Source organism: Massilia sp. CF038, from assembly GCF_900129765.1.
Lineage (GTDB): Bacteria > Pseudomonadota > Gammaproteobacteria > Burkholderiales > Burkholderiaceae_D > Telluria_A.
Map to the genome: position 1 here is coordinate 1,203,937 of NZ_FQWU01000002.1, position 55,942 is coordinate 1,259,878.

At 61.6% G+C, this 55,942-nt stretch carries 58 protein-coding genes (2 of these 58 running past the window's edge); 26 read left to right on the forward strand and 32 right to left on the reverse strand.

Annotated elements, in window-relative coordinates; all coding sequences use genetic code 11:
• Positions 1-383, reverse strand: the start of a protein-coding gene (locus BUC24_RS15800; RefSeq protein WP_073218132.1) for a DnaJ C-terminal domain-containing protein. The gene continues 514 nt to the left of window position 1, outside the view; the window shows 383 of its 897 coding nt (coding positions 1-383); the start codon lies at positions 381-383; its stop codon lies off the left edge, out of view.
• 95 nt (positions 384-478) lie between these two features.
• On the opposite strand from BUC24_RS15800, the gene BUC24_RS15805 reads away from it, so the two are divergent.
• Positions 479-1,381 (forward strand): c-type cytochrome, encoded by a 903-nt coding sequence (locus tag BUC24_RS15805; protein WP_073218135.1) that lies wholly within the window; start codon positions 479-481, stop codon positions 1,379-1,381.
• 4 nt (positions 1,382-1,385) lie between these two features.
• On the opposite strand, the gene BUC24_RS15810 is transcribed toward BUC24_RS15805, so the two are convergent.
• Entirely contained in the window at positions 1,386-2,321 is a 936-nt protein-coding gene (locus BUC24_RS15810) for a beta/gamma crystallin-related protein (RefSeq protein ID WP_073218138.1), read from the reverse strand.
• Positions 2,322-2,476: 155 nt separating this feature from the next.
• Between BUC24_RS15810 and BUC24_RS15815 the strand changes: the two genes are divergently transcribed.
• Positions 2,477-3,874, forward strand: coding sequence for an MATE family efflux transporter (locus BUC24_RS15815; RefSeq protein ID WP_073218141.1), 1,398 nt, complete (start codon positions 2,477-2,479; stop codon positions 3,872-3,874).
• On the opposite strand, the gene BUC24_RS15820 is transcribed toward BUC24_RS15815, so the two are convergent.
• Positions 3,867-4,667 (reverse strand): hypothetical protein, encoded by an 801-nt coding sequence (locus BUC24_RS15820; RefSeq protein ID WP_073218143.1) that lies wholly within the window; start codon positions 4,665-4,667, stop codon positions 3,867-3,869. The two genes, BUC24_RS15815 and BUC24_RS15820, sit on opposite strands and share 8 nt — an antisense overlap.
• Positions 4,668-4,809: 142 nt before the next feature.
• On the opposite strand from BUC24_RS15820, the gene BUC24_RS15825 reads away from it, so the two are divergent.
• Positions 4,810-7,026 carry a S9 family peptidase gene (locus tag BUC24_RS15825; RefSeq protein ID WP_073218145.1) on the forward strand — a complete coding sequence of 739 codons (2,217 nt, stop codon included), beginning with the start codon at positions 4,810-4,812 and terminating at the stop codon, positions 7,024-7,026.
• Positions 7,027-7,071: 45 nt separating this feature from the next.
• Here the strand turns inward: BUC24_RS15825 and BUC24_RS15830 are convergent, their stop codons facing one another.
• From BUC24_RS15830 to BUC24_RS15845, 4 genes are all read right to left on the reverse strand, one after another.
• Positions 7,072-7,251 carry a CsbD family protein gene (locus tag BUC24_RS15830; RefSeq protein ID WP_073218148.1) on the reverse strand — a complete coding sequence of 60 codons (180 nt, stop codon included), beginning with the start codon at positions 7,249-7,251 and terminating at the stop codon, positions 7,072-7,074.
• Positions 7,252-7,605: 354 nt separating this feature from the next.
• Positions 7,606-7,791 carry a CsbD family protein gene (locus BUC24_RS15835; protein WP_073218151.1) on the reverse strand — a complete coding sequence of 62 codons (186 nt, stop codon included), beginning with the start codon at positions 7,789-7,791 and terminating at the stop codon, positions 7,606-7,608.
• 93 nt (positions 7,792-7,884) lie between these two features.
• Positions 7,885-8,508, reverse strand: a complete 624-nt coding sequence (locus BUC24_RS15840; RefSeq protein WP_178372556.1) for a class I SAM-dependent methyltransferase — start codon at positions 8,506-8,508, stop codon at positions 7,885-7,887.
• A 30-nt stretch (positions 8,509-8,538) separates the two neighbouring features.
• A complete protein-coding gene (locus BUC24_RS15845; protein ID WP_073218156.1) occupies positions 8,539-11,157 on the reverse strand; it encodes a M1 family metallopeptidase in 2,619 nt (872 codons plus the stop codon).
• 195 nt (positions 11,158-11,352) lie between these two features.
• On the opposite strand from BUC24_RS15845, the gene BUC24_RS15850 reads away from it, so the two are divergent.
• Complete coding sequence (locus tag BUC24_RS15850) at positions 11,353-12,180, forward strand: HDOD domain-containing protein (RefSeq protein ID WP_073218159.1); 828 nt, start codon at positions 11,353-11,355, stop codon at positions 12,178-12,180.
• Positions 12,181-12,297: 117 nt separating this feature from the next.
• Complete coding sequence (locus BUC24_RS15855; RefSeq protein ID WP_073218161.1) at positions 12,298-12,573, forward strand: flagellar protein FliT; 276 nt, start codon at positions 12,298-12,300, stop codon at positions 12,571-12,573.
• A gap of 39 nt (positions 12,574-12,612) precedes the next feature.
• On the opposite strand, the gene BUC24_RS15860 is transcribed toward BUC24_RS15855, so the two are convergent.
• A complete protein-coding gene (locus BUC24_RS15860; protein ID WP_267873484.1) occupies positions 12,613-13,863 on the reverse strand; it encodes an aspartate aminotransferase type Ic in 1,251 nt (416 codons plus the stop codon).
• A gap of 328 nt (positions 13,864-14,191) precedes the next feature.
• Positions 14,192-15,307 (reverse strand): type IV pilus assembly protein FimV, encoded by a 1,116-nt coding sequence (locus BUC24_RS15865; RefSeq protein ID WP_073218167.1) that lies wholly within the window; start codon positions 15,305-15,307, stop codon positions 14,192-14,194.
• 116 nt (positions 15,308-15,423) lie between these two features.
• On the opposite strand from BUC24_RS15865, the gene fumC reads away from it, so the two are divergent.
• The 3 genes from fumC to BUC24_RS15880 all read left to right on the forward strand — a co-directional run bounded on the left by fumC (position 15,424) and on the right by BUC24_RS15880 (position 17,517).
• The gene (fumC, locus tag BUC24_RS15870) at positions 15,424-16,815 is read left to right on the forward strand and encodes a class II fumarate hydratase (protein WP_073218170.1); all 1,392 of its coding nucleotides are present in this window, start codon (positions 15,424-15,426) and stop codon (positions 16,813-16,815) included.
• A gap of 36 nt (positions 16,816-16,851) precedes the next feature.
• Positions 16,852-17,067, forward strand: coding sequence for an RNA-binding S4 domain-containing protein (locus tag BUC24_RS15875; RefSeq protein ID WP_073218173.1), 216 nt, complete (start codon positions 16,852-16,854; stop codon positions 17,065-17,067).
• 165 nt (positions 17,068-17,232) lie between these two features.
• On the forward strand, positions 17,233-17,517 hold the full coding sequence (locus BUC24_RS15880; protein ID WP_073218177.1) for a DUF883 family protein: 285 nt from the start codon (positions 17,233-17,235) through the stop codon (positions 17,515-17,517).
• An 8-nt stretch (positions 17,518-17,525) separates the two neighbouring features.
• Here the strand turns inward: BUC24_RS15880 and BUC24_RS15885 are convergent, their stop codons facing one another.
• The 10 genes from BUC24_RS15885 to BUC24_RS15930 form a co-directional block, all read right to left on the reverse strand.
• Positions 17,526-17,987, reverse strand: coding sequence for a DoxX family protein (locus BUC24_RS15885; protein ID WP_073218180.1), 462 nt, complete (start codon positions 17,985-17,987; stop codon positions 17,526-17,528).
• Complete coding sequence (locus tag BUC24_RS15890; RefSeq protein WP_229448238.1) at positions 17,984-19,684, reverse strand: MNIO family bufferin maturase; 1,701 nt, start codon at positions 19,682-19,684, stop codon at positions 17,984-17,986. Before BUC24_RS15890 ends, BUC24_RS15885 begins: the two co-directional genes overlap by 4 nt.
• 21 nt (positions 19,685-19,705) lie before the next feature.
• The gene (locus BUC24_RS15895) at positions 19,706-19,975 is read right to left on the reverse strand and encodes a BufA1 family periplasmic bufferin-type metallophore (protein WP_073218183.1); all 270 of its coding nucleotides are present in this window, start codon (positions 19,973-19,975) and stop codon (positions 19,706-19,708) included.
• 261 nt (positions 19,976-20,236) lie between these two features.
• Complete coding sequence (locus BUC24_RS15900; RefSeq protein ID WP_073218186.1) at positions 20,237-20,437, reverse strand: YjfB family protein; 201 nt, start codon at positions 20,435-20,437, stop codon at positions 20,237-20,239.
• Positions 20,438-20,457: 20 nt separating this feature from the next.
• Entirely contained in the window at positions 20,458-21,006 is a 549-nt protein-coding gene (gene mobB, locus BUC24_RS15905; protein WP_083599020.1) for a molybdopterin-guanine dinucleotide biosynthesis protein B, read from the reverse strand.
• Between the two features lie 11 nt (positions 21,007-21,017).
• On the reverse strand, positions 21,018-21,797 hold the full coding sequence (locus BUC24_RS27465) for a general secretion pathway protein GspB (RefSeq protein WP_073218192.1): 780 nt from the start codon (positions 21,795-21,797) through the stop codon (positions 21,018-21,020).
• Between the two features lie 4 nt (positions 21,798-21,801).
• The gene (locus BUC24_RS15915) at positions 21,802-23,400 is read right to left on the reverse strand and encodes an ExeA family protein (protein ID WP_073218194.1); all 1,599 of its coding nucleotides are present in this window, start codon (positions 23,398-23,400) and stop codon (positions 21,802-21,804) included.
• A gap of 19 nt (positions 23,401-23,419) precedes the next feature.
• The gene (locus BUC24_RS15920) at positions 23,420-23,935 is read right to left on the reverse strand and encodes a hypothetical protein (RefSeq protein ID WP_073218197.1); all 516 of its coding nucleotides are present in this window, start codon (positions 23,933-23,935) and stop codon (positions 23,420-23,422) included.
• Positions 23,936-24,077: 142 nt separating this feature from the next.
• Positions 24,078-24,263 carry a hypothetical protein gene (locus tag BUC24_RS15925; RefSeq protein ID WP_073218200.1) on the reverse strand — a complete coding sequence of 62 codons (186 nt, stop codon included), beginning with the start codon at positions 24,261-24,263 and terminating at the stop codon, positions 24,078-24,080.
• Positions 24,264-24,523: 260 nt separating this feature from the next.
• On the reverse strand, positions 24,524-25,441 hold the full coding sequence (locus BUC24_RS15930) for a LysR family transcriptional regulator (RefSeq protein WP_073218204.1): 918 nt from the start codon (positions 25,439-25,441) through the stop codon (positions 24,524-24,526).
• A gap of 158 nt (positions 25,442-25,599) precedes the next feature.
• On the opposite strand from BUC24_RS15930, the gene BUC24_RS15935 reads away from it, so the two are divergent.
• The 14 genes from BUC24_RS15935 to BUC24_RS16000 all read left to right on the forward strand — a co-directional run bounded on the left by BUC24_RS15935 (position 25,600) and on the right by BUC24_RS16000 (position 39,771).
• Complete coding sequence (locus BUC24_RS15935) at positions 25,600-25,872, forward strand: hypothetical protein (protein WP_073218206.1); 273 nt, start codon at positions 25,600-25,602, stop codon at positions 25,870-25,872.
• A 41-nt stretch (positions 25,873-25,913) separates the two neighbouring features.
• Positions 25,914-26,168, forward strand: coding sequence for a hypothetical protein (locus tag BUC24_RS15940; RefSeq protein ID WP_073218209.1), 255 nt, complete (start codon positions 25,914-25,916; stop codon positions 26,166-26,168).
• 187 nt (positions 26,169-26,355) lie between these two features.
• On the forward strand, positions 26,356-27,657 hold the full coding sequence (locus BUC24_RS15945) for a GIN domain-containing protein (RefSeq protein WP_073218212.1): 1,302 nt from the start codon (positions 26,356-26,358) through the stop codon (positions 27,655-27,657).
• Positions 27,658-27,973: 316 nt separating this feature from the next.
• On the forward strand, positions 27,974-28,846 hold the full coding sequence (locus tag BUC24_RS15950; protein ID WP_073218214.1) for a glucosamine kinase nucleotide-binding domain-containing protein: 873 nt from the start codon (positions 27,974-27,976) through the stop codon (positions 28,844-28,846).
• A 2-nt stretch (positions 28,847-28,848) separates the two neighbouring features.
• Positions 28,849-29,583, forward strand: coding sequence for a GntR family transcriptional regulator (locus tag BUC24_RS15955; protein WP_073220198.1), 735 nt, complete (start codon positions 28,849-28,851; stop codon positions 29,581-29,583).
• Positions 29,580-30,692, forward strand: coding sequence for an N-acetylglucosamine-6-phosphate deacetylase (nagA, locus tag BUC24_RS15960; protein ID WP_073218217.1), 1,113 nt, complete (start codon positions 29,580-29,582; stop codon positions 30,690-30,692). The genes BUC24_RS15955 and nagA overlap by 4 nt, the downstream gene beginning before the upstream one ends.
• Positions 30,682-31,695, forward strand: coding sequence for an SIS domain-containing protein (locus tag BUC24_RS15965; RefSeq protein ID WP_073218220.1), 1,014 nt, complete (start codon positions 30,682-30,684; stop codon positions 31,693-31,695). Before nagA ends, BUC24_RS15965 begins: the two co-directional genes overlap by 11 nt.
• A gap of 16 nt (positions 31,696-31,711) precedes the next feature.
• A complete protein-coding gene (locus BUC24_RS15970; protein WP_073218224.1) occupies positions 31,712-32,974 on the forward strand; it encodes an ABC transporter substrate-binding protein in 1,263 nt (420 codons plus the stop codon).
• The gene (locus BUC24_RS15975) at positions 32,974-33,837 is read left to right on the forward strand and encodes a carbohydrate ABC transporter permease (protein WP_073218227.1); all 864 of its coding nucleotides are present in this window, start codon (positions 32,974-32,976) and stop codon (positions 33,835-33,837) included. The genes BUC24_RS15970 and BUC24_RS15975 overlap by 1 nt, the downstream gene beginning before the upstream one ends.
• Entirely contained in the window at positions 33,837-34,640 is an 804-nt protein-coding gene (locus BUC24_RS15980; RefSeq protein WP_073218230.1) for a carbohydrate ABC transporter permease, read from the forward strand. The genes BUC24_RS15975 and BUC24_RS15980 overlap by 1 nt, the downstream gene beginning before the upstream one ends.
• Positions 34,641-34,672: 32 nt before the next feature.
• Positions 34,673-35,986, forward strand: a complete 1,314-nt coding sequence (locus tag BUC24_RS15985) for an MFS transporter (RefSeq protein ID WP_083598945.1) — start codon at positions 34,673-34,675, stop codon at positions 35,984-35,986.
• Between the two features lie 2 nt (positions 35,987-35,988).
• On the forward strand, positions 35,989-37,089 hold the full coding sequence (locus tag BUC24_RS15990; protein WP_073218235.1) for an ABC transporter ATP-binding protein: 1,101 nt from the start codon (positions 35,989-35,991) through the stop codon (positions 37,087-37,089).
• 164 nt (positions 37,090-37,253) lie between these two features.
• Entirely contained in the window at positions 37,254-38,564 is a 1,311-nt protein-coding gene (locus BUC24_RS15995; RefSeq protein ID WP_073218238.1) for a tetratricopeptide repeat protein, read from the forward strand.
• A 136-nt stretch (positions 38,565-38,700) separates the two neighbouring features.
• The gene (locus BUC24_RS16000; protein WP_073218241.1) at positions 38,701-39,771 is read left to right on the forward strand and encodes a flavodoxin family protein; all 1,071 of its coding nucleotides are present in this window, start codon (positions 38,701-38,703) and stop codon (positions 39,769-39,771) included.
• A gap of 196 nt (positions 39,772-39,967) precedes the next feature.
• On the opposite strand, the gene BUC24_RS16005 is transcribed toward BUC24_RS16000, so the two are convergent.
• The gene (locus tag BUC24_RS16005; protein WP_229448239.1) at positions 39,968-40,927 is read right to left on the reverse strand and encodes a cupin-like domain-containing protein; all 960 of its coding nucleotides are present in this window, start codon (positions 40,925-40,927) and stop codon (positions 39,968-39,970) included.
• Positions 40,928-41,008: 81 nt separating this feature from the next.
• Positions 41,009-43,789, reverse strand: coding sequence for a TonB-dependent receptor (locus BUC24_RS16010; protein WP_073218247.1), 2,781 nt, complete (start codon positions 43,787-43,789; stop codon positions 41,009-41,011).
• 347 nt (positions 43,790-44,136) lie between these two features.
• Between BUC24_RS16010 and BUC24_RS16015 the strand changes: the two genes are divergently transcribed.
• Both BUC24_RS16015 and BUC24_RS16020 read left to right on the forward strand, forming a co-directional pair.
• On the forward strand, positions 44,137-44,874 hold the full coding sequence (locus BUC24_RS16015) for a GntR family transcriptional regulator (RefSeq protein WP_073218250.1): 738 nt from the start codon (positions 44,137-44,139) through the stop codon (positions 44,872-44,874).
• Positions 44,871-45,479 carry a hypothetical protein gene (locus tag BUC24_RS16020; RefSeq protein WP_143167543.1) on the forward strand — a complete coding sequence of 203 codons (609 nt, stop codon included), beginning with the start codon at positions 44,871-44,873 and terminating at the stop codon, positions 45,477-45,479. The genes BUC24_RS16015 and BUC24_RS16020 overlap by 4 nt, the downstream gene beginning before the upstream one ends.
• A 172-nt stretch (positions 45,480-45,651) precedes the next feature.
• Here the strand turns inward: BUC24_RS16020 and BUC24_RS16025 are convergent, their stop codons facing one another.
• The 9 genes from BUC24_RS16025 to rpsP form a co-directional block, all read right to left on the reverse strand.
• On the reverse strand, positions 45,652-46,434 hold the full coding sequence (locus BUC24_RS16025) for an SDR family oxidoreductase (RefSeq protein ID WP_229448240.1): 783 nt from the start codon (positions 46,432-46,434) through the stop codon (positions 45,652-45,654).
• A 90-nt stretch (positions 46,435-46,524) separates the two neighbouring features.
• Positions 46,525-46,974 carry a CBS domain-containing protein gene (locus BUC24_RS16030; RefSeq protein WP_073218252.1) on the reverse strand — a complete coding sequence of 150 codons (450 nt, stop codon included), beginning with the start codon at positions 46,972-46,974 and terminating at the stop codon, positions 46,525-46,527.
• A gap of 121 nt (positions 46,975-47,095) precedes the next feature.
• Positions 47,096-47,416 (reverse strand): DUF3579 domain-containing protein, encoded by a 321-nt coding sequence (locus BUC24_RS16035; protein WP_229448241.1) that lies wholly within the window; start codon positions 47,414-47,416, stop codon positions 47,096-47,098.
• Positions 47,417-47,522: 106 nt separating this feature from the next.
• Positions 47,523-48,482 (reverse strand): CobD/CbiB family protein, encoded by a 960-nt coding sequence (locus BUC24_RS16040; RefSeq protein WP_073218257.1) that lies wholly within the window; start codon positions 48,480-48,482, stop codon positions 47,523-47,525.
• Positions 48,483-48,682: 200 nt separating this feature from the next.
• Positions 48,683-49,348, reverse strand: a complete 666-nt coding sequence (locus BUC24_RS16045) for a CoA pyrophosphatase (protein ID WP_229448244.1) — start codon at positions 49,346-49,348, stop codon at positions 48,683-48,685.
• A gap of 69 nt (positions 49,349-49,417) precedes the next feature.
• Positions 49,418-49,804 carry a 50S ribosomal protein L19 gene (rplS, locus tag BUC24_RS16050; RefSeq protein WP_073218263.1) on the reverse strand — a complete coding sequence of 129 codons (387 nt, stop codon included), beginning with the start codon at positions 49,802-49,804 and terminating at the stop codon, positions 49,418-49,420.
• Positions 49,805-49,905: 101 nt separating this feature from the next.
• A complete protein-coding gene (gene trmD / locus BUC24_RS16055; protein ID WP_073218267.1) occupies positions 49,906-50,652 on the reverse strand; it encodes a tRNA (guanosine(37)-N1)-methyltransferase TrmD in 747 nt (248 codons plus the stop codon).
• A gap of 26 nt (positions 50,653-50,678) precedes the next feature.
• On the reverse strand, positions 50,679-51,206 hold the full coding sequence (gene rimM / locus BUC24_RS16060; protein ID WP_178372579.1) for a ribosome maturation factor RimM: 528 nt from the start codon (positions 51,204-51,206) through the stop codon (positions 50,679-50,681).
• A gap of 39 nt (positions 51,207-51,245) precedes the next feature.
• Positions 51,246-51,494, reverse strand: a complete 249-nt coding sequence (rpsP, locus tag BUC24_RS16065; RefSeq protein ID WP_073218273.1) for a 30S ribosomal protein S16 — start codon at positions 51,492-51,494, stop codon at positions 51,246-51,248.
• 246 nt (positions 51,495-51,740) lie between these two features.
• Between rpsP and BUC24_RS16070 the strand changes: the two genes are divergently transcribed.
• Positions 51,741-52,157 (forward strand): NINE protein, encoded by a 417-nt coding sequence (locus tag BUC24_RS16070; RefSeq protein WP_073218276.1) that lies wholly within the window; start codon positions 51,741-51,743, stop codon positions 52,155-52,157.
• Positions 52,158-52,198: 41 nt separating this feature from the next.
• Here the strand turns inward: BUC24_RS16070 and BUC24_RS16075 are convergent, their stop codons facing one another.
• The gene (locus BUC24_RS16075; RefSeq protein WP_143167544.1) at positions 52,199-54,181 is read right to left on the reverse strand and encodes a hypothetical protein; all 1,983 of its coding nucleotides are present in this window, start codon (positions 54,179-54,181) and stop codon (positions 52,199-52,201) included.
• A gap of 174 nt (positions 54,182-54,355) precedes the next feature.
• On the opposite strand from BUC24_RS16075, the gene BUC24_RS16080 reads away from it, so the two are divergent.
• Complete coding sequence (locus tag BUC24_RS16080) at positions 54,356-54,946, forward strand: glycine zipper 2TM domain-containing protein (protein WP_073218282.1); 591 nt, start codon at positions 54,356-54,358, stop codon at positions 54,944-54,946.
• A 298-nt stretch (positions 54,947-55,244) separates the two neighbouring features.
• Here the strand turns inward: BUC24_RS16080 and BUC24_RS16085 are convergent, their stop codons facing one another.
• Positions 55,245-55,942: the 3' portion of an acyl-CoA dehydrogenase gene (locus tag BUC24_RS16085; protein WP_073220212.1), read on the reverse strand. 1,093 nt of this gene lie beyond the right edge of the window; only the last 698 of its 1,791 coding nucleotides appear in the window; the start codon falls outside the window, past its right edge; its stop codon occupies positions 55,245-55,247.

Genomic DNA, 55,942 nt, shown 5'->3' on the forward strand with positions numbered 1-55,942 from the left:
CTGGCGTGCACGTCTTCGCCCCGCATGGCAAAGCCGCCGCGCGCCCGGCCGCGCCGCCCCACATGGGCGAACAAGTCGGCAAACACGTCCTCGGCAGAAGCGCCGCCAAAACCGCCGAAGTCGCCGCCGCCCCAGTCCGGCGGTGGCTGGAACGGCTGGCCCGCATGCATATTGCTGCCGAGCGCATCGTAGGCGGCGCGTTTTTCAGCGTCACCCAGTACCGCGTAGGCCTCGTTGATTTCCTTGGTTTTCTGGTCCGCATCCTTGGCCTTGCTGACGTCCGGATGGTATTTGCGCACCAGCTTGCGATACGCCTTTTTGATGTCATCGGCCGAGGCATCCTTTTTTACGCCCAGCGTCTGATAGTAATCCTTGTATTCCACGAGCGGTCCTCCGCGAACGGTGACTGTCATCGTACTGTGGGGACCTGGTACAGAGCGCACGCTTCCGGCAAGCATGCCCACACGGAGCGGCTACCATGACACGCTGGCTGCGCCGCACCATGTGGGCCATGCTCACGCTGGCTTTGGCACTGGCATTGACTGCGTGGGTTGGCCAGATCATGGGCGAACGAAAAATGCAGCGCGTGATCGCCATTGAGCCGGCAGCGCTGCAAACCACGCCCGGCGGCGTCTCGTTGCAGCAAGGCCGCTATCTGTTCGCCACGCGCGGCTGCGCCGACTGTCACGGCGCCAGTGGCGCCGGCCAGGAAGTGATCCGCAGCGGCCGTATGCTGGTTGCCTCGCCGAATATCACCAGCGGCGCCAGCAGCGCCACCGCTGCCTACCGTGAACGCGACTGGGTGCGCACGCTGCGCCATGGCGTCAAGCCAAACGGCCGGCCGGTCATGATCATGCCCAGCGAAGACTACAACCGCCTGAGCGATAACGATCTGGCCTCCATCATTGCCTACGTGCGGCAGTTGCCGCCCGTAGCAGGCACGCGCGCCCTGGTCCAGCTGCCGCGCAAAGTGAAGGTGCTGTACGCCGCCGGCGTGGTCAGGGACGCAGCCGAACTGATTGACCATTCACTGGCCCCGCAGCCGCCCGTGGCGCCAGCCGTGAACCTGGCCCATGGCGGCTACGTTGCGCGCAGCTGCATGGGCTGCCACGGAGAACACATGAGTGGGGGAAGAATTCCTGGTGCGCCGCCCGAGTGGCCGGCGCCCGCGAACCTGACGCCAGGCGAAGGCAGCGCGATGGTGCGCTATCCCAGTCCGCAAAGCTTCATGGCCATGCTGCGCAGCGGGCTGCGCCCGGACGGCAGCGCCATCAGCAGCGTAATGCCATTCGGCTCACTGCGGCAGATGAACGAAGTGGATGTATTTGCCCTGCACGCCTATCTGCAAGCGCTGCCCGCGCGCCGCGCGGGACAGCGCTGAGCCATCAGCGTACGCGCCGTACCGACGAAATCTGATTGTTCAGGCCGCCCAGACGGTCATAGCGGCCCGGGCCAAAGGTCACGCACTGGCCGCGGAATTCGGCGTGCTGGCAGAATTCCCACTGGCCGCTGTAGACGATCAGCGAACCGGCGCGGTCGTTGAAATTGGCATTGACCAGACTGCGCACCTCGTCACGCACCGTGATGCGGTCGCCGCCAAAACCGGCGGTGGAGAACAGTTCGACACCGTCGCGCCCGCCATGGCCGCGATCGTCACCGCGGCCCTCGCCGCGGCCACCGTCACGTACCCGGCGCATCGACGTAATCGAACGATGGAAGGTGCGCTCCAGATTGCCATATTCGCCCGGCCCGAACACGCGGCAAGCGCCGCCAAAGTTCTCGTGTTCGCAGAACTCCCAATTACCTTGGGTGATCACGATCGACTGGGTCGCATCGTTGAAACCCATATTCACCAGCGAGTTGACGTCGCCACGCACGGGCAGCTCGCGGCCACGCATATTGGTTGCGTCAAACAGCAGCACTGGCGCACCGGCATCGCCGCGGCGTTCTTCGCGACGTTCTTCCCGGCGTTCCTCACGCCGTTCATCGCGACCGTCGTGGCGGCCCTGCACTTCACGTACCGATGAAATGTTGTTGCCGAGGCTATAAAGGGTCGGGTATTCGCCAGGACCGACGATGCGGCAATCCCCGGCAAAATCGGCATGCTGGCATACTTCCCAGCGGCCCGAATGGACCACCATGCTGGAAGCACGGTCGTTAAAGCCGATCTCGTTAAAGTTGCGCACGGGTCCGCGCAACGTTACCTCGCGGCCATCCATGCCTTCGCGTGCATATAGAGTCAGTTCGCCGGCGCTGGCGCTCGCTTGGGCGAGCCAGCTAAGGGACAGGAACAGGGCAAGGTGGAGGCGGCGCTTGAACATGACATGCAATCGAAAAGTGGTTGGAGTTGGTATTGTGATGCCTGCGCCGAAATTTTAGTAGATGGCCTTGTAACAATTTCCTACACCACTAGAACAAGATGACGGGCTTGGGCAATCGTGCGTAGAATCGCTGTTTGCCCAGGAACAAACCCACCATGTCCACCGCCCTCGCCCCACCTTCCCACACCATCCGCTCCGAAATGACCGCCCTGTGGCGCCTGTCGTGGCCGATGCTGGTGGGCCAGTTGGCCACCGTGGGCATGGGCGTGGCCGACGTGGCCATGACCGGCCACGTGAGCGCCGCCGAGCTGGCCGCCGTCTCGCTGGGCGCCTCGGTCTGGTCGATCGTGCTGGTGACCGTGATGGGCATCATGATGGCGATTAACCCGATCGTCGCGCATGAGATGGGCGCTGGCCAGTTCGATACCATCCCCCATTCGGTACGTCAGGCGCTGTGGAAGGGCTTGGGCGTGGGCCTGGTGTTCTGCCTGCTGGCCAACCTGGCCACGCTGGTGTTCGACCATATCGGCCTGGAACCGGCCGTCAATGCCAACGCCTCCATGTTCGTGCATGCCATCAGCATCGGCATGCCGGCCTTTGCCTGCTACCGCGCGCTGTACGGCTACACCATCAGCATCAACCAGACCAAGCCCGTGATGGTGATTGCCATTTTTGGCTTGCTGCTGAACGTGGCCATCAACTGGCTCCTGGTGTTTGGTAACTGGGGCTTTCCAAAGCTGGGTGCGGTCGGCTGCGCCGTGGCCACGGCCATTGGCATGTGGCTGATGCTGTTTGCCATGATTGGCTGGATTCGTTACGCGCCGGTGTACCACGCCACCTATCCCTTTACCCACTGGGAGTGGCCCAACTGGTCCGAGATCGCCAGCATGTTGCGTCTGGGCGTGCCCATTGGTGTGACCTATTTTGCCGAGGTCAGCGCCTTTGGTGCGGTCAGTTTGCTGGTGGCGCGTTACGGCGTGGTGGAAGTGTCGGCCAGCCAGATCGCGCTCAATTTTTCGTCGCTGGTGTTCATGGTGCCGCTCAGTTTTGGGGTCGGCTTGATCACGCGCGTGGGCCAGGCGCTCGGTGAAGGCAATCCGCAGCGGGCCCGTTTTGCCGCCTTTGTCGGGCTGGGCATGTCGCTCGCGTTCGCGGTGCTGTCGGCACTGTTCATCGTGCTGTTCCGCTGGGAGATCGCGCGCGCCTATACGTCCGACCTGGCAGTGCAGACGCTGTGTGTGCAGTTGCTGCTGCTGGCGGCCCTGTTCCAGTTGTCGGATGCAGCCCAGGTGGCCACGTCGTCTGCCATTCGCGGCTACAAGGTCACACGATCGCCCATGCTGATCCAGCTACTGGCATTCTGGGGCTTTGCGCTGCCGCTCGGCTATGTGCTGGGGCGTGCGCCGGCCTGGTTCCCCTGGGCGCCGGCGCAGCCGATGGCCGCCATGGGTTTCTGGATTGGCCTGGTGGTTGGCTTGACGATTGCTGCGCTGCTGCTGAGCTGGTCGCTGGCGCGGCTGTCGCGCCAGCGCGTGAAGTCAGCGCTTACTTGAGCCAGGTCGAGACCTGGTATGGGTCCTTCTCGGAAGGCCCGATCCGGCGCATGGACACAGGCTCCATCTTGACCATGTGCTTCATTGCTGGTCCGGCGATATCGACCCACACATGCGAGCGCGCGGTGACCGGGTCGCCCGATTCGTCGACCATGACATTGTCGAGGTGGTACACGCACATCTCTCGCGCATCGAGCCGCGTGTTGGTGTTGAGCAGCCAGAATTTGTCCGGCCAGCAGCGCAGTTGCACACCATTGACGGTGCGTGCGACGGTATAGTCGGCCGTGCTCTTGCCGCGCGGCGCGTAGGCCGGCCAAGGCGGGTTGTCAGTCACTTCTTCCACCACACCGTCAACGATCTGGGTCGTTTTGCCAGCGTGCGAAACGCTCACGACCTTGCTGCGTGTGGTTGTGACAGTCATCTTGCAATCGCCGCTGCCTTCGATATCGGGGCCCTCGATCCCGCCGCTGGTTTCCGTCACCACCACGGTAGAGACGCCGTTGGTAATGCGTGTCACCTTTTCGTCTTCAAAGTCATCGGGCACGGTTGGAAAAGGTTGAACCGGGATTTTTTTCAGTTCCGCCAGGCCGACACACATATCGTATGACACCTTCCTCGTGCGTACACCCCAGTTGACGGGATCGGAACGCTGCAGCGTCACCAGCTCCCAGCTTTCGCCAGCGTGCGCACCCGGTTTTGCTGGTGCAGTCGTGGCTGTCGCCTGCGTTACCGGCTTGTCGCAGCCGGTGAGCGTGGCCAGCGCCAGCAAGGGAAGGAAGAAAATCTTGGTCATGGCAATGGCAGTAGAAGGAAAAGCGCGATTGTAGAGCCGATTGCAGCAAAAGTCATAATATTTTTACAATATTTACAGCGTGCACAATCCGACTCTGGTATCGTCTCGCGCTGGTGCCGATCAACTACAACAAGAGACTACAATGCGTTTTATGCTCTGCCTCCTTGCCGCATTATCGAGTGCGCCCGCTACCGCGGAGCGCCTGACACTGGACCGTATCCACGCCGACCCGGCGCTGGCGGGACCGGCCATGCGCAATTTGCTGGTGTCGCCCGACGGCGCCCGCGTGACCTTCCTGCGCGGCCGCAGCGACAACCAGTTCCAGCTGGACCTGTGGGAATACAACATGAAGGACAAGACCTCGCGCTTGCTGGTCGACTCCAAGAAGCTGGTGCCCAACGAGGTGCTGTCGCCCGAAGAACAGGCGCGGCGCGAACGGGCCCGTACCGCCAGCTTTACCGGCATCCTCGGCTACAGCTGGTCGCCCGATGGCAAGCAGCTGCTGGTGCCAATTGCCGGCGACCTGTACCTGGTCGACGTGGCCAAGCCCGATGCTGCGCGCAAGGTCGCCAGCGGCAACGTGGCCGACCCGAAAATCTCCCCGCGCGGGCATTACCTGTCGTTCCTGCGCAAGCAGAACCTGTTCGTGATCGACCTGAAAACCGGCACCGAAAAGCAGCTCACCAATGATGGCGGCGGCACCGTCTTCAACGGCGAAGCCGAATTCGTGGCGCAGGAAGAAATGGGCCAGCGCACCGGCTACTACTGGGCGCCGGACGAATCAGCCATTGCCTACAAGCGCTACGATGAGGCACCGGTGCCCGTGGTGAAACGCACCGAGATTTTTGCCGACCACACCACCGTGGTCGACCAGCGCTATCCCGCTGCGGGCGACCCGAACGTACTGGTCGACTTGCTGATCGTGCCAACCGCAGGCGGCACGCCGCGCAAGGTCGAGCTGGGCGCCAACCGCGACATTTACCTGGTGCGGGCTGACTGGAGCAGCGACAGCAAGCAGCTGCTGTACCAGGTGCAAACGCGCGACCAGAAAAAACTGGACCTGATTGCGGTGGACGCAGCCAGCCTGGCGCAGCGCACGGTCTTGAGCGAAACTTCGCCCACCTACGTGATGATTCACGACGACCTGCGCTTCCTGAAAAAACGCGCGGCCTTCCTGTGGTCGTCCGAGCGCAGCGGGCGCAATCACTTGTATCTGTACGACCTTAACGGCAAGCTGCTGCACACCGTGTCGCGTGGCGAATGGGGCATCGACAATGTACTGGCCGTGGACGAAGAAGCGGGCCGCGTGTACGTTGCATCGAACCGCGACGCCGTGGTCGACAAGCAGACCTACTGGCTGCCCCTGGACGGCAGCAGCGCCGACAAGCCGGTGCGCGTGACCAAGGCCGACGGCTGGCACGACTCGGCCTTTGCGCGCAATGGCGCCGTGTTCGTCGACACCTGGTCCGACCCATCGACGCCGCCACAAGTGGCGATCCGCAAGCCGGATGGCACGCTGGTCGACTATCTGCTCGAGAACAAGGTGGCCCCGGGCCACCCGTATGCACCGTACCTGCCGGAACATATCAAGACGGAATACGGCACCATGGCCGCCAACGATGGCCAGACCCTGCACTACTCCATCATCAAGCCAGCCGGCTTCGATGCGGCCAAGCGCTACCCGGTCTACCTGTCGACCTACGGCGGGCCGCACGCCCAGCACGTGCAGCGCAAATGGGGCAATCTTTTTGACCAGTACATGGCGCAGCAGGGCTACGTGGTGTTCAGGCTGGACAACCGCGGTTCATTCCGGCGCGAACGCAAGTTCACCGATGCCACCTATCTGAGCCTGGGCAAGCGCGAGGTGGAAGACCAGGTCACCGGCATCGACTGGCTGGCAAAGCAGCAGTTCGTGGACCCGAAAAAGATCGGCGTGTTCGGCTGGAGCTACGGCGGTTTCATGTCGCTGCGCCTGCTGTCGGCTGCGTCGAACAAGATCGCGGCGGGCGTGTCGGTGGCGCCGGTGACCGACTGGGCCTTGTATGACACGCACTACACCGAACGCTATGTGGGCGCTACGCCGCAAGGCAACCCGCAAGCCTACAAGGACAGTGGCGTGTTCGCTCACATCGACGGACTCAAGTCGCCACTGCTGCTGGTGCATGGCATGGCCGACGATAACGTCCTGTTCACCAACACCACGCGCCTGATCGAGCAGTTGGTCAACCGCAATGTGCAGTTCGACCTGATGACTTATCCGGGCGCCAAGCACGGCATTTCGTCGCGTGCGGGACAACGCCATGTGTACGGGCTGATTGACAGCTTCTTCCGCAAGCATCTGAAAAGCGACGACAAATAAAAAATGGCCGCGAAGTTCGCGGCCATTTTTTTAGCGTGGTGCAGATCAGTTGACCGCATCCTTGACGGCTTCTTTCAGGTCGCCCAGTTTTTCCTGGGTTTTGCCTTCGACCTGGTTTTGCAGGCCCTTGACCTGCTGGTCAGGATTGCCGACCAGCTTGCCAGCCTCTTCCTGAATTTTGCCGCCGATGTCTTGCAGTTTGCCGTTGATTTGGTCTTTGTTCATGGTGAGCTCCTGAAAAATGCACATGCACTGGAATTGGCATGTCGTGAAGCCAGAATAAGGTGTCATCGGAAACTCATCTGTACGGACTCGCACATAACTCAGCAATAAGGCTGGTAACAGAAAAGGTGCTGCGCGCGCTACGTACAAACCTGACCAACATCGTCTTCGCGGAGGCGGGGACCCATAGCACGCATGCTAAGTGGTGCTGTTAACGTGCCATGGGTCCCCGCCTTCGCGAGGACGATGTGGGTGCTAATCTGCCAACTAACATGCGTACCAATCGTACAGCCCACCAAAACAAAACGCCCCGCGCGCCTGGTGGGGCGTGCGGGGCGCTTCGTAACACGAGCGGGATCAGCGGTTGCCGCGATCCTTGACGATTTCTTCCTTGGCATCGCCATATTTTTCCTGCACCTTGCCTTCGACTTGCTTGGACAGGCCTTTGGCTTGCTGCTCGCTGCTGCCGACAGCCTTGCCTACTTCTTCCTGAATCTTGCCGCCGATATCTTTGGCTTTACCCTTGACTTGGTCTTTGTTCATGACGAGTACCTCATAAAGTGAGTGGGACTGCGGGCCGCAATGCTTGCGACGGGTTCACAATAGGACGATTCGCCAAGCTCTTCTGTTCGCCACTTAACGCACAGGCTTGCGCCAGACACTGGCCAGCCAGGGCTGCTGTTCACGCGGCAGATTGGCGGGGCGGTAATAGTGATGCAGCGCGGAAAAGCCAGCTGCCAGCAGGTATTGCTCCCACGTGGCGTAATCGTAGTAACTGCCGTAGCGCGGCCCGTTCCAGCCCTCTTCATTGTTGCCGCGCGGATTGGATGTAAACAAGGCCCCGCCTGGTTTGATGGTGGCGTGCAATTGCGCGAGCACGCCGGGCAGCAGCTTGCTGGGCACATGGAACAGCACGGCATTGGCAAACACACCGTCAAACAGCGCCGGCGGCAAATCCAGGTGCAGCAAATCCTGCTGCCACACTTCGCAGCCGGAATAACTGCGCGCCATGCTGGCAAATTCTCCGGCCCCGTCCAGGCCGATTGCGCGATGGCCCATGCTGCTGAACTGCTTCAGATCGCGGCCCGGGCCGCAACCGAGATCGAGGATCGTCAACGGTCCCGGGGCCGGCAGCGCGTCGAGCAAGGCGGTGATGTTCTGGCTGACATCGTGATCGATGGTGCCGTTAAAAAATTGCAGCGCATGCCGATTGTAGTAATCGAGCGTGCGGCGGGCGATGTCGTCGGTGTCGTCTGTCATAATGCGCACAGGCTAACACAGGCCGGCGCCCTATGCAGCCGGTGCTGCCAGGGCCGGCAGCACTTGCGGCAACAGGCGCTGGCGCTGCAGCGCACGGGTGCGAATCTCGTTGCCCACCTTGCGCGCTTCGCCCATGGCACCGGGCCCCATATGCTGGCCGACCCAGGCTTCCATCATGTCGGCCTGGGCCGCGTCAAACGAGCGGCCGACCAGGCTGGGGAAGAAGGCATTGCGCCCCAGTGCTTCCTGGTCGTTCAGCAAGGCCGCGCTGCGTTCGATGGCAAAATTCCAGGCCAGTGCGGCATGGCCGGCACGCGCCACCTGCCCCACCAGCAGCGAGGTGATCTGCGCTGGCAGCAGGTCCGACATTGACAATGCCAGCGTACGCGCCGCCAGCACCGGATCGGTCGCGCTGCACAGCGCATCGGCCAGCTCATCGCGCTCTTCGGCGCTGTCGGACTGCATCAGGCGTGCCAGCAGCCGGTCATACGTGGCCACATCCGCATACAAGCCCTGGGCCAGGGTGAGAACAGCGCGCATGGACGGCGGCGCGGTGGTGCTGGATCGGGCGCGCGCCTGCGCCAGCACCGTCTGGTCGGCCGCATGGATCAGCAGCCCCGCCAGCAGGGGGCGCAGTGCACGCTGGTCGACCGACTCGCCCATTTTCTCGTCCCAGCCAAGGCGGTCGAAGGCAGGCCGCGCCAGATCGCGGGTAAAGCGGCGCACGGCTTCCTGCTCGGGCGTGCCGGCCATCAGATCATCGAGCGAGCGCAGCTGCGACGCCAGCGCCCGCCACACGGCAGCGCGATTCTCGCCGCGGTAGTTGCCCGCCAGCGTGAGCCAGGCACTCAGTGGCTGGCGGCCCGCCTGCGCCTGGCTCCAGGTGTCACTCAGCAGACGTAGCCGGGTGCTGTCGCTCAAGTCGGCACTACGCGCGCTCAGCGCAGCAAACGAGGCGCTATCGTACTGAACGCGGAAATAGCCAACCCCGTTCGGGTCCACCACCAGCGTACCTTCGCAGCCCGGCAGAATCACGGTACTGGACGGGCCATCGAGCATGGCCTGCACCGCCTTGCCGCCCACAATGCCCAGTTGCAGCGGCACTTGCCACTGACGTGGGGTCGCTGGCTGTTCGTCGAGCCAGTACTGTTCCTGGCTGAGCGTGATGCGGCGCCGGCCCTGCTCGCAGGCTTGCTCCACCTTGAGCAAGGGGTAGCCAGGCTGCATGGTCCAGTCCAGCGCCAGCGCGGTCACCGGTTTGCCGGAGGCTTTTTCCAGCGCGGCCCACAAATCGGCACCCGTGGTATTGCCCATGCGATGGCTGGCCATGTAGCTGCGCATGCCGTTGCGGAAGGCATCTTCGCCCAGCCAGGCTTCCAGCATGCGCACCAGGGCTTCCCCCTTGACATAGGGAATATCGTCGAAGGCATCGGCTGCCTCGTCCTCGGTCTCGACCTTCGATTGCAGCGCGCGCGTGGTCTTGCGCGCATCGAATTCCATGACGGTATCGCGCGCGCCCTGGCTGTCGAGCGCGGCGCGCCACTCAGGGTGGAAGTGCTCGCTGGCCTTGGTTTCCATCCACGACGCAAAACCCTCGTTGAGCCACAGGTTGTCCCACCACGCCATGGTCACCAGATTGCCGAACCACTGATGCGACACCTCATGCGCATTGAAGATAAAGGATTGCTTGCGCATGCTTTCCGGGCTGGTCCTGGGGTCGACCAGCAAGGTGGTCTCGTGATAGACAATGCCACCCCAGTTTTCCATTGCGCCATTAAAGCCGCCGGGCACGGCAATTTGGTCGAGCTTGGGCAAGGCATAGGGCTGCCCGAAATAGGTATGGTAGTAGCGCAGCAAGTCCTTGCTGGTGCCCAGGGCAAACGCTGCCTGAGGCTGCTTGCCGGCCGTGGTGACCACGCCGATTTCGATACCGTCCTGCTTGACGGCACTGCGCTCCAGTTCCCCGGCCACCAGCACCAGCAAATAACTGGGCATGCGCGGTGTCAGGCCAAACGACAGGCGCTGCAGGCCGCCGCCGATTTTTTCCTGCTTTTCCACCGGCGTATTGGAGTAAGCCTTGAAGTTGAGCGGCAAGTCCACCGTCAGTTTGAAGGCGGCGCGGAAGGCGGGCTCGTCCCAGGTGGGCAGCAAGCGGCGCGCATCGCTGGGCGCCAGATTGGTCACCAGCATGGTCTTTTCGGTCTTGCCGGCCTGGTATTCCAAATGGAACAAACCGCGCGCTTCGCGGTTGATGGTGCCGTGAAATTTGAGCGTGAGCTGATAGCGCCCTGGCAGCAGCGGCTGGTCCAGGCGGAAGGTGACGGTTTGAGCAGCCTCGTCAGCGACTGGCGCCAGTTTGCGCACTGGAATGTCCTTGCCCGCGAGGCTGGCACTGTCGATCTGCAAGGCAGCGGCGTTGAGCATGATGCGCGTGGTGGCCGTCAGCACCTCGATCTCGACGGTTTCAGATCCATAGAAGGTACGGGCGGCCAGATCGGGCCGCAAGTGCGCGGCATATTGCAAGGGCACCACATCCTTGGGCAGCTTGCCCGGCGTATCGGCAAACGAAAACGGCGCCTCGGCGTGCGCGGCGAGGGCGGCAAGGCTGAACAAGGCGGCAATCACGGGCCGGACAAACGATAATTTCATGTGCAATCTCAAAACTTTCCCCAGCATGCACTTTATCAAAGCAACAAGCTTCGCGTGCAAGATTGCGATGAACTGCAGGAAGCGGCGCGTCAAGTGCGAAACCACGCTGTTTTTCTGCATGGCGGAAAGTGGCGTGCAGAAAGAAATCGCTATATAGTCACTCTTGCCCAGGGGGCACTTTATAAGGAGACCGCAATGACGCTGGAAAGCTTGCTGCAAAACCCGAATGCCCTGCCGACTGCGCCCAAGGTGGTCGACGAACTCATCAGCAGCTTTGAAGATCCCGACGTCGCGGTGGAAGACATTGCCCGCAAAGTCTCGCTTGACCCGGTGCTGGCAGCCAAGCTGCTGCGCCTGGCCAACTCCGCCTACTACCATGTGTCACGCCGGATCGGCAATGTCGAGGATGCAGTTCGCATGCTCGGTTTTGTCACGGTGCGCACGCTGGTGATCAGCTCCGGCCTGGTCGGTGGCTTCAAGACCGTGCCGGGACTGGACCTGAAGCGTTTCTGGCGCTACAGCCTGCACGCAGCAGTCAGTGCAAAATGGATAGCAAAAAAAGTGGGCGTGAATACCGACCTGGCTTTTACGATTGGCATGATGCATGCCATCGGTCAGCTTGTGGTCCACGCCGGGATGCCGGCCGAGGCACAGGAACTTGATAAAACAGTCGGGCCCTACGAACCAGGCCGCCTGGCAGCCGAACAAGCCGCTTTCGGTTTTCAATTCAGTGACGTAGGCGCGGAGCTGGCCACGCGCTGGAAGTTCCCCGATATTTTCCCGGATACCATCCGCGACTTCCCTGCCCCGCCGGCCGTTCCCGCCCCTGGACGCATGGCCGCGGTGGTGCACCTTGCGGTGTGGCGCGCCAGGGCCGATGAGCTGGGACTCAATGCCGAGGACACCGCGGCGAGCCTGCCGCTGAACGTCGCCGCCGGCCTGGGTCTGGCCCCGAACGAATTGCTGGAGGAAATGCCCAGCCTGTCGCAGCTGAGCGCCGGGCTGGAGGAACTTATTCATTAGACAATCTTCGAATTTCTTTTTAAAAAGTTTCCAGAAATCCCTAAAGTTTCCGTTTTCCCGACCGTTACCAGGTGGACAAGCAGTAATCCATCGATCAAATAATGGCCGGGTGAGCACATGACCTCCAACGAAGTCCTCGCGATGTACGAAAATATTGCCGTTTTGACTGGCAAAATGGCCAACGCCGCGCAAGCAGGCGACATGCAGAGCCTGGCTGCAATGGAAGTCGAATGCGCGCGCCACTCGGCTGCAGCCGCGCACGGCGTGCCGGCGCTGGAAGCGGCCCCGCGCATGCGCAAGATCGATCTGCTCAAGCAAATCATGGCCAACGATCGCGCGATCCGCGCCGTGACCGAGCCGTGGGAACTGTCGAAAGTCATGGCGACGCACTAAGCGTCACCCGCCAAGCAAAAGCGCCCGAGGGCGCTTTTTTTACGTCGCCAGCGCCAGCTTGAGCGACAAGGCAATTCCTTGCGCCGCCAGGGCAATCTCGCTCAGCGAAGGGTAGCTCGGTGCAATGCGGATATGACTGTCTTCCGGATCGACGCCATAGGGATAGGCGGCGCCTGCCGGCGTCAGGGTGATGCCAGCCTCTTTCGCCAGCGCGATGGTGCGCTTGGCCGCCCCAGGCGGGGTCACCAGATCGATAAAGTAGCCACCAGCCGGACGGGTCCAGGAAACGCCTGGCACATCGCCCAGAAGTTCGGCGAACTGCTGTTGAACGGCGTCGAACTTCGGCGCCAGCAGGGACCGGTGCCCTTCCATCAGCGCGGCCACGGTCGCTGGATCCTTGAGATAGCGTACGTGGCGCAGCTGGTTGATCTTGTCCGGTCCGATGCTGCGCACCCCGGCGTGCTTGGTCCACCACGCGATGTTGGCCGGCGAGGCGGCCAGTGCCGCGATCCCAGAACCGGCCCAGCTGACCTTGGAAGTCGACGCAAACACGATGGCACGGTCAGGATTGCCCGCTGCCGCGCACGCGGCCAGAACGTCCGCAATCTCCGTCTTGTTATCGCCAAGATGGTGGAAACGGTAGGCATCGTCCCACATCAAGCGAAAATCCGGGGCGGCAGTGGGCATCTGTGCCAGGCGGGCAATCACGGCGTCCGCATACACGGCGCCGGACGGGTTGCTGTATTTCGGCACGCACCACATGCCTTTGATGCTGGCATCGGCGGCGACCAGGCGCTCGACCAGATCCATATCCGGACCGTCTTCACCCAGCGGTACGCTGATCATCTTGATGCCGCGCGCTTCACAAATGGAGAAGTGGCGATCGTAGCCCGGAACCGGGCACAGGAAGCTGACCGGTTGCTGGGTCACCCAGGGTGTGCCCCCTGGCACCCCGTTGAGCAGGGCATAGACAATCACGTCGTGCATCAGCGACAGGCTGGCACTGCTGTCGACCACCACTTGCGCGGGGGGCACGCCCAGCAAGGCGCCAAACAAGGCACGTGCTTCCGGCAGGCCCACCCCCAGGCCGTAGTTACGGCAATCGGTGCCGTCGTCAGCGGCGTACGACGCTAACGGCCCCATCAGGGCGTCGGAAAGATCAAGTTGTTCGGGAGCGGGTTTGCCGCGTGACATGTCGAGCTTGAGTCCGCGTTGTTTGAATGCCTGGTAATGCTCTGCAACTGCCTGTGTCATGTGGGTACTTTCCGAGGTGGGACCACGGACAAGTATAGCCTCAGGGCAGGTATTGCGCTGGACGCTGGCTTTTTTTTGGGGGGGGGGAATTCGGGAGAGCGAACACCAGGTATCTCCTGGTGTCGCCTCGTGCCGGTTGCAACCGGCGTCTGTCAGCACACTGTTGGCGTTCAGACTGCTTCCGGAGCAGGCGTTTCTTCAACGTTCATCTGCTTGTCGCGCCACGCTATCGTTGGTGGCTGCGCCAGATCCTTGCTCCGTCTTTTGCGGCCACTCATGACCGCGAAACAAGTATAGCGCAGTTTTTCGAGTTGTGTAGACGAGTTCGTGCGTTTGCAATCAAAAAAACAATATTTTTTTAATATCAGGCCGAATCGGCGTCGGGTGCGGCCGCTTCCGGTGCGGATTTCGCCTTTCCTTTGAAGCGCCCGGCAAGCCGGCTCATGAATGATCCAGTGGCGGGCGCCGCCTGCTTGCGCCGTTTCATCAGGAACCAGCCCACGCCACCCAGCAGCACCAGCGCACCAATGCCCCCGCCAATCAGCAGCCACGGCACGCCCTCCCCCTCATGTTTTGCTGGCTTCGACGGCTTGGGCGGTGGCGGCGGAATGGCCGGCTTGTGCGCAGAGGCGGAGGCGGCCGCGGCAGCCGCGTTGGCCACCGCACTGGCGTCGGCGCTGCCGGCCGCATGGGCCGACGCGCTGCTGGCACTGGCGCCACTGGCCGTCGCAGCACTCGCGGCATTGGCGTCGATCACCATCTGCAGCTGGCGCACTTTTTCTTCCAGCTCAACCACCTGGGCACTGAGCAAACCATTCTTGTACTCGGTCGCAGCGCAGGCCTTGACCTGCTCTTCGTTCTGGGTGCAGGCAGATGCCGGCTTGCCAGTGAGCGTGATTTCGCGCACCGGCTTGCGGGGCGGTTCGCTGTCGCGCGCCACGGGGGGCGGCTGCGGGACTGGCGCTGGCACGGTGAGCGCAGGCGCCGGCATCGGGCGCGCGGGCGCACTCACAGGCGGCGCCGGCACGGGCACAGTCACGGGGCGTGCCACCACTGGGGCAGGCGGCGGTTTTGGTGCCGGATCGGGACTCAGCCACAAGGTGGTGCCGCGCACGTTGGCCTTGCCGCCTTCGCTCAGTTCCAGGAACAAATGCAGATAGCCGGCATCCACCGCGCGGGTCGAGCTCAGGCGCAGGAATTGGCGATTGTCGCGCCGCACCACGTTCAGCGACAACGTGGGCAGGACCGGACTGATGGCGATATTGGCGCCCTTGTACACATCCATGCTGGCATTGCGCACGGTGACCACCGCGCCAGGGTCGGCCAGCCCCGTCAGCTCAATTTCGGCCGCCAGCGGCTGTCCTATATAAGAAGACACGGCGGCATCGCCCAATTCGGCCGCGCCGCTCCACTGACACACCGCGGCCAGCAGCGCGCTGCTAACAAATCGGGACAAGCTGGCAAAACGGCGGCTGCGCATAGGCATCAATCAGGCAAGGTCAGGTAGGGTGGCACAGGAAATGCTGCCTCTGCAGCTATTAACGCACATTGGAGTAAACTCTTTAATCCCTGCGAACGACAAAATAGGATTCTGCTATGGAAACCAGAAGCGAGAAAGACAGTTTCGGCCCCATTGACGTGCCTGCCGAGCGCCTGTGGGGCGCCCAGACCCAACGTTCCTTGCAGCACTTTGCCATTTCCAGCGAACGGATGGCGCCCGAACTGGTGGCCGCGCTGGCACAGGTCAAGCGCGCTGCCGCTGCCGTGAACCGCTCGCTTGGCCTGCTGCCGGCAGACAAGGCTGACGCCATCCTGCGCGCCGCCGACGAAGTGCTGGAGGGCCGCCACCCCGACGAGTTTCCCCTGGCGGTGTGGCAGACCGGCTCTGGCACCCAAAGCAATATGAACATGAACGAAGTGCTGGCCAACCGCGCCTCCGAACTGCTGGGCGGCGTGCGCGGCGAGGGCCGCCTGCTGCACCCGAACGACCATGTGAACATGGGGCAGTCCTCGAACGACATCTTCCCCACTGCCATGCACGTGGCGGCCGCGGCGGCCGTGGTGCAGCATGTGCTGCCGGCGCTGGCCAAGCTGCGCGGCACCCTCACCATCAAGATGCGCGACTTTGCCGACATCGTCAAGATCGGCCGCACCCACTTGCAGGATGCCACCCCCCTGACGCTGGGACAGGAGTTTTCCGGCTACGTGGCCCAGCTCGAGTATGCAGAGCATGCGATCCGCGCCACCCTGCCCGGTCTGCTGCATCTGGCTGCCGGCGGCACTGCCGTGGGCACCGGTTTGAATGCGCATCCCGACTTTGCCGCCCGCATCGCCGCCGAAATCGGTTCGCGCACGGGCTTGTCGTTCAAAACAGCACCCAACAAGTTCGCCGCCCTGGCCGGCCATGATGCGCTGGTCGGTGCCCACGGCGCCCTCAAGACGCTGGCGACGGCGCTCATGAAAATTGCGAACGACGTGCGCTGGATGGCCTCCGGCCCCCGTTCGGGCCTGGGTGAAATCGCCATCCCCGAAAACGAACCGGGCAGCTCGATCATGCCCGGCAAGGTCAATCCCACGCAATGCGAAGCGCTGACCATGCTGTGCTGCCAGGTGTTCGGCAACGATACCGCCATCACCGTGGGCGCGGCCTCGGGCAATTTCGAGCTGAACGTGTTCAAGCCCATGATTGCGCACAATTTCCTGCAAAGCGCACGCCTGCTGGCCGACGGCATGCATTCCTTCGACCACCATTGCGCCCAGGGCATTACCCCCAACCGCGAACGGATTGCCGAACTGATGGAGCGCTCGCTGATGCTGGTCACGGCGCTGGCACCCCATATCGGCTACGACAAGGCGGCCACCATTGCCAAGAAAGCCCAGCACGACGGCAGCACGCTCAAGCAGGCGGCCCTGGCACTGGGCTTTGTGACGGAGCAGGAGTTTGCCAAGTGGATCGATCCGCTGGCCATGACGCGGCCGGGGCTGTAAACTGGCGCGCGACCCCTCCCTACAACCAGGAATAAAATGCAAAAATTATCATTCGACCTCGCCGGCGAATTCGTTGAACTCAATCAGCTGCTCAAGCTGGTGGGCCTGTGCGACAGCGGCGGCGCTGGCAAGAACATGGTGGCCAGCGGCGTGGTGTCGGTCGATGGTAAAAAGGAATTGCGCAAGACAGCAAAAATCCGCGCTGGCCAGACGGTCAGCGTGGGCGATGTGCGGATCAGTGTGAACGGCTAATAACGATCGCCTGAGATACAAGATTTATCTTGCATTTCAGCAATAATAAAATAAGCTGAGAGGGACGGCGGTGGTGCCTGTCCCGTTTTTTTGCGCCGAGACAAACGCCGAAATTCTTGCTTGTTTATATTCGAAGACGTTACCAACCGGTTGAAGGTGGCCGCCATGGATAGCCCGGAGCAAACCCCGCAAACGCAGGAACGATTGATTGGCGACCTGCGCCTCGTCATTGAAAATGCCGAGGAATTACTGAAGAACACCGATCAATACACCAGTGTGTTGTACCAGAACGCCCGCGCCAAGCTGGCACTGGCCTTGAATGCCGCCACCGAGGAACTGGCGCGCTTCGAAGATGCAAAACTGGTTCGCATGATGGCTGCCACCCAGGCAGCCAACATCGAACATGCCGACCTGAGCGGCGAAGCGCGCATCATGCGCGCCTTCAAGTAGCGTGCCGGTCAGGCGCTGCGGCGCCTGATCCACGCATCGAGGGACAATTTTCCCGGTCCAAACGCCACCAGCACCAGCAGCAGGATGCCCCAGTAGCGGTGATCATTGATCGCGGCCGGGCAGTCAAAGGTGAACAGCTGCGGGTACGAAATCACCGCCATCAGATTGACCACAAACAGGCCCAGCGCAGCCGGTCGCGACAGCAAGCCCACAAACAGAAACACCGGCAACGCCAACTCGCCCATGGCGCCCATGACAGCGGCCACTTCGGGCGACAGCAAGGGCGTCTTGTACTCGTCGGTAAACAGGGCGACTGTGCTGTCCCAGTCGGCAATCTTGATCAGGCCGGAATTGAAGAACACCCAGCCTACGTAAAGCCGGATCGCCAGGTTCAGTAGCGAGCCGCCCCAGGCGGTGATCAGTTCATCGTAGCGATAGGTCGTGCGGATTGCGCCCAGAATGGCATTCATGATGACTCCGTTGTGAATTGTTGTTGTGCTTGTTTGGGGTAATCGTTTGGTGCAGTCAGCAGGCCGAGAGCGACCCAGTCGCGCAGCCAGGCGCTGACATCGATCTGCTCGTCAATCTCGAATGCCGCGTCCAGCGCCGCGCCCATCGGATCGCCCTGCCCAAGGCGGACCAGGGCCGTAAAGTGCGCCGCGGTCAGGGGATGCACGATGCTCTTCCAGTGCGGCCGTGCCAATACGGCATGGCTGGCCAGCGCCAGCTCCTGCGGGAAGCCGGCGTCGCTGCCTTGATGTGCCTGCCACAGCGCGACCACGTTCCAGGGCGAGGCAAACAGCGTCGCTGCGGGATGCAGGGCAAAGTGCGCAGCCTCGAACTGTTCGGGTGACAAGCCGGCCAGGCTTTGCGCGTCCAGTGCCGCTGCCTCAGGCGCGTAATGGGTGCGGTGCAGGGCCCACTCCAGGCGTGCCATGTCGGGCAGATAGGGCAGCTCGGCGACGTGTTCGAAACCAGTCAGAAAGGCGGCGAAATGGGCGCCAAAGCGGTTCAGATCGGGGCTGTCCGACGGATGGGCCTTGCCGAAAGCGCGCGCCAGGGCGCTGAAAAACTCGGAACCCACCAGTTGGACGATCACAGGGAAGGCTGCGCCCAGAACTTTGCCCCAGGTGCCGCTCAGGTTGCCGCGGTAAAGCGCGATGCGCTCGGCCCCGGCAGGACCGCTGTCGCGCAGCTGGGCCAGCAGGGCCGCTTCATTGGTGGCGTTGAATAGCGCATCGGAAAACTGCGCCTGCAGCGTGGCCAGCACATTGCTGCTGGCGCCAGCGCATTCCAGTGACGGCGGCGCGGATACCAGGGTGATGGGCGGCAGCGCCTCGCGGGCAATTGCCGCGGCCTTGTGCGCCTCGCCAAGCAAAACCGCAAGCGCGGGGATGTCGGTATCCCATTCGATCAGCGTCGGACGCGGGCCGCAGCGTGCCAGCGCGGCACGATACAAATCCCATACCTGCTCGTCCACCGGGGCGCCATGGTGGTCGATGACCGCGGTCGGGGTCACCAGGTGTCCGGCCAGATGCATCTCGCCCACGCTGGCAGGATCGAGCGCGGCCAGAGCCGCCAGCGCGTCTTCGCCGTGATTGCATTGATTGACGTACAGGTTGTTCACGTCGAGCAGCAGGCCACAGCCCGTGCGCTTGGCCAGCGCCGCCAGAAATTGCGCCTCGCTCATCGCATCGGCGCGAAAACGCACATAGGTGGAGACGTTTTCCAGCAGGATGGTGCGACCGAAGGCTTCCTGCACCTGCTCCACCCGTTCGCACAGCAGCGCCAGCGCTTCTTCGGTCAGCGCCAGCGGCAGCAGATCATTGAGTTGCCGGTCGTGTACCGCGCCCCAGCACAGGTGCTCGGACACCAGCATGGGTTCGACCTGGCGCACCAGGCTTGCCACACGTTGCAGATGGGATTGTGAAAAGCCGCGCGCCGAGCCCAGGCCAAGGCCCACGCCGTGCAGGCTGATGGCATAGTCGCGCCGCAGCTGTTGCAGCACGTGCCAGTCCCAGCCGGACTGGTCCAGAAAATTTTCAGTATGAACTTCGAGCCAGTCGACCTGGGGACGCTGGTCGAGAAACTGGCGGTAGTGCGGTGCCCGCAAGCCCACCCCGATCAAGGGAAGTGAGCCGGGGCGGACGGCGACCGAGGCAGACACGATGCCGTCCGCGCAGCGCAATTACTTGGCTGCAGTCAGCTTGCCGCCGGCCTTTTCGCACGTGCCTTTGGCCACGTATTTCCATTCGTTTGCATCTTTGTCGACCTTGCCCTGGCCAGCGCAGGAATGCGAACCAGTTGCGGTAGCGCAATCATTCTGACCGGCTTTGGCAATGCCGTAGCACTTTTCTTTTTCTGCCTTGGCAGGTGCGTCGGCCGCGTAAGCAACGCCGGCGGTGACAACACACAGACCAGCCAGAGCGGCGGCGGTAATGGCTTGACGTTTGTTCATGTTATATATCTCCAAGTAGGTAGTAAAAAACGATGACTATCCGGCACCCACTGCCAGGTATTCTGATCTATTGTCGTCGGGTGCGTTCAAATCCTTACAACTGATTTACGTTTGCTTGCAAAAGGGCAAAAAAAAAAAGCCCGGGCCTCCCTGGGGCGGAGAGGTGGCCGGGCTGCGCATGCCAAATATGGTGGTGGCGAGCGGCTAACGACAATAACGCGACAAGTCGCGTTTTGTTGACCTGCTCACCACAAATTTTGCTTAAGCGGTGGTATTGATCGTGTTGCCGAGGTTGGCAGGCAGATTTTGCACGGCTGGCGGCGACTGCACTGCGTTGATCAGCTGCGCGGCGGTCGATGCCTGGATCTGTTGCGCCTTTTTCAGCACAGCAACGCCAACTTCCTGCTTGTTCCCCGTTTCCGCGATGCTGGTAGCGAGTTTTGCGATTGAACTGACATCCATGACGACCTCCGAGTTAACAGCTATCCCTGATTAACGGCAGCCTGGACGTGAACTTGAGGACTTTTTTCAAGAATCTGCAATTGCAACCAGGCAAGAACTTGCGCAGGCGAGTTCAAGTCCAGCCACACCAGGGTGGGCGGCGCATCGTCCGGGCACGCCACGTCGGCGGCCACGGCAACAATATGGCCGTCTTGTGGGTACAGGGGCGCATGCCCCAGGGACGGCCGAAATACTTCCAGCTTGGGCAGCGCTTCCCACTTGTACCCTTCCACCAGGGTCAGATCGGCCGGGCTCAGGCGCGCGAGCTGTTCGGCCAGGCCAGGTTCGGGCGCCCCCCGCAGTTCGCGCACAATGGCGCTGCGAAACGGCGAGGCCAGCAAGACTTCCGCCGCGCCGGCATGGCGCAGGCGCGCGCTATCCTTGTGCGCCGGCTCAAGCAGCACGTCATGGTGGCTGTGTTTGACGATATTGACGCGCAAACCGCTGGCGGCAAGCTGCGCGACCAGGTATTCCAGCAGCGTGGTCTTGCCGCTGCCGGACCAGCCGACCACGCCGAGCACCTTGTTCATCATGCGCTGGCCTAGTAAGGAACGCGGTAGCGGGTGCCGCGGTGATTCATCACGGCCGCGCGCGGCAGCAATTTTTCCAGGATCAGGCCGGGCGCGACCTCTTCGCCTTCGTGGCGCAAGACCTTGTCGATCAGGAGCAGCCGATCAGCGGGATTTTTGGAATACATGTAACCGCCAAAAGCCACTTGCGGCAAGCCTTGTGCCACCGCCGGTGGCAATTCGCGCATCGTGGGCAGGCTTTCTTCGGGCGCCACCGGGTCCGGTTCTGGCGCCGGTTTTGGCACGGGCGCCGGCTTCGGTACTGCCGCCACCGCTTGCTGCACTGGCGCCGGCCGCGGCGCCAGTGCCGGCGGGGCCGGCGGCAAGGCAGACTTGGGCGCAAGCGCCGGCGTGGCCGGCGCCAGCGCGGACTTCGGCGCCAGCGCGGGGCTGGCCGATCGCGCCCCCGGCGCGGCCATCGGTGCCGGCATCGGCGCACTTGGCACAAGGGGCGCCATGTCCGGCTCCGGCAGGGGCTGCGCCGCCGGTACCGGGTTCACTGGCGCCGGCGCGGGCATGGCTGCCTGGGCCAGCACCGGTGCTGCTGGCGGCGGCGCAGACTGGCGCCACCACAGAAAAGCGGCCAGGCCGGCCAGGACGGCGGCACCGCCCAGCACCACAGGCAGCGGCACGCCGGCACCGCGCCCGCTGTCCTGCGGCGTGCTGTGGAGGGACAGATCGTGAATGGTGGGCGCGTTGCCGAGCTGGCGTTCGGACTGGGCCTTCTTGAGGGCTTCGAGGATATAGGACATCGTATTATTTGACGTTGGCGGCGGCCAGCAAGTGTGGTTCAGGGACCCCGTTGAGCTGATTGAGGCGCATGTAAGTGCGGGGACCGGCGACACCGTCGGCCTTCATGTTTTGCTGGATCTGGAAGCGGCGCAGCAGTTCCAGCGTGTCGGCGCCAAGCGGCTGGCCAGCGGCCGGCGCGGCTTCCCCGCCCAGGCGCGCCAGGCTGGCCGCGATCCAGTCGACGTCGGGGCCCTGCTCGCCACCGGCCACCTGATCGCGGTAGGTGCGCGGCATTTTCCACAAGGTGGTGAAGGCGCCGTCAAAGCGCAGCGCCAGCGTGGCCACGCTCAGTTTCTGCTTGCGTCCGTCAAAGCTCAGCGTCACCTCGTCTTCATCCATGGCTATCAGCATGGCGTAACTGACGTTGGCGCCATCGCGCAGGGTCAGTACGGCCGGCCGGTCCAGCTGGCGCAAATCGTACAGGCCACCTTTGCTCTGATGGCAGCGCAGATTGACCTTCATGGCGGACTGGCAGATTTCGCCGGGCGGCACCGTCACATGCCACAAGGCCGCCAGCTCGCGCAGGGCGCGCTGTTCGTCGGCGTGCGCCAGCGGTACCAGGCTGACCACCGCCGCCACCGGCGCTGTGGCGGGCGGCGCTGCGGCGGCAGCGGCAGCGGCCACGGTGGGCGCTTTCCTGGCCGGCATCAGCTGCCATGCCGCGGCCGCGCTGACAGCGACAGCGGCCGCTACGCCGGCGGCCAGCACCGGCCAGCGCTTGCGCAAACTGGGGCCCTTGGCCTGAATCGAAAACACTTCGCCGGCGGCGCGCCGCAAAATGGCACGCGTGACTTCGTGGCTGTTTTCCACGTACGCGCCCAGCAGCGCGCGGTCGCACAGCAGGTTGATCCTGCGTGGAACCCCGTAAGTAATCTGATGAATACGCGGTAGCACCGCGCGCTTGAATGGCGACGGGCCGGTGGCGCCGGCCACCGCCATCCGGTGCGCGATGTAGCTGGCCGTTTCCTGCTCGCTCAAGGAACCAAGGTGGTAGCGCGCGATGACGCGCTGTGCCAGTTGCTCCAGTTCGGGCCGGGCCAGCATGGTGCGCAGCTCGGGCTGTCCGATCAGAATAATCTGCAGCAGCTTGCGCTCGTTGGTTTCCAGATTGGTCAGCAGGCGCAGTTGTTCGAGCACGTCGGCCGACAGGTTTTGCGCTTCGTCGATGATCAGCACATTGTTCTTGCCGCGCGCATGGCTGGCCAGCAGGTCGGTGTTGATGGCGTCGACATAGCTTTTTACGCTCACCGGGCCCGGTCCGGGCGGCAGCAGCGCAATGCGGAATTCGTCGCAGATCGACAGCAGCAGTTCTTCCACCGACAGCTTGGGGTTGAAGATGTAAGCGAGGCGGGTATTCGATGGAATCTGTTCGATGAAGCAGCGGCATACGGTCGTTTTGCCAGCGCCGATCTCACCGGTCAGCAGCACGAAGCCGCCGCCGCTGCCCACGCCGTACAGCAAATGCGCCAGCGCCTCGCGATGGCGTTCGCTCATGAACAGGTAGCGCGGATCGGGGGCGATCGAAAACGGTGATTGCTTCAGACTGAAGAAATGGGTGTACATGGATTCCCGGTAATGGCCTTTAGCGCAGGATCGGCAGCGGCTTGTATTTGGCGCAGTAGATTTTCGACTTGGTCTTGAAGTAGACGATGCGGCTGCCCGGCAGCGATTCACGCACCGGATAGGTGGAGGCGTCGGTCACCTTGTGGCGCACGCCGGCGCTGCCGCGGATGGCTTCTTCCAGCTTGTCGGGCGTGGCCTCGGTCACGGCGCCCAGAAATACCAGCTCGCTGGTATCGTCGCTCAGAATGATGTCGGTTACTTGCGCGCCCCACAGGTTGCCATCGGCCTTGTACCAGTAGGCGCCGCCTTCGTGCTTGTACGAGGGGCCAAAGGCGGTATTCAGATAAGACTGGAAGTACGCGTTGTCCAGATGGCTGCGGCACAGCAGTGCGCTGCCAATCACGGGGCCGAAGGTCGACGGGGCGGCGCTGCCGCTGCTGCACACGGCCAGCGTCAGCGCGCAGGCGTACCGGCGCAGCGCTGCCGCGCGTGGCGTGCGGCAGCCTGGCAAGTGGCCTGGTGGGCGCAGTCCCATCGGGATCAGGCGGCGCTTACTGGCGCGCGCGCTCTTCCTTTTTGACCTTCTTGGCTTCTTTCTTTTCCTTGGCCGATTTGGCCGGTTCTTTCTTGGTCTCTTTCTTACTGTCTTGCGCTTTACTCATAGTGACTCCTTCAGACTATAACTTGGACATCCAGTTGCGGTTGGCCTCGATCTTGGCCTTGGCCGATGCCGGCAAGGCTTCAAAGCACCCCGGATGCTGCTTGAGCGCCAGCTCGCGAATTTCTTTTTGCATACCGTTAATGACAAAGACATACACGGTCGCGCCCTGCTCGTTCTTGCGCGTTCCCATATAGCGAATCATGATTCCCCCACTTGCTGCGCTCTGCACACATTATGACACTTTGCCGCAACAATTCACGAGCAAATGCACCAGACGAAAAAAAGCCCGCAATAGCGGGCTTTCGAGATGGACATGACTGCCCGAGAAACTTGTTGTTGTTGTTTCCAGCTGATCAGAATGTCCATCCTGCATGACAATCTGAAATCAATAAGTTCCAGCCAGAAATATAACATAGCGCAGCCGAGCCCGGCACGTTTTCCGCGCCTGGTGTCGGGAAAGCGTCACATCAGATCCAGCCAGGGATCGGTGTCGGGCGCGGGGAATTGCGCGCTCATGAAGTCAACAAAGCTGCGCACCTTGTACGACATCAGGCGCCGGCTCGGATATACCAGGTTCACCGGCATCATGCCCAGGTGGTGGCCCTTGAGCAGCTGCACCAGGCGGCCACTGGAAAAATCGTCGTCCAGCGTGAACGACGAGCGCACCATGATGCCCATGCCCGCCAGGGCGGCGTGGCGCAGGATGCTGCCATTGTTGGAGATCAGGCGCGAGACAATGGGAATGTCGCCCTTTTCGTTTCCCCAGCTTAAAGGCCAGCTGTGGCGTAGTTGCTCAAATGCAAAATTAAGGATCTTGTGATCCGATACCTCAAACGGCGTGGACGGCTCGCCATACTTGGCCAGATAGGCCGGTGAGGCGCACAGAACCAGGGTCGACATGCACAGCCGGCGCGCAATCATGGTGGCGTCAAATTTTTGCAAGCCCAGCAGAATTCCGATGTCAAAGCCCTCTTCCACCAGATCGATGGGGTAGTCCGCCAGCGTCACGTCCAGCACCACGTCGGGCATGGCTTCAGCGTACTTGGGCAACAGGGCCGCCAGTTGTGACTGGCCAAAGCTGTGCTGGCAATAAATACGCAGCGTCCCGCTTGCCTTGCGCGCCGAGGACGAGGCCACGGCGTCGGCATCGTCAATGTCAGTCAATATCTGTTTGACACGTTCCAGGTACTGCAAACCGGTTTCGGTCAGCGACAACTTGCGCGTGGTGCGGTTTAACAGCCGCGTACCGAGGTGAGCCTCTAAATCCGCAACATTGCGCGTGACAACGGTATTGGACATGTCCATTGCCTGGGCTGCACGGGCGAAACTACCGTGTTCCACCACCTTGGCAAACACTCTCATCGATTGAAGTCTATCCATGTGGAAACTTATTATCCCGTTTTTGGCAATAGATCATTGCCAGTATTCCCCTTTTTTGCGGAAGGTGCAACGTATAGACTTCGTTTCATGGATGAGCAACAACGCTTATCAACGCCGCCCACCTGAAGCGACGCCAACCAACACCAAGGAGTTACACCATGAAAGCATCGAAACTGTTCTTCGTTATCGCCGCGATCGCCTTCGGCGGTTCCGTCAGCGCCGCTGAAGTGCCGGCCGCCAACGCCACCGCAAGCTCGACCGCCGCCGCAGCAGCCCAGGTCGGCGTGGCAGCAAAAAGCCTGAGCGTGCCAGCTGTACTGGTCGCAAAGAACAACGGCCGCACCCGTGAAGAAGTGCGCGCTGAAGCAGTCGAAGCGGTCAAGCATCACCGCGCCACCGAAGCGAGCCAGTTTGACTGGATCACCAAATAATTTGTTTTAACCGGCGTACGCGCCGGATCCTGGAGAAAATCATGAATGCATCGAAACTGTTTGCCGCTGTTGCCACCCTCGCCTTCGCTGGCGCTGCCTTTGCCGGCGAAACCCCGGCCGCTGCTGCTGCCACCACCACCGCGGCCGCCCAAGTGACCGTCGCTGCCCAGGCCGCCACCGCCGCCGCCCCAGCGGACAAAGCTGGCCAGCGCGACAAGGTCAAGGCAGAAGCCGTCGAAGCGATGAACAACCGCCGCGCGACGGAAGCCAGCCAGTACGACTGGTTCATGAAGTAATCTCCACGCCAGTTCCCGGCGCCCCCTCGGATGCGAGCAGCATCTGACGGGGCGTTTTTCCGTTTACGGCGCCTTTTTCACCGTTCAGGATGCGCTTTGGCCGTTTGGTCGCGCGCCGGCTGACGGCGCCACGGCGCTGGCATATTGTGCAGTCTCCGCATTCGTGCGCCACCAATTTCGAGACGCCATGACCACATCGTTCAAACCCCTCCCCCACGCCCTGGCCCTGGCCTTTGCCCTGCTGGCCGCCCCGGCCACCCAGGCCCAGGGCCCGGCCGTGACCGAACAGCGCGCTGTTGCCGCCTTCCAGGCAATCGAGCTGCAGGGCCCGTATCAGGTGGTGATCAAGGCGCAGGGCGCGCAGTCGCTCAGTCTGTCCGGCCCCAGGGACAAGCTGGCCGACGTCATCACTGAGGTGCGTGGCAATACCCTGGTCGTCAAGCCGGTGGCACGCTTCCAGTTCGGCTTTCATTTTGGCAGCGCGTCCAAATCGGAACGGGTCACCATCGCCATTGGCGCGAGCGCCTTGCGCAGCCTGAAGATGTCCGGCAGCGGCGACGTGCAGCTCGATCAGGTGACAGGCGAACAGTTCAGCCTGGGCGTGAGCGGCCCCGGCTCCCTGCGCGCCAACGGCAGCGTGCGCGCCCTGACCGTCGACAGCAGCGGCAGCGGCGACCTGTTCCTGGGCCAGCTGACGGCAGTCAATGTCAAACTGGCGCAGTCCGGGCCAGGCGATGTCAATCTGGGGCCGGTCAGCGGGGACTTCCGCACGGACAACAGCGGCTCCGGCGACTTGAAGGCGGACAGCATCCATGCGGCCCGCGTGCGCGTGAGCATGAGCGGTCCGGGCGATATCACCCTGGCCGGTAGCGGTGGCGAACTGCACGCCGACATCAGCGGCTCGGGCGACCTGAAGGCCTGCCAGCTGGCCGTGGACATCGTGCGCGCCGACCTGAGCGGACCGGGCGAAGCTTGCGTGAGCGGCAAGATCACCGCGCTGGAAGCGAACGTCAGTGGCTCGGGCGACCTGAGTGCGCACGGCCTGCAGGCGCAAAAGGCGCGCATCAACATGAGCGGCCCCGGCGACGTCATGCTTGATGGTAGCGTGGGTACGCTCGATGCACGCCTGTCGGGTTCGGGTGACCTCGAAGCAGGCAAGCTCAACGTGACGGTGGCCGACCTGCGCAGCGATGGTCCGGGCGGCATCCGCCTGGCCACCGTCACGGACAGCCTGAGCGCGAACCTCAGTGGTTCAGGCGATCTGGTTGCCGCCTTGAACGGCAAAACCCTGGTGCTCAACCTCGACGGCCCCGGCATGGCGCACCTTGAAGGCACGGTCGACAGCGTGCGCGCGCGCCTGAGCGGCTCGGGCGAATTCGACGGCCGCAAGCTTACTGCACGCAGCAGCGACGTCCAGGTGCAAGGACCGGCCGTGGCCACCGTCGGCGCCAATCATTACGACCGCCGCAGCACCCGCATCAGCCGCTGAATAACTGTTTGCTACCCACGTTGAATCGGCCTGCCACGCTGTGCGTCGCAGGCCGATTGTCTTTTGCGCCAGCGCCTGCGCCCCTTATTGGAAACGCTTCACTTTGGTAAAAAATTGGCACTAAACCAGCACCAGAGGCATACCATTTTTAACTTTTGTCTTTTCCTTTAAATACAAGGACTTAGCCACGTCATGGTTGTGACCGGCGCAATGCCAATTCACGAATTTACAATACCACTTAAATACCTGTTGACAAGCTGGTTTGCCAACAATATAGTGCCTTCACTCCCGTAGTTCAGAACCCAACAAAGCAAACATGATCGAATATCTCATCGGTGTCGATGGCGGTGGAACAGGCACCCGCGTGCGCCTTGCGCTGCCCGACGGCACCGAGATCGCGCAAGGTCAAAGTGGCCCATCCGGGCTGGCGCACGGCATCGAGTCGGCATGGCATTCGATCCGCGACGCCATCGCCAAAGCCTATGCCAGCATTGGCGTCAAACAGCCGGCCCTGACCCGCTCCGCGATCGGCCTCGGTCTGGCCGGCGTGCATAACAAATTGTGGGCCGCCCAATTCGCGCAAGCCGACCCGGGCTTCGCAGCACTGCGGCTCGAAAACGATGGCTACACCACCTTGCTGGGCGCCCACCAGGGCAATCCGGGCACGATCGTGGCCATTGGTACCGGCAGCGTAGGTCAGGCATTGCTGCCCGACGGCAGCTTGCGCGAAGTGGGCGGCTGGGGTTTTCCGGCCGGCGACGAAGCAAGCGGCGGCTGGATCGGCCTGCGCGCCATCAACCACATTGAACAGGTCCTTGACGGACGCCGTGCGCCCAGCGCCTTTGCCAGCGCCGTGATTGCCACCTGCGGCGGCGGGCGCGATGCGATTCAGGTCTGGCTGGGCCAGGCCACCCAGACCAGTTACGCGCAGCTGGCGCCGATCGTGATCGAGCATGCCGACAGCGACGATACGGCGCGCGCATTCCTGGCCGCTGCCGGCGCTGAAGTGGCGTCCATCGCGCATGCACTCGATCCATCGGGCACGCTGCCGCTGGCCTTGTGCGGCGGGCTGGGTGCGCCGCTGCGCGTATATCTTCCGCCGCAACTGCTGGTCCGCAGCGTCACGCCTTATGGCGACGCGGCTAGCGGCGCGCTGCGCATGATTGCTCAACATATCAAGGGAGAATGAACATGCTGGCGCAGCTCCGTGAATTCAAACCCGACGCCGACAGCCTCACGCCGCTGTATATGCAGCTGGCGAACAAGCTGTCGTCCTCGATCATCAGCGGTGACTGGCGTGCCAACGAGGCACTGCCTTCAGAGCGCATGCTGTCGGACATGCTCGACATTTCGCGCGTCACCGCGCGCAAGGCTATCGACATGCTGTGCGAGCGCGGCATGCTCACGCGCCGGCGCGGGTCCGGCACCTACATCACGCCCAAGCTCGAACAGCCCTTGTCGCGCCTGACCAGCTTTTCGGAAGAATTGAGCCAGCGCGGTTTTACCGCCGGCTCGCGCTGGCTGGAACGCGAAATCGGTATCGCCGCCCCGCTGGAACTGCTGTCGCTGGGCCTGTCGCCCAACATGCCGGTGGTACGCCTGAAGCGTTTGCGCACGGCCGACGATGTGGTGATGGCGATCGAGACCACCACCATTCCGTCGCTGCACATGCCGGACCCGAACAGCGTGACCGATTCGCTGTACGGCTACCTGGAAGCGCGCGGCGCAGTACCGATGCGCGCGCTGCAGCATATCCGCGCCGTCAACGCCAGTGCCGAGCAGGCGCGCCTGGCCGGCCTGCCGCCGGGGGCAGCCATGCTGCACATTACCCGTGTCAGTTATCTGGAAAGCGGCGCCGCGGTGGAATTGACCCACTCGTACTGCCGTAGTGATTATTATGAATTCGTAGCGGAGTCGCGCAGATGAGCGGACCAATCAAAGGCAACATCCTGACCCCGGACGGCTGGATCCGCGGCGCCATCGCTTTTGGCGAACATGTTACCGGTATCAGCGGCGACAAGGCCAATCCTGCCCTCAACGAGGATGATTACATCCTGCCCGGCTTCATTGACCTGCACGTGCACGGCGGTGGCGGCAAGGACATCATGGAGGGCGGCGACGCGCCGCATATCATCGCGGCGATGCATGCCAAGCATGGCACCACCAGTTTGCTGGCCACCACCATGACCGCGCCGCCGCACGAAATCACGGCCGCATTGAAGGCCATTGGCGCCGCCTGCGCCGAGCGCCGCCGTGGTTCCGCGCGCATTCTCGGCGTGCACCTGGAAGGCCCATACATCAACTCCGGCAAGCTCGGTGCGCAGCCCAATTATGCGCGCGCCGCCACCCTGGCCGAAGTGCAGCATCTGGGCACCCATGCCCCTATGCGCCTGATTACGGTGGCGCCCGAAATCGCCGGCCACCTGCGCCTGGTGCGCGAGCTGTCCGACGCCGGCATCCGGGTCCAGATCGGCCACACGCTGGGTTCTTATGAAGACGGCGTAGCCGCTCTCGAACATGGCGCGGCTGGCTTTACCCACCTGTTCAACGCGATGAGCCCATTGCACCACCGCGAGCCCGGCATGGTCGGCGCGGCTCTGGCGCATGCGCAGTATGCCGAACTGATTCCCGACCTGCTGCACGTGCACCCCGGCGCGATCAAGGTGGCTCTGCGCGCGATTCCGCATTTGTATTGCGTGACCGATTCCACCGCCGCCACCGGCATGCCCGACGGCGACTACATGCTGGGCCGCCATCGCGTGCAGAAGTGCATGGGCGGCGTGCGTCTGCCCGACGGCACCCTGGCCGGCAGCACACTGACAATGGACCAGGCGCTGCGCAATCTGGTGGCTATGGGGCTGGAGCTGGACGACGCATCGAACCGCGTGTCCACCTTTGCCGCCGATTATTTGGGTGAAACACTGCGCGGGCGCCTGGCGCCGGGCACGTTTGCCGACATGGTGGTGCTCGACCGCGAGCTCCAGATCAAAGCTGTTTATATAGAAGGAGAAATGTGTGACCTCAATGATGCTTAAAGAAGCCGTCTCCGCGGCGGAATGCGTTGCCCTGCAATTGTCGAGCGACGTCGAACGCTACGCGGAACTTGGCCGCAAATTGAGGTCCACCAATTTCGACACGGCGCTGACGATTGCACGCGGCAGTTCTGATCACGCTGCCAATTATTGCGCCTATCTGATCATGGCGCGCATGGGGCGCGTGGTGGCATCGCTGCCAATGTCCCTCATCACGCTGAACAAGGCGCCGATCGTCACCCGCGACACCCTGGCCATTTCGATTTCACAGTCCGGTCAAAGCCCGGACGTGGTCGACCCGATGCGCTACTTCCGCGAAGGCGGCGCCACCACTGTGGCACTGGTCAATGACATCGATTCGCCGCTGGCCAGCGCCGCCGAATGGGCCATGCCGCTCCACGCCGGCAAGGAACTCAGCGTCGCCGCGACCAAGAGCTTTATCGCCAGCCTGGTGGCCGGTGCGCGCTTGGTGGCGCAATGGCAGAACGACCCCGAGCTGCTGGACGGCCTGGCCGGCCTGCCCGACGCGCTGCGCGCCGCCACCCAGGTTGACTGGAGCGCCGCCCTCGACGTGCTGGCCCCGGCCCGCAACATCATGGTGGTAGGACGCGGCATCAGCTTCCCGATCGCGCTGGAATCAGCACTCAAGTTCAAGGAAACCTCGGCCCTGCAAGCCGAAGCGTTCAGCGGCGCCGAAATCAAGCACGGTCCGATGGCGCTGATTGAAGAAGGCTATCCACTGCTGATTTTCGCCACCCGTGGCCCGACCCAGGCCAGCGTGCTGCAACTGGCCAGCGAAATGCGCACCCGCGGCGCCAAGGTGATTCTGGCTGCGCCTGCCGACGTAGCGGAACGCGACCTGACGCTGCCCACTGCCGCCACGCCGGACCTCGACCCGATCGTCGCAGTGCAAGCGTTCTACATCATGGCAGCGAACCTGTCGAAAGCGCGCGGCATGGATCCGGACCGTCCGCGCCATCTGAGCAAAGTCACCAAGACCAACTGATTTTCCGCTGCCATCAATGAACATCAAGATACTGCTGACGGCATTGATGGCAATTGGATTGTCGATGCAGGCCGCGCTGGCGGCCGATACCAAGATCGAGTTCTGGACCTTCAGCATGAAGCCCCGCTTCACGCCCTACTTCGAGTCCGTGGTCCGCAACTACGAATCGGCCAACCCGGGCGTGAAGGTTGAGTGGGTCGATTTTCCGTGGGACGTGATCCAGACCAAACTGGTGACGCGTATCGTAGCTGGCACGCCGCCCGCGTTGGTCAATCTGAATGTCCCCTGGGCCGACGAATACGCGCGCGACCAGCTGCTTACGCCCATTGACGGGCTGCTTGGCAGCGCGCGCACCAATTACATTCCCGGCACGCTGCAGGACCTCACCTTCGGTGGCAAAACCTACGGCTTCCCGATGTACAGCAACGTGGCGGTGATTGCCTACAACCGCGATATCTTTCGCGCTGCTGGCCTGACCCGGGGCCCGGCCACCTTTGACGAGCAGCTGGCGTTTGCGCGCCAGATCGCGCTCACCACCGGCAAGGCGGGTTACGCGCCAGCCCTGTCAAAGATTGATGGCCTGTTCATGTGGCAGGGTCTGAAGGTAATCGACCAGGGCAAGGCCGTGTTCAATTCGCCTGCGCATGTGGCGCTGGTAAAAAAACTGGCGGCCACCTACCAGGTGGGCGGCCTGCTCAAGGAAAGCTTGTTCGCCGAAGATAACTTCCCTGCTGTCGTCAACGCCTACAACGGCGGACGCCTGGGCATGCTGCTGGCGCCGCCGACAGCGCTGCGCCGGATCCAGGCCGACGCCAGGGACATCTATGCCCTCAGCGGCATCGCCCCTGCCCCACTGGGGCCGACCGGCATTGCTGACGGTGGCTGGCTGGTGCACTTCGCCATTCCCAAGGGCGTCAAGCCGGCCCTGCTGCCGGCAGTGGGCAAGTTCGCGCTGTACCTGACCAACGACGCCAATCAGCTGGCCTTTGCCCGGGAAGCGAGCGTGTTCCCGACCACCGCGCGGGCCGCAGCCGACCCATTCTTTCTGTCGCTCGCGCCCGGCGCGGGCGCGGCCGAGCAAGCGGTGGCCGCTGGCGCCAAATCGATGGTCCACTCGCATACCTTGTACGTGGCCGGCATTGACGACTATGACGAATTGCGCCGTTCGCTGGTCAAGGCGGTCGAAGCCGGGGTCACTGGCAAGCAGGACGTCAAGCTGGCGCTGGATCAGGCCGTGGCGATCTGGAACAAAAAACTCGCTTCCCAAAGGCTGCACTGATGGCCGCCCGCCGTCAGCTTCACGCATGGCTGTTCCTGGCGCCCGCGCTGGTGCTGCTGGCCGTCTTTTCGTTCTGGCCGGTGCTGTTCGGGTCCTTCCTCGCGTTTACCGATTACAGCCTGGTGCGCGAAACCTCGTGGGTCGGCCTGGATAATTTCCGCTACATCTTCGACAACGAGATGTTCGTCACGGGCCTCAAAAACTCGCTGCTGTTCCTGCTGATGGTGCCCTTTGTGCAAATTGGCGCTGTGGCACTGGCGGTGCTGGTGAATAACCAACTGCCCGGCATCCGCTGGTTCCGCGCCGCGTTCTACGTACCGGTGGTGACCACGGTGTCGGTGGTGGGCATCATGTGGGGCTTCATGTTCCATGAACAGGGCACGCTCAATTATGTGTTCATGCAGCTCAAGCTGGCCAACGCGCCTTTGGGCTGGCTGACCGACGACACGCTGGCGCTGTTTGCGATCATGTTCGTTACACTTTGGCGCGGCCTTGGCTGGTACATGGTGATGTACCTGGCGGCGCTGCAGTCGATCCCGGCCGACATGCAGGAGGCGGCCATTCTTGACGGCGCCAACCGCTGGCAGCAGTTCTGGAAGATTACCGTGCCCATGCTGCGTCCCACCATCATGGTCTGCACGATTCTGTCGGTGCTGGCTGCGCTCAAGGCGTATCAGGAAGTCGATGTGCTGACCCAGGGCGGTCCGATGAACTCGACCTTCACCGCTCTGTACTACGCGTACGACCAGGGCCTCAAGCACCTCAAGCTGCCGCGCGCGCTCGCTGCCAGCATGGTGGTCTCGGTCATTTGCGTCGGCATTGCCATGCTCTGTCTGCGCTACCTGAAACCGAGGCACCGCTGATGCGCCGCACCCTGCATTACCTGCTGCTGTGCGCACTGGCCATCGTGTGCGTGTTCCCGTTCTGGTGGACGCTGGTAACAGCCCTGTCCACCGAGGGCAATGTATTTGCCTTCCCGCCCACCTTCTGGCCACGCGCCCCCTCGCTGACCAACTTCGCCCAGGTGTTCGAGGCCATTCCGGTGCTGGCGTTTTTCAAGAATTCGGTGCTGATTGCGGCGCTGACGGTATTCTGGAAGCTGACCCTGTGTTCACTGGCCGCGTATCCGCTGGCGCGCATGCAGTTCCGCGGCCGCAAGCTGGTCTTCGGGATCATCCTCGCGACGCTGGTGCTGCCGTCGGAAGTCAATTTCCTGGTCAACTTCATCACCGTCACAAAACTGAGCCTGGTCGATACCTACACCGGCGTGATCCTGCCAAACGTGGTCACGGCGGTCGCCATCCTGCTGCTCAAGCAAGCGTTTGAAGAAGTGCCGCAAGACCTGATTGACGCGGCGCGCGTCGATGGGGCCAGCGAATGGGTCATCTTCACGCGCATCATGCTGCCCCTGATCGCCCCGTGGCTGGCCACGGTCGGCATTCTGACGGCGGTGGAAGCGTGGAACGAATACATCTGGCCGTCGATCGTGATGAGCAAGCCCGATGAATTTCCGCTGTCGGTAGGCGTGCTGTATTTGCGCGGCACCTTCGGCAGCAGTACCCGGGTGATCGCCGCCGGCACGGTGCTGACCATCCTGCCGACCCTGGCGGCCTTCCTGTTCACGCAACGCTTCTTCATGCGCGGCATGGATGGCGCGGTCAAATGAACACGTTGGACTAATCAAGCAAAGAGGACTTCATGACGGACATCACAAAAAAATCGCGCAGCCCGCTGGCCTGGGTGCCCAGCCTGTATTTTGCCCAGGGTCTGCCCTTCTTTGCGGTGGCCCTGGTCGCCGGCCAGATGTTCAAGAGCATGGGCGTGGGCAATGACGATATTGGCCACTGGACCGCAGCCATCATGTCGGCCTGGATCTTCAAGCCACTCTGGAGTCCTTTCCTGGAACTGGCCAGCAGCAAAAAGCTCGTGGTGGTGTCATTTCAGCTGATTGGCGGCGTGTGCCTTGGCGGCGTTGCGCTGGCACTGCATCTGCCGTTCTGGGTAGCGGCCTGCGTTACGATGCTGACGCTGGTGGCCATCGCCTCCGCCACCCACGACGTGGCTTGCGACGGTTTGTACATTGCCAGCCTGGACGAGAAAGACCAGGCCCGCTACGCCGGCTGGACCGGCACCTTCTTTAACGCGGGCCGCTTCATTTCCGCTGGCGGCCTGCTGCTGCTGGCGGGCCACTTTGAAAAAACCATGGGTGTGGCATCGGCATGGACCATTGTGTTCTGCATTCTGGCCGCCGCCATGGTGGCGCTGGGTCTGTATAACAGCTGGGCCCTGCCGCAGGCGAAGAACGCGGTATCGGTGGACACCAACGCAGCCGCCATCGCGCGCACGCTCAAGGAAGTGATCCTCGACTACTTCCGCAAGCCCGGCATCTGGGTGGCGATCATTTTCATTATTCTGTTCCGCGCCGGCGAAGCACAGGTGCAGACCATCGGTCCCCTGTTCCTGCGTGAAGCGCGCAACCTGGGCGGGCTGGGTCTGACCACCGCCGAAGTGGGCGCGGTGTACGGCACGGTGGGCACCATTGCGTTCATTGTGGGCAGCATCGCCGGCGGCTACTTCACGTCCTGGCTTGGTCTCAAGCGCGCCATCCTGGTATTGATTTTGGCGGTCAACCTGCCCAACCTGGTGTTCTACTTCCTGTCGGTCACCCTGCCAACGGATCTCACCATTATTGGCACAGCACTGAGCGTAGAGATGTTCGGCTACGGCTTCGGCTTCGTCGGCTTGATCCTGTACATGATGCAGGTGGTCGCTCCCGGCAAATACCAGACCGCGCACTATGCTTTTTCGACAGGGATCATGCAGCTTGGCTTCTCGCTGTTCAAATGGATCAGTGGCGACATTCAAATCGCCCTCGGTTACCAGCATTTTTTTGTCTGGGTTCTGTGCGCTGCAATTCCGGTCGCCATCATGTCGCAACTCATTCCCATGAGCGCTCGCCAGAGCAACGTCGTACTGCCGCACGCGACCGGCGCAGAAGCAAAAGTGGTCTGACGATGGCAAGTCTTCATCTCAGTAACGTCACCAAACACTACGACGACAAGCAGCCTGTCATCCATGGCGTTGATCTGGAAATCGGCGACGGTGAATTTGTGGTCTTCGTCGGCCCATCCGGGTGCGGCAAATCGACCCTGCTGCGCATGATCGCAGGCCTCGAACAAATCAGCGGCGGGCAGCTGCATATCGGCGGCAAGCTGGCCAACGACACCCCACCGGCCCAGCGGGGCCTGGCCATGGTGTTCCAGTCGTATGCGCTGTACCCGCACATGACCGTGTTCGACAACATGGCCTTTGCGCTCAAGCTGGCAGGCCAGAAAGGTGCGCAGCTGAACGAGGCCGTGCAGCGCGCTGCCGCCATTTTGCAAATCGGCCATCTGCTCGATCGCAAACCCAAAGAGCTGTCCGGCGGCCAGCGCCAGCGCGTGGCAATCGGACGCGCCATCGTACGCAAACCGGGCGTGTTTCTGTTCGACGAACCGCTTTCGAACCTGGACGCCAGCCTGCGCGTGCAGATGCGGGTGGAGCTTAGCCGCCTGCACCAGGACCTCAAGTCCACCATGATTTACGTCACCCACGACCAGGTCGAAGCGATGACCCTGGGCCAGCGCATCGTCGTCATGAACGGTGGCCGCATCGAGCAGGCGGGCACCCCGCACCAGTTATACAACCACCCTGCCAACCTGTTCGTGGCAGGTTTTCTGGGTGCGCCAAAAATGAACTTCATCAAAGCGACCGTGGCGCAGGTGGTGGGCAGCCGCATTGTCGTGCGTCTGCCCGACGGCAGCTTGTTTGCGCCCGAAGTGGAGGCCGGCGACGCCCGCGTGGAGGACCAGGTGACCCTGGGCGTGCGGCCGGAACACATGGGACCGGGCGACACGATCACGCTGACGGTGGCGCACGCCGAATACCTGGGCGACCAGACGGTGGTGTATGGCAGCATGTCAGGCGACGCCAGCCTGATCGCGGTGAAACTGGCGCCGGATCGCGCACCTCCTTCTGCCGGCAGCACGCTCGGCGTGCAGTTGCTGCCCCATCGCAGCCACCTCTTCAATGCGCAGGGCGCCGCCTTCTTACATCCAGTTACCAATAAGCACTGAAAGCAGGACGTGATTTTGTCGTTTATGTGACAATATGCCCTTCGTCCCGCCAGCGCGTGCTGCCGGGTATCTATGTTGCCGAATAACATGTTCACTGCCGGACAGGCAGTCGCCGGCCCGGTGCCGACGAATGGCTGTCGCAATGACTTTCAAAAGGATTGTCCATGTCCCAGTTCCGTCTCGCCCGCATCAGCCTGCTGTTGGCCGCTATTGGCCTTAACGCCGCGCCTGTTTTCCTGACCAGCGCCCACGCGCAAGACAAGGCCGCCGCGCCTGCCGCCGGCGCCAAGAAGGAAGAACAGATTCGTCCGGAAATGTACAAGCTGATCGAGCCGACCAAGATCAAGGAAATGATCGCTGCGAAAAAATTCGCCGACGTGCAGGCTGCCATCACCGCCGCTGAAGCCGTGCCGAATCACACGCCTTACGAGGACTACGTGATCGGCCGCATGAAGGTCGCACTGGGCTATGCATCGAACAATGAAAAAATGGTCGCCGATTCTCTCGAGTCGACCATCAATTCCGGCTTCCTGGAAAAAAAGGAACTGGAAGACTTCACCATCACCCTGGCCAACTCCTACTACACCGCCAAGAACTATCCAAAGGCGATCGAGTGGTACAAGCGCTATCAGAAGGACAGCGCGACGCCTGAAAAAGTGGCTGTGTCGCTGAACCGCGCTTACTTCTTCGGTGGTGACGTCGCTACCGCCAAGACAGAGCTGGACAAATCGATTGCTGCTGCCGAAGCCGCCGGCAAGCCACCAACCGAAGAAGACCTGCGCCTGCTGGCCGGTGTGTACGAAAAAACCAAGGACAAAGATGGCTACGCCAAGGTCATGGAAAAGCTGGTGACCTACTACCCAACGCCGGAATTCTGGTCCGACATGCTGCGCCGTCTGCAGAACAAGCCAGGCTTCAACGACCGCGTGCAGATCGACTACTACCGTCTGCAGGCCGTGGCCACCACCGAAATGTCGGCTGACCAGTACGTGGAATACGCCGAGCGCGCCCTGCTGGCCGCATCGTTCGCCGAAGCGAAAAAAGTCGTCGACAAGGGTTACGCCACCAATGTGCTGGGCCAGGGCAGCGACGCCGCCAAGCACAAGTCACTGCGCGACCGCGTCAACAAGAACGCCGCGGACGATGCTAAGTCGATCGATGCGGGCGAAGCTGGCGCGCTCAAGGCCAAGACTGGTCTGCCGCTGGTCAACCTGGGCTTCACCTACGTCACCATGGACCAATTCGACAAGGGTATCGGGCTGATGGAAAAAGGCATTGCCAAGGGCGGCCTGAAGAACGAGAAGGAATCGCAGCTGCGTCTGGGCGAAGCCTATGCACTGGCCGGCCGCAAAGCCGATGCGCTGAAAGTCTTCGAAAGCCTGAAAGGCGCGCCGGACACGGTCGGCGACCTGGCACGCTACTGGATCATGTATGTCAACGGTCCTAAGGGCACGCCAGCGGCCAAGACCAACTGATTTTTCAGCTTGCGCAATAAGAGCGGTTGCTGGCTTCGGCCAGCGCCGCTTTTTTTTCGCCCCTTGAGTGCGCCATCGAACATTTGGTTTCGGCGCTTGACCGGATACTGGCCTGATTCTACCGAAAGGCCAGACCATGACTGCTGCACGCAAGGGACAGGCACCCGCCAAACTGGGACGCGATGAATTTCATCTCGTGTTTTCACGCTCCTTCATGGATCCGGCTTTTGATGCGGTGCGAGGCGCGCTCGATCAAGTGGAGCAGACGGCATGGGACAACTACGCTGATTCGCACAAGGCGCCGGTGACAGTGCCTGCCGGCCCTGGCTTCAAGGATCCCGACTACGACTTGTCGGTGGAATGGAAAGACACGCGCGACCGCCTGCTGGCGGCCGAGGCGCACCAGAAGCTGCCGTCAACGCGCTCGCGGGTTCTGCTGATTAACGGCTCGGCGCGCAACGACGGCACCTGCCCCGGCGAGATCTCCAAGACGCATCGCATGACCATGCTGGCCAAAGAGGTGCTCGAGGCAGAGGGCATTGAAGCAGACGTGCTCGATCTGTCGCTGCTCACGTCCGACTACGACCGTCACATCCATCCGTGCAAGGGCTGCGTGTCAACCGCCATGCCGCTGTGCCACTGGCCATGCAGCTGCTATCCCAATCACTCGCTGCGGCAAACGAATGACTGGATGAACGAGATCTACGAGAAGTGGGTGGCAGCGCATGGCGTCATCATCCTCACGCCGGTGTACTGGTATCAGACACCGGCGGTGCTCAAGCTCATGATCGACCGGCTGGTGTGTGCCGATGGCGGCAATCCGGATCCTACCTCCACCCATGGCAAAAAGGCTGAGGAGGCCAAGGCGCTGGAACTGACGGGGTGGGACTATCCCAAGCATCTGGCGGACCGCGCCTATGGCGTGATTGTCCATGGCGACGTGGCCGGGATCGAGATGACGCGGCGCGGGCTGACCGATTGGCTGGACTGGATGGGATTGGTGGACGCGGGCAGTTTTGCCAAGCTGGATCGGTTTATTGGCTACTACGAGTCGTACGCCGAAAGTCACGAGGTGTTCGATCGCGATACGGATTTTCAGGAAGAGGTGCGTAATGTGGCGCGTGCGGTGGGCAAGGCGGTCGGTGAGCTGCGTGCAGGGCGCCTGTCGCAGCCAGATCGGAATCTGCGCCGCCCTCGCCCCAAATAATCACCACCACATCATCGTCCTCGCGAAGGCGGGGACCCATAGCACGCTGAGCGACTCCGGAAACATGGATCGCAATCCGCGCCGCCCAAGGCCCAAATGATCACTACCACATCGTCCTCGCGAAGGCGGGGACCCATAGCACGCTGAACGACTCCGGAAGCATGGAATGGGTCCCCGCCTGCGCGAGGACGATGTTCTACGGCCTCACCTTTGCAAGTACACCGCGCTTGTGCTCGGGTATATGCGCCCCCGGATCAACCTCCCCATCAAACACATAATGCGCAAACATGGCCGCCCAGGCCTTGCGTTGTTCCGGCGGCAGCTCTCGCAAATTCTGCATGCAGCTCACCAGCGACTCAAACGGACTCGCCCCGCTCGACGTGCGCCACCAGTAATTGACCAGGATATTCAGAATGCCAGTCGACTGCACATGATGCCACCACAAGGTGGGAATATAGAGTGCATCGCCCGGCGCCAGATCAGCCACCAGCGCATTGGCCAGCGCCTCCCGAAAACGCGGAAACCGTTCGAAATCCGGCGCATTGAAATCGACCATGCTGATGGGCGTGGGCGTAGGTGCAAAGTCCAGCGGACCAATATACAGATTGGCCACTTGCTCCGGCGGGAACAAGGTAAAGCGCCGCTTGCCCGCCACGACGCAAGCGATGTTGTTCGACTCGTCAAAGTGCGCCGGTGTGGTGATAGTGTTACCCAGCCAGATGCGCGGCCGCACCGCCGCATCCAGCAATGGCAGCACATTTTCCTGTGCAAAGCGCGGCAGGCACTCGTCAATCAGCGCGCTCTGGACCGCCACTGATGGCGGTGCGGCAAATTGCGAATAGCGCGCCAGCTGCTCAATCACCGCACTCACGGGCAGCTTGCGGCGCGCAAAATTGAAGCCGTTCATATCGTTTTGATAGAACAGGCGCCCCTTTTCAGCTGCGGGTGCCAGCAGCGCGTCAACTTCAGCACCGCTGTCGCAGGCGATCAGGTAGTTACAGATATCTTCCGGTGCGCCCTGCCCCAGCCTGACGGATGGCCAATGACGCACGAAGCCGCGCAAAATGGCCGGCTGGTAACTTGCCTGGATGGTAGCAAAGGTCTGTGCATCGACATCGTGCCACTCGGGCACCGCCGTCATCGTTGTCGTCGTCATGGTCGAATTCTGGCATAAAAAAACCCGCCAGGGCCAAAATCGGCCGAGGCGGGTATGAGATGAGGCTTACGACAGAATGTCTTAGTACTTCAGACGCAGACCCGCATAGTACTGCGCGCCATTGGCGTAGAAGCGCGAAGGCTGGTCTTTGTTGTAGACATAGTTCTTCAGGATCGGATTGTTCAAGTTCTGGCCACTGATCGACAGGGTCAGGTTCTTGCTGATCGAGTAGTTGAACGACAGCGACAGCTGGCCAACAGCATCCTGGTACAGCGGGGTGCCGCGGTCCTGGGCTGCCAAGTACGCCGAACGCCAGGCGTAACCGACACGCGCGTTCCAGCGGTCGTTCTCGAAGAAGGCGCCAATGTTCGACGTCACTTTCGAGGCGCCCAGCATGTCGCATGGCTCTTGCGAGGTGACGGTCTGGGTCGCAGGGCAGGAACCGAAGGCTTGCTGCGAGTCAGCCAGCGTCAGGTTGCCATCGAGGCCGAAACCGGCGCCAAGCGGTACCTGTGCTGCAAATTCCGCACCCTTGATGCTGGCGCGAACGTTCACTGGCGACGTGATCGAGTACTGAGCAAATACCGGTTGACCCGACTGCTCCGACGCACGGCTGTCGATGAAGGTGCCGGTGGAGATGCCGTAGCCAACGTAGTCATGCAGGTCCATGTAGAACAGACCAGCCGACACGAGAGCGCGCGGAGCGAAGTACCACTGCACGGTTGCGTCGATGTTGTTCGAAATGACTGGCTTCAGTTTCGCGTTGCCGCCGTTGCCGGTGTGGGTTTCGTCGGTCAGGCTGACGGTGCCACCCAGTGCGCCGAAATCAGGACGCGACATGGTGCGCGATACGCCAAAGCGGGCCACAACGTCCTTGTTCACGTCGAGCTTCAAGTTGAAGCTAGGCAGAACCTTGGTGTGGTTGTTTTCGATCGAGGTCTGCTGCACGAAACCGCCCCATGGATAGGCAGGCAGGTTTGCGCCAGGTACCTGATTCGGCACGATCTGGTAACCGTTCGAAGTGCCTTCGGTACGTACCACGCGCACGCCAACGTTGCCGCTCCAGCCGTCACCTTCCATGTCGCCCGAAATGTAGGCGGCTTTGGTCTTTTCATTCAGCGCGAACATCTCGCTGTAGTAGGTGCGTTCCAGGCTGCGGTTCGAGTGCGCATCACCCCAGGCTTGCAGAATGCTGCGGTCGATTTCCCATACGTTGCGTGGGAAGGTGCCGCCCAGGTCTTTGCCGAAGTCCGATGGATAGCGGCTGCCGTTCCAGGCTGGATTCGTGTTGGCGGTACCTGGTTCGGTATTGGCCCAGTTCGGACCTTGCGCCACGGTGAAGTTGCTGCGGTCATGGTCGGTGCCACGCAGGCCGAACTTGATCACGTTCATGGGGCCCAGATCAACCTTGTACTCTGCATCGATCTGCGCGTAGGTCTCTTCATCGCTGGTGGTCGCTGGCGACAAACCAAACACCCAATCCAGAATGGTGCCGGTGAAGGTCGACTGGTCACCGCCCAGGAACTTGACGGTGGCAGGGCTGCCCAGACCATTCAACTGGTAGCTGGCGCCGGTGTTGATGATGTCACCTTCGTACACGCCTTGCGACGGGGTGGCGCCGGTGCCGCGCGTCTTGCCGGCCTGGCCGCGGACGACGAAGCCTTCGCTGACGCGGTACTTGAATGCCAGGTCCAGGAAGTCCGACTTGGCGTAAGCGCCCTCGCGCACGATGTCATCGACGATACCGTAGCGCAGTGGCGCCGCGGTGGTGCCCTTGTTGGCGAAGCTGGCCGAGGTCAGGGTGCCATTGTGGACGGTGTAGGTATCTGGCGACACACCGCCGCTGATCATGCCGCTGCCCAGCTGGTCGGTCATGAAGTTGCGGTTGTAGTTCGACGCGGTCAGCTTGGAGCTGAAGAAGGTCGCTTCAGCGCTGAAGTCGCGCGATGGCTTGAACTGCACATCCACCAGGCCGCCCTTGCGCTCGCGTTCCTGTTCGAACAGCGAGGAGCCGATCAGACGCGGGTACCAGACATTGGCAAGGTCAGGATGGGCCACTGCCACCGGGCTGGTTGGCGACACCTGGGTCCACTGCAGCAGTTCCTGGCCGTCGCGGCGCAGGCTGCGCTTTTCCGAGAACCCTTGCAGCATCACGCCAAAGGTATTGGCATCGTTCTTCCAGTTGACCAGGGCGCTGAACTGCGGGTCGGTCTTGCCGGCCAGAGTCGAATGCACGGCCTGGATATTCGCTTCGAACGAGAGCGGATCCTTGAAGTCGAGCGGGTGACGGGTGATCACGTCGACGGTACCGGCAACGCCGCCTTCAACCAGATCGGCGGTCGGGCTCTTGCGCACCACAACCTGACCCACGATTTCCGATGGCAGCAGCGAGTAGCTGGCGCTGCGGCCAACGGCGCCGCCCACCTGGTCGAGTACGAACCAGTCGCCCGATGAAATGGCATGGCCGTTGATGACGGTCTGGGTCAGGCTTGGCGCGGTGCCGCGCAGGCTGACGCGGTCGTTTTCATCGAAACCGCCGGAACCGGCAGCCGAGGAACTGATGTTCACACCAGGCAGGCGTTGCAGCGAGTCGGCGACGTTTTTGTCGGGCATCTTGCCCACGTCTTCGGCAGTGATCACCTCCACGTTGGCGGCCGCATTGCGTTTGGCCGTCAGCGATTGCTGCAGGGACGCGCGAATACCGGTCACGATGACCACTTCCGGTTCTTTCTGCTCGACCTGCTGGGCTTGAGCCGGCATTGCCACGCTCAATACCAGCAAGGCCGATGCTGCCGCCACTGGCGTCAGACGGTTGATGCCCTGCTTTGCGTGCTTGCCAACTGCTGCCTGATTCTGCTTCATAATTCCCCCTTGGATTGTTCGGCTTCCTTGTGGAAGCCTGTTCGTTTTCGTCACCACCACTTTGTCGAATTGGTACAACCACCTCTAAAACCAATCTAACGCCAATATACTACTGTTTAATACCAGAACACTACCAATTCAGATAATAATTTTGTACGCATAAGTGTCTCGTGGGGCGCGAGCGGCAGATGGCGCCAAGTGGTCTGGTCGACGCGACGTTGTTGAAAGCACATCCTAGGGCAAAATGCTGTTGGTGGTCTTTTTTTGGTATTATCGGTTCCGGCCATCCGGCCCTTTGACAAGTGTGGCAAACACGCACCACTTTTAAAAAATGAAGGCGTATTGGTATGACTTCCCTTGCCACCATCATGGAAAATCTGGCCCAGACCAGCAGCCTGCCGCTGTATCAACAGCTGCAGCGCGCCCTGCGCGAAGCCATCGACAAGCGCCTGTTTGGTCCCGACGAGGCGCTGCCCGCCGAGCGCCAGCTGGCCACCGACCTGGCCGTGTCGCGCATCACGGTGCGCAAGGCGATCGATGGCCTGGTTTCGGAAGGCTTGCTGGTACGCCGGCCCGGTTCGGGCAACTTCATCAATACCAGAATCGAAAAGAACTTCGCCAAGCTGACCTCCTTCTCCGAGGATATGCGGGCACGCGGGCGCACACCGCGCAGCGTCTGGCTCAAGCGCTCGGAAGGCACAGTCACACCGGAGGAAGCACTGCGTTTGCGGCTGTCGCCCGGTGCGCCCGTGTACCGCTTCAACCGGATTCGCTATGCGGACGAGATCCCCATGTGTCTGGAATTTGCGACCATCGTTGCCTCTGCCCTGCCCAGCCTGGAGACAGTGGGCATTTCGATGTATGAAGCGCTGGAAGACGCGGGCAACCGCCCGGTGCGCGCGCTGCAGCGGCTGTCGGCGATCCTGCTCAATGCGGAGCAGGCCAAGCTGCTGCAGTCGAACGAAGGCGATGCAGGCCTGTGCGTGGAACGCCTGGGCTTTTTGCGCGATGGCCGCGCGGTGGAGTTTTGCCGCTCCTACTTCCGCGGCGACATGTATGACTTTGTGGCGGAGTTGAGCTCATGAGTACAAACGAGATGCAATCGACCGCTTTCGTCGATCACGCCAGTGCAGCCATTGCCGGTGCGCTGGCTGGGGTCCCCGATGCGGACCTGGCCGACATCTACGCACTCTCGCTATTTGTGTTTGAGATGGACGACGATCCACGCCAGTCGATGCTGCAACTGGGCTTCAATACGCGCGCGCAGCTGGCGTCGCAAATCCCCTTTGTCCGCGATCCACAGGAAGCAAAGTGGAACTTTGCGTTTTGGCTCCAGAACGAACTATTGTTCATCGGGGAGCCTGGCACACCCAGTGGCGACCTGCTGGAGGCGCTGCTGCGTGCACAAGGCTTGTGGTACACGGATGAACAGGAAGATGCCAATTTCGAGGCATGCACGCCGATTGCAGAGGCCATCACGGCCCGCTTTGTCGCGCTGAGTGTCGCGATCGCGCGCAATCTGCACACCTCGGGCTTGATCGAGCGCCGGTTTGGTCGCCCGATCCCCGTGATCGTGCACGAACTTGAATACTACGACGAGATTGTCGAACAGACCGCGGCTGCGAACCCGCCTGGCCTGAGTGCTGAATTCTCGGCCTGGGTTGCAGGTCAGGGAAGCGCAATGCCCTGATAATGGGCCGTTGCTTCAGATGCCAGGCCAAGCGCTGTATGCTGCCGTCGCAACATGATTCAACCACCACGTCGCCCTCGCGGAGGCGGGGGCCTATACCATTTCACCGAATTCTATAAGGTGGCATGGGTCCCCGCCAAGGGGGGCGCCGAGCCCGAGGACGATGTAGTGGTCAAATTGCGGTCAGGCCGCCGTCAACCGCCAGTTGATGGCCAGTCACAAACGAACTCTTGTCCGAGCACAGCCACAAAGCGGCATTGGCGATTTCGGCCGGTTCGCCAAAACGCCCGACCGGATGCACATTGCGCAGCTTCTTCTCCCGCTGCGGTTCGCGTTCCAGTGCGCGCGCCATCATCGGGGTGTTGATCACACCCGGGCAGACGCTGTTGATGCGGATGCCGTTGCGGGCATACTCGGCTGCTGCGGTCTTGGTCATGCCCACCACAGCGTGCTTGCTGGCCGCGTACGCAGGCTGAGTCGGGGCGCCCACCAGTCCCGCCACCGATGCCGTGTTAACAATGGTGCCGCCCGTTTCCTGCTTGAGCATCTGACGAATCTCGTACTTCATGCACAGGAAGGTACCCTTGACGTTCACGTTCATAATGCGGTCGAACAAGGCTTCGTCGGTGTCGGCCAGCGGCTGCGATTCTTCCTCGATGCCAGCGTTGTTGAACGCGCAATCCAGGCGTCCATAATACGCAACAGTTTTGTCGATCAAGGCTTCCACTTCGGCAGCGCGCGTGACATTGCACTGCACAAACAAGGCCTTGCCGCCACCTTCGACGATCATCGCCGCGGTTGCGTGACCACCGTCAACCGAGGTATCGGCCACCACCACGCAAGCGCCTGCACGCCCGAACGCCACTGCCGCTGCACGGCCAATGCCCCCTGCCGCCCCAGTTACGAGCACGACTTTGCCCTCGAACGAGGTATCTCTCTGCTGTTTGATCGCCACGATGGTACGCCTTTCAGATTGCTAAAACGAAGCTTTCGCTTCCCTACAGCAACATGGTAGCGTACTTATCGGTAGCTTGCTAGCAAGTAATTACTGACGGGCACGCTTTTCGTGCGATTGTTGGTGAGAACTGATCCGCGACAGCTCGCCCATCTCCTCGGCCAGGAACTCAAGCAGGTCGTCGACGCTGACAATACCGGTCAACGCGCCGCCATTGTTGACCACGGGAACGCGGCGAATCCCGCGAAAGCGCATGCGCTCGATTGTCTCGTAGACATCATCATCCGCGGTGGCAGTGAGTAAGTCGTCACTCATGATGTCGCCCACCAGCAGGCTGGCCGGATCGAGGCCCAGGGCGATGACAGATACCACGATGTCGCGGTCGGTGATGATCCCGACCGGCAGCTTTTCGCCATCGCGCTGGTCGACGACCACCAGGTCGCCGACGTGATGGCTGCGCATGAGCAAGGCAGCGCCCTGCACTGTTTCGTCACGCGTACAGTAAATGGTCTGTACTGTGCAAATTTCCCCGACTCGCATGAGACCTCCCGGCAATTGCCGCTGTGGTTGCGCGCGCGCAGAATGGCGCGCGAAAGGTCTACGCTATCGCGGGCAATCTGCACCGGTCTTGCGCTTGCTCAAAGCAGTACGGGAACGTGTTTTACGGTTTGGACTCGCCAGGAAGCGGCAAGATACAGGCGTCAATGATCTGGAGATCGTTGTCTTTTGCGAAGTCGCGGACGAAATGGTAGGCCAGCGGTTCGATTTTTTGCAGGTCGTTATTGACCACCACCGCCTTCACACCATTCAGGACGGTTGGGCGCACATAGGGGGAAAACTGCAGATGGGCATTGCGGCCGCCGGAACCAGCCGGCCTGAAACAGGACATGACGCCGCACAGGCGCTCGGCCCAGTCACTGGGCCGGAACTGCCTGCCATCGCTGGTGAGGCCAAGAATGAAGAACTCTTCAGCGAGCTTCATCTTGTTTTCAGGTAACTCGGCCATAGGGCGGCGTGGGAGCTTGGTGGGAACCTCAGTATTATATCTTATAGAAGACTGGGAATGCTGATCGGATGCATTCCTCCGATCAACCCAGCCACGCTGCGCCCGACAGCAGCAGCAACAGCATCATCCATAGTAACAGGGCGCGCCAGACCAGGCCGACGGTGCTTTGCAGGGCGCGCGCGTTCGGCTCTTCGCCAGGCATGACTTCGGCTTCACTGTCGGTCGAGTCGACGGTTGCCGCGTCCGGCGGCAGCACCTTCGAGGCGTTTTCGTTGGGGGTACCCAGACGCACGCCCATGGCACCGCCGCCGGCGGCCAGGATGATGCCGCGCGCTTCGTCGCTCCAGCGGTGGGCGAAATTGCGCCAGGCGTAAATGGCATCTTCAAAATTGCCAACCACGGCAAAGGCGACGGCGGTCAGGCGCACAGGCAGCCAGTCGATCCAGTAAAAAGCGCGCGCGGCAAACTGGCCGAAGGCTTCGTTTTTCATGTGCTCCGGCTCGTTCCAGGCACGCGCCAGGTATTCCGAGACGCGGTACATCACCGCACCAGCCGGCCCCAGAGGCATCAGGAACCAGAAGAACACGCCGAACACATTGCGGTGCGTGGTCACGAGCGACTTTTCCACGGCGATGCGCGCCACTTCCGATACATCCATGCCAACCGTGTCGATGCGGGTCCACTCGGCCAGGAGATTGCGGGCCGCGTGTTCGTCGCCCGCCGACAAAGCCAGCTGGATCGACGTGAAGTAATGACTGTAATGGCGGAAGCCCAGCGTCAGGTAGACGATCAGCACGTTCCAGGCAAAGGCGGCAAACAGGCCCACATAACTGAACAAAGCCCAGTAGATGACGGCAGTGGGGATCATCAAACCGGCCATCAGCAGCAGCCAGCCCATCCGGCCATTGCTGGCATCGCCTGCGTTGAACCACGCTTCCATGCGCATGGCCAGGGCCTTGATTTCGGCATAAATCAGATTGTCTGCGCGTAGCGGTTTGAGTTGCTCGATGAGCAGCGCGCAAAGAATGGAGAGAAATGTCATCAAGAGTCCTTTTGGGTTGTTGCTATACAGCGTCGCCCGCTACGATAGCGCAGAGCAGGGGATGAATCAAACTTATTGGTAATTATGTGTAAGAGTGATAACGGCCACTACATCGCCCTCGCGAAGGCGGGGGGCCATATCATGTTGAACAACTTCGGGTACATGGTATGGGCCCCCGCCTCCGCGAGGGCGATGTGTGGTTACGCGCGCAGGAAATGGAACAGGTTGCGCAACATGCCGGCGGTGGCGCCCCAGATGAAAAACCGCTCGTAAGGCATGGCGTAGAAACTGCGCTTGCCTGCCCCATCGGGCATGTCGAACGACAGGCGCCGATGATTTTCCGCGTTCATCAGGAACGCCAGCGGCACTTCGAAGATTTCGGCCACTTCGTCGGGATCGGGCGTCAGCGCAAACGGTGGCTTGACCAGGCCCACCACCGGTGTCACGCGGTAACCGGTGCCAGTCACGTAATCGGGCAAGGTGCCCAGCACTTCCACATGCTGCCGATCGAGGCCGATTTCCTCTTCGGCTTCGCGCAGGGCCGTGTCAACGGACGAGCTGTCGTAATCTTCTGCGCGCCCGCCCGGAAAGCTGATCTGGCCCGCGTGGTCGGTCAGATGCGCGGTGCGCTGGGTCAGCAGCATCGACAAACCCGCTTCGCGCTCGACCAGCGCAATCAGGACCGCAGCAGCGGTAATGCGTTCGCGTTGCATGAAAGCCGCTTCGGCCGGTTCCGCTTCCCATGCCACCGGGTTGGCAAAGCGCGCACGCAACCAGTGGGCCAGCAGGCGCTCGGCATCGAGCGCGCCCTCGGCGCCTACCGCGTCAACGGGCAGTTTCTCTGGATCGAATGAAATCTTTGACAAAACACTTGTCCTATAAACAAAAAAAGGCATCCGGGAAGGGATGCCTTTTCAGTAACGCAGCCGCTAAGATTACTTAGGTGCAGCAGCGGAAGCAGCGCGACGGTTTGGCAGTTTCTCTTTGATACGTGCCGATTTACCCGAACGCTCACGCAGGTAGTACAGCTTGGCGCGGCGAACATCACCACGGCGCTTGACTTCGATCGATGCGATCAGCGGGGAATACAGCTGGAACGTACGCTCTACGCCTTCGCCGGACGAAATCTTACGAACGATGAAGTTCGAGTTCAGGCCACGGTTGCGACGGGAGATCACCACGCCTTCGTATGCCTGGGCGCGCTTGCGGGTGCCTTCGACGACGTTGACGTTGACGATAACGGTATCGCCAGGTGCGAAATCAGGAATCGATTTACCCAGACGGGCAATTTCTTCTTGCTCAAGTTGTTGAATCAGGTTCATTTTTATAACTCCAATAACCATCGTGCTGGCACTACCTACGCCCAGTAGAGGATGGGGTTTGACGGCGAGCGACATGCCCGCAGTCGGTTGAAACAACAGGTTTACAAACCTGCCAAAAACTTTTCGTCGGCCTTGCTCAGCTGTCCGGCGCTGCGCGCCTTGAGCAGCAAATCGGGCCGCTTGCGGGCAGTCGCTTCAAGCATCTTCTCGCGCCGCCACTTGACGATCTCTGCGTGGTTGCCGCCCATTAGCACTGGCGGCACGCCCACACCTTCATAACTGTCCGGCCGCGTGTAATGGGGCGAATCGAGCAAGCCCTTGACGAAACTGTCTTCGACTGCCGAAGCATCGTCGTTCAGCACGCCCGGCAATTGCCGCACCACCGCATCCATCAGCGCCATCGCCGGCAATTCACCGCCCGACAGCACGAAATCGCCGAGGCTGATTTCTTCATCGACCACCCGGTCCAGCAAACGCTGGTCGACTGCTTCGTAACGGCCGCACAGCAACACCAGACCCGGTTCTTCCTTGAGCTGCATGACCTTCTCATGGGTCAGCGGCTTGCCTTGCGGGGACATGAACACCACGCGCGGCACTGGCAATTCCAGCATGACCTGACGCTGCTTGGCGGCGCCAATGGCAGCCTCCAGCGGCTTGGCCAGCATCACCATCCCGGGGCCACCGCCATACGGGCGGTCGTCCACCGTACGGTGATTGTCGCTGGTGAAATCGCGTGGATTCCAGGTCGACAAGCCCCAGCGCTTTTGCTCGAACGCGCGGCGGGTCACACCCGACTGCGTCAGCGCGGCAAACATCTCTGGAAACAAGCTCACGACGTCAAACTGCATCGGAACCTCGCTGCGTGGCGGGGGCCTTAATAATCGAGGCCCCAGTCCACCGTTATTTTTTTGCCTGCCTGGTCAACGGTCTTGACGAACTGGTCGACAAACGGGATCAGGCGCTCAGGCGCCTTGTCTACCGCGGCATCAGGCACAGGAGTGATGCGCAAAATGCTTTGCGCGCCGTTGTGCATCATGTCGGTCACCTGTCCCAAGGCCTCGCCTTGCAGGTTCACTACGTCCAGCCCGATCAGATCGGACCAGTAAAATTCATCTGCCGGCAACTGGGGAAACTGGCTGCGCGGAATCGACACAGCGGCGCCCTTGAGCGCCTCCGCAGCATCCCGCCCGAGCGTGTCGACCAGCTGGGCCACGACGTCGCCGCCGTGCATTTTTGCAGTCCGTACCGAAACGGTCCGCAAGGCCGGTTTATCCAGCCACCAGGTTTTGACGGCCAGCAGCGCATCCGCATCGTCCGAAAACGGGGTGACCCGAATCGAACCGGTGACGCCAAAGGCGCCGGACACATATCCGACTTGCGTCAGATCGTCGGGGGCTTGCACCCCGGATGCTGCCGGACCGCTCAAACCTGAAACAGACAATTAAGCTGCTTTTGGCTGGCTTGCAACCAGACGTGCAACGGTTGGCGACAGTTGTGCGCCAACGCCTTGCCAGTGAGCCAGACGGTCTGCGGCGATACGCAGGCCAACTTCAGCACCGGCTGCCATTGGGTTGTAGAAACCAATGCGCTCGATGAAGCGGCCATCGCGGCGATTGCGCGAGTCCGTTGCAACGATGTTGAAGAATGGGCGCTTCTTGGCGCCTCCACGTGCTAAACGAATAACGACCATAATAATTCCAAAAAGTTGTGCTGGGCGGAAAAAGCCGACAATTATAGCGCGCTCCGCCGCACAGCAGCAAGCGTTAATGACAACAAGGCGCGCACATCGGGAAGAATCGAGCATTATCGCCTATTTTGGCCGGCAGCGCCAATGCCCCTGCCCTGTCAAAATGGAGAAAACTGCGTGAACGCGGCAGTTTTGACCGATACTGGCGCCTTTGCAGCCGCCCCAGACTGCCTTTTACGATCTTTTTTCATGCCTACTTCACACAAAAACAAGACCTTCGCCACCTTCCTCGCCTTGCTTGCAGGCGGCCTTGGCGCGCACCGCTTTTACCTGCGTGGCAGTCTCGACAAGATCGGACTGATGCATGTGGCCAGCGTGCCCATTGCCGGTCTGGTGATCGGTCTGATGCCACAGGCGAACGAATTCTACAAGCTGCTGCCTGTTGCCATCTCGTTTCTGGTGGGTTATCTGGAGACACTCATCATCGGCCTGATGCCGGATGAGAAATTTGACGCGGCCTTCAATGCCGGCTCCGGCAAGAAGTCCGACACCAGCTGGATCGTCGCCGTGCTGCTGGTAGCGACCATGCTGGTTGGAACCACCGCCCTGATTCTGACGATGACGCGCTTTGTCGACCTGAGCTACACAGGCGGCGCCTACGGCTGAGTCTAAGGACTCAGCCGCAGTACTGCTCTTACTGCATCTACTTAGTGCGCGGCACGGCGGTTTGCCATATCGTCACGCACTTGCTGCTTGCTGGCGGTGCCGGTCATGAAGCTGGCCGGACGCACACTGGAACTGCTCAGGGCGGTGGCCGGATTCAGGTTGGCCGCCCAGCTCTTGCCCACTTTCATCTGAATAGGGGCAGGCAGCAAATCCACTTCGGCAGGATCGATCCACGGAGCGATCTTCTGCAACACCAGCTTGATACGCGGCTTGACACCAGGTGCGCCAATGCGGCCACGCTGGCCCCAGCCAACGATCAGCGTTTCAGCGGTATCGCCATCCTTGAAGGCGTTGGTGTAAGCCACGTCATACTGGAAGTTGTAGCGATAGCTGACCATGAATTCTTCGAACAGCATCGCCAGATCTTCGCGCGAACTGTCGGTGCCGTTGATCGAATACGCATAGTCGTCATTGGCAACGTCAGCCTCGAAGAAGGCACCCACTTGCGCCGCCGTGTAGGCTTTCTCGAAAGGCTCGGCTGGTTTGCCCAAATACAGGATTTGACCGAGACGTTTCATCTGCGGCGACGTCAGCGGATACGCCTTGGCCAGCGCATCCGATGGTAGCGCCAAGCTATCCAAGCGTGGAATGGCATTCAGATAGATAGGCAAAGCACCATTCAAATTGCGGTCGTTTGGCGAGAAGAAATCGTTGGCGTGGGCCAGTTCGTGGTACATCAGACGGCCGAGCACCACTTGTACCTGGGTAATCGGACGCGTATCACGTTCGTAGATCGGATAGCTTTCCAGCACATAGTCATTGTTCTGCACAATGCGGCCGAGACCGGTGAAATTCAGGCTGTCGCCAAAGCTGGAGCGATAGTCAGGCACCTCGGTCACCACATCGCGCTGCTCGGGTGTCATCCACAGATTATTGGCATCAAGGTAAATTGCGCCAGTGCCCACCGTGTAGAAACTCGGACGCACATGCGAACCGATCACAATCGCGGTCACGCCACCCAGCAACTTGCGGAAGTCACCAGCAGGGTCCTGATTTTCCAGGAAGTTCTGGAAGTTCGCGCCCAGGAAATCGTGCGACACAAGCACGCGGCCCATGATTTGCTCAATGCTGGCGTCCTTGCCGACGCCGGCTTCAGTCGAGAGCAGCGGCAAGGTCGAGACCGGGCACAGATTATGATTCGTACTGCTGACGAAGTACAGGCTGACATCGTAGGTGCACTTGGCCAGCACGCCGGCGTAGGCACTGGCCTTGCGGTACGGATGCACGCGCGCTGTGTGTTCGAAAATATAGCCGTTCGGCGTCGCCGCCTGGCGGTCAATGCTGACGATCACGTCGTCCGAATCCGTCTTGCCGGTGCTGGTGGTCACCGTGGCACGGAACTTCAGCGCGACATCGTTCGGCACGTCGGCCAGATCGCGCGATTTGAACATCAGCACGCTCTTATCCGTGGTGTCCATCGTGACCTTCGGGCCGGCCACTTGGGTCCATGTAATGTTGGTCACCGTTTCGCCGCTTGCGGCCAGATAAGGCCAGGCACGAATCGAGGTATCCGTCCCCGGACGCACTGAATGGTCGTTGCGCAGCGTGATGTAGCTCGATGCCGGCGCAGCGTCAATCACGATGTCGGCAGTGGCCGAGGCAGGGCTGCCATTGGCCAGCACAACGTCGGCTTTCAGACGCACAGTGCCGACCTTGCCTGCGGTTTCGATGGCCACGGTTGGCGTCTCCGCCGCACTCAAGGCCACTTGCGGCCCACTGACCTGCGACCACACCACGCTTTGCAGCGGCGCGCCGCACGACAACACGGCAGCACCCGCCACTTTGCCGCTGGCGACCGTTGCATCAGAGACAATCTGAATCTGGCTCGAGCAGCTGTCCGGCGGCGTGAGCACGATATTGGGCGTGGTACCGCCGCTGCCACCACCGCCGCCGCCGCAGGCAGCCAGCGTCATTGCAAGAGTTACGGCCGCCGGCAGGCGGAGGGCCGGGATTTTAGTTTTCACGACGTTTCCTGACTGAGAGGGTTGTTCATGTTCGCGTAACGAACTGTGCCACACACCATTATATTTGGCCGCACGAATGTGTGAGCAGAAGAAACAAAGAATGTTTTCGCCACACCAGCTGGCTTACAATGCTTTTGCTTAACCCGTAACAATACACTATTCAGGAGAACAACAATGTTAAAACGTCCATATTTCTTAGGCATGATCCTCGGTTTTGTCATGCTGAGCGCTCAGGCAGCACCACGCGACCAATACGAGACGGATACCCGTGAAGCGGCTGCCCGCTACGCGGAAGACCGCGCCATCTGCAATGATGAACGCAACAACGGCCAGCGCATGAAATGCCTGCGCGCCGCCAAGGAAGAAAACACGCGCCTGCTGGCTGAAGCCAAGGCACGCAATCCGGGCAATGATGCTCAGCGCGGCGGCGGCTGCAATGATTGCGCCAAGGTGCTGTCGGTCAATGTATCGACCCGCAAAGGCGAAAGCAATGCGCTGGGCCTGATTGGCGGTGGCGTGGTGGGCGGCTTGCTTGGTAATCAAGTGGGCGGCGGTAACGGCCGCAAGGTGGCCACCGTGGCCGGTGCGGTCGGCGGCGCTTACGCTGGCAAGAAGATTCAGGAAAGCGCCAATTCGACCAAGGTCTGGAACGTGGAAGTCGAATACGAAAACGGCCAGCGCCGCACCTTCGGTTTCGAACACGACCCACAACTGCAGCGCGGCGACCGCGTGCGCAATGCGGGCAAGTCGATTACGCGTATGTAATTAGCCAACCACATCGTCCTCGCGCAGGCGGCGGTGCGACGCCTCGCGACCCATGCCACGTTACCGAAGTTATTCAACGTGGTATAGGTCCCCGCCTCCGCGAGGACGATGTGGTGGTTTGCTTAGAACTGCTCTTCGCTTTAGGCCAGCACGCCTGCGCTGCCTTCCACAATTGCCGTGCGCAGACCCGCTGCCAGGCTCACCGCGTGCGCAATGCGGGCAAGTCGATTACGCATATGTAATTAGTTAGCGCCAAACACATCGTCCTCGCGAAGGCGGGGACGATGTGGTGGTTTGCTTAGAACTGGTCTTCGCTCAAGGCCAGCACGCCTGCACTGCCTTCCACAATTGCCGTGCGCAGACCCGCTGCCTGGCTCAGAATGTGGTCTGCAAAGAAGCGCGCCGTCGCGATCTTGGCCTTGTAGAACGAGGCATCCCCTGCCCCTTCATCGAGCCGCTGCTGCGCTACCAGCGCCGCGCGCGCCATCATCCAGCCACCAAGCACAATGCCAGCGAGCTTCAGATACAGCACGCTGCCCGAGAACACGCCCTTGATGTCGGACTTCATGTTACCGGCAACGTAGTCGACAACGGCTTCGAGCGCCGCACTGCCTTCGGTCAACGCGCGATGCATGGCCTTGAAATCGTCACCCTTGGCCGCTGCCAGCTGCGCTTCGGTGGCACGCACCTGGGCCAGGATCGACTTGGCTACGGCGCCGCCGTCGCGCACTGTCTTGCGGCCGACCAGATCATTGGCCTGAATCGCAGTGGTGCCTTCGTAGATGGTCAGGATCTTGGCGTCGCGGTAGTGCTGGGCGGCGCCCGTCTCTTCGATGAAGCCCATGCCGCCGTGGATCTGCACGCCGTCGCGGGTGACGTCCTGCGACATTTCGGTCGACCAGCCCTTGATGATCGGGACCAGGTATTCGTACACTGCCAGATTGGCCGCGCGCGTGTCCGGATTCTCGTCGTGATGGGCAACGTCGCTCACGCCCG

Coding starts and splice junctions, on each gene's coding strand:
- BUC24_RS15985 (WP_083598945.1), top strand. CDS start 34,673: ATGACGGACATCACAAAAAAATCGCGCAGCCCGCTGGCCTGGGTGCCC.
- BUC24_RS15865 (WP_073218167.1), bottom strand. CDS start 15,307: ATGCGCAGCCGCCGTTTTGCCAGCTTGTCCCGATTTGTTAGCAGCGCG.
- BUC24_RS15945 (WP_073218212.1), top strand. CDS start 26,356: ATGACCACATCGTTCAAACCCCTCCCCCACGCCCTGGCCCTGGCCTTT.
- BUC24_RS16070 (WP_073218276.1), top strand. CDS start 51,741: ATGCCTACTTCACACAAAAACAAGACCTTCGCCACCTTCCTCGCCTTG.
- nagA (WP_073218217.1), top strand. CDS start 29,580: ATGAGCGGACCAATCAAAGGCAACATCCTGACCCCGGACGGCTGGATC.
- BUC24_RS15825 (WP_073218145.1), top strand. CDS start 4,810: ATGCGTTTTATGCTCTGCCTCCTTGCCGCATTATCGAGTGCGCCCGCT.
- BUC24_RS15915 (WP_073218194.1), bottom strand. CDS start 23,400: ATGTACACCCATTTCTTCAGTCTGAAGCAATCACCGTTTTCGATCGCC.
- BUC24_RS15880 (WP_073218177.1), top strand. CDS start 17,233: ATGGATAGCCCGGAGCAAACCCCGCAAACGCAGGAACGATTGATTGGC.
- BUC24_RS15930 (WP_073218204.1), bottom strand. CDS start 25,441: ATGGATAGACTTCAATCGATGAGAGTGTTTGCCAAGGTGGTGGAACAC.
- BUC24_RS15940 (WP_073218209.1), top strand. CDS start 25,914: ATGAATGCATCGAAACTGTTTGCCGCTGTTGCCACCCTCGCCTTCGCT.
- BUC24_RS15955 (WP_073220198.1), top strand. CDS start 28,849: ATGCTGGCGCAGCTCCGTGAATTCAAACCCGACGCCGACAGCCTCACG.
- BUC24_RS15850 (WP_073218159.1), top strand. CDS start 11,353: ATGACGCTGGAAAGCTTGCTGCAAAACCCGAATGCCCTGCCGACTGCG.
- trmD (WP_073218267.1), bottom strand. CDS start 50,652: ATGCAGTTTGACGTCGTGAGCTTGTTTCCAGAGATGTTTGCCGCGCTG.
- BUC24_RS16005 (WP_229448239.1), bottom strand. CDS start 40,927: ATGACGACGACAACGATGACGGCGGTGCCCGAGTGGCACGATGTCGAT.
- BUC24_RS15980 (WP_073218230.1), top strand. CDS start 33,837: ATGCGCCGCACCCTGCATTACCTGCTGCTGTGCGCACTGGCCATCGTG.
- BUC24_RS15830 (WP_073218148.1), bottom strand. CDS start 7,251: ATGAACAAAGACCAAATCAACGGCAAACTGCAAGACATCGGCGGCAAA.
- BUC24_RS15900 (WP_073218186.1), bottom strand. CDS start 20,437: ATGGATGTCAGTTCAATCGCAAAACTCGCTACCAGCATCGCGGAAACG.
- BUC24_RS15820 (WP_073218143.1), bottom strand. CDS start 4,667: ATGACCAAGATTTTCTTCCTTCCCTTGCTGGCGCTGGCCACGCTCACC.
- rpsP (WP_073218273.1), bottom strand. CDS start 51,494: ATGGTCGTTATTCGTTTAGCACGTGGAGGCGCCAAGAAGCGCCCATTC.
- BUC24_RS15810 (WP_073218138.1), bottom strand. CDS start 2,321: ATGTTCAAGCGCCGCCTCCACCTTGCCCTGTTCCTGTCCCTTAGCTGG.
- fumC (WP_073218170.1), top strand. CDS start 15,424: ATGGAAACCAGAAGCGAGAAAGACAGTTTCGGCCCCATTGACGTGCCT.
- BUC24_RS15855 (WP_073218161.1), top strand. CDS start 12,298: ATGACCTCCAACGAAGTCCTCGCGATGTACGAAAATATTGCCGTTTTG.
- BUC24_RS15815 (WP_073218141.1), top strand. CDS start 2,477: ATGTCCACCGCCCTCGCCCCACCTTCCCACACCATCCGCTCCGAAATG.
- BUC24_RS15875 (WP_073218173.1), top strand. CDS start 16,852: ATGCAAAAATTATCATTCGACCTCGCCGGCGAATTCGTTGAACTCAAT.
- BUC24_RS15975 (WP_073218227.1), top strand. CDS start 32,974: ATGGCCGCCCGCCGTCAGCTTCACGCATGGCTGTTCCTGGCGCCCGCG.
- BUC24_RS16040 (WP_073218257.1), bottom strand. CDS start 48,482: ATGACATTTCTCTCCATTCTTTGCGCGCTGCTCATCGAGCAACTCAAA.
- BUC24_RS15925 (WP_073218200.1), bottom strand. CDS start 24,263: ATGATTCGCTATATGGGAACGCGCAAGAACGAGCAGGGCGCGACCGTG.
- BUC24_RS15845 (WP_073218156.1), bottom strand. CDS start 11,157: ATGAAATTATCGTTTGTCCGGCCCGTGATTGCCGCCTTGTTCAGCCTT.
- BUC24_RS15895 (WP_073218183.1), bottom strand. CDS start 19,975: ATGAACAAACGTCAAGCCATTACCGCCGCCGCTCTGGCTGGTCTGTGT.
- BUC24_RS15995 (WP_073218238.1), top strand. CDS start 37,254: ATGTCCCAGTTCCGTCTCGCCCGCATCAGCCTGCTGTTGGCCGCTATT.
- BUC24_RS15970 (WP_073218224.1), top strand. CDS start 31,712: ATGAACATCAAGATACTGCTGACGGCATTGATGGCAATTGGATTGTCG.
- BUC24_RS15920 (WP_073218197.1), bottom strand. CDS start 23,935: ATGGGACTGCGCCCACCAGGCCACTTGCCAGGCTGCCGCACGCCACGC.
- BUC24_RS16030 (WP_073218252.1), bottom strand. CDS start 46,974: ATGCGAGTCGGGGAAATTTGCACAGTACAGACCATTTACTGTACGCGT.
- BUC24_RS15950 (WP_073218214.1), top strand. CDS start 27,974: ATGATCGAATATCTCATCGGTGTCGATGGCGGTGGAACAGGCACCCGC.
- BUC24_RS16020 (WP_143167543.1), top strand. CDS start 44,871: ATGAGTACAAACGAGATGCAATCGACCGCTTTCGTCGATCACGCCAGT.
- BUC24_RS16000 (WP_073218241.1), top strand. CDS start 38,701: ATGACTGCTGCACGCAAGGGACAGGCACCCGCCAAACTGGGACGCGAT.
- BUC24_RS16035 (WP_229448241.1), bottom strand. CDS start 47,416: ATGAAGCTCGCTGAAGAGTTCTTCATTCTTGGCCTCACCAGCGATGGC.
- BUC24_RS15835 (WP_073218151.1), bottom strand. CDS start 7,791: ATGAACAAAGACCAAGTCAAGGGTAAAGCCAAAGATATCGGCGGCAAG.
- BUC24_RS16080 (WP_073218282.1), top strand. CDS start 54,356: ATGTTAAAACGTCCATATTTCTTAGGCATGATCCTCGGTTTTGTCATG.
- BUC24_RS15965 (WP_073218220.1), top strand. CDS start 30,682: ATGATGCTTAAAGAAGCCGTCTCCGCGGCGGAATGCGTTGCCCTGCAA.
- mobB (WP_083599020.1), bottom strand. CDS start 21,006: ATGAACAAGGTGCTCGGCGTGGTCGGCTGGTCCGGCAGCGGCAAGACC.
- BUC24_RS15885 (WP_073218180.1), bottom strand. CDS start 17,987: ATGAATGCCATTCTGGGCGCAATCCGCACGACCTATCGCTACGATGAA.
- BUC24_RS15935 (WP_073218206.1), top strand. CDS start 25,600: ATGAAAGCATCGAAACTGTTCTTCGTTATCGCCGCGATCGCCTTCGGC.
- BUC24_RS27465 (WP_073218192.1), bottom strand. CDS start 21,797: ATGTCCTATATCCTCGAAGCCCTCAAGAAGGCCCAGTCCGAACGCCAG.
- BUC24_RS16010 (WP_073218247.1), bottom strand. CDS start 43,789: ATGAAGCAGAATCAGGCAGCAGTTGGCAAGCACGCAAAGCAGGGCATC.
- BUC24_RS15805 (WP_073218135.1), top strand. CDS start 479: ATGACACGCTGGCTGCGCCGCACCATGTGGGCCATGCTCACGCTGGCT.
- BUC24_RS15990 (WP_073218235.1), top strand. CDS start 35,989: ATGGCAAGTCTTCATCTCAGTAACGTCACCAAACACTACGACGACAAG.
- rplS (WP_073218263.1), bottom strand. CDS start 49,804: ATGAACCTGATTCAACAACTTGAGCAAGAAGAAATTGCCCGTCTGGGT.
- BUC24_RS15840 (WP_178372556.1), bottom strand. CDS start 8,508: ATGACAGACGACACCGACGACATCGCCCGCCGCACGCTCGATTACTAC.
- BUC24_RS16015 (WP_073218250.1), top strand. CDS start 44,137: ATGACTTCCCTTGCCACCATCATGGAAAATCTGGCCCAGACCAGCAGC.